General features: G+C 32.5%; 55 protein-coding genes, 3 pseudogenes and 1 riboswitch (1 of these 59 running past the window's edge). Of the genes and pseudogenes, 32 read left to right on the top strand and 26 right to left on the bottom strand.

Annotated features, from left to right (window positions below; translation table 11 throughout):
- On the bottom strand, nt 1-605 hold the 5' portion of the coding sequence (locus J3D55_RS17755; RefSeq protein WP_310467246.1) for a mechanosensitive ion channel family protein. The gene continues 439 nt to the left of window position 1, outside the view; only the first 605 of its 1044 coding nucleotides appear in the window; its start codon is at nt 603-605; its stop codon lies off the left edge, out of view.
- A 388-nt stretch (nt 606-993) separates the two neighbouring features.
- Here J3D55_RS17755 and J3D55_RS17760 point away from each other — a divergent pair, with 388 nt between their 5' ends.
- The 3 genes from J3D55_RS17760 (at nt 994) to J3D55_RS17770 (ending at nt 3242) form a co-directional block, all read left to right on the top strand.
- A complete protein-coding gene (locus J3D55_RS17760; RefSeq protein WP_259132814.1) occupies nt 994-2169 on the top strand; it encodes a carboxypeptidase regulatory-like domain-containing protein in 1176 nt (391 codons plus the stop codon).
- 76 nt (nt 2170-2245) lie between these two features.
- Nucleotides 2246-2734 carry a DUF456 domain-containing protein gene (locus J3D55_RS17765; RefSeq protein WP_259132815.1) on the top strand — a complete coding sequence of 163 codons (489 nt, stop codon included), beginning with the start codon at nt 2246-2248 and terminating at the stop codon, nt 2732-2734.
- Nucleotides 2735-2744: 10 nt separating this feature from the next.
- Nucleotides 2745-3242 (top strand): hypothetical protein, encoded by a 498-nt coding sequence (locus J3D55_RS17770; protein WP_259132816.1) that lies wholly within the window; start codon nt 2745-2747, stop codon nt 3240-3242.
- Here J3D55_RS17770 and J3D55_RS17775 read toward each other — a convergent pair.
- From J3D55_RS17775 to J3D55_RS17785, 3 genes are all read right to left on the bottom strand, one after another.
- Nucleotides 3229-3870: a uracil-DNA glycosylase gene (locus J3D55_RS17775; RefSeq protein WP_259132817.1), complete on the bottom strand. Its 642-nt coding sequence runs from the start codon at nt 3868-3870 to the stop codon at nt 3229-3231. The two genes, J3D55_RS17770 and J3D55_RS17775, sit on opposite strands and share 14 nt — an antisense overlap.
- A gap of 45 nt (nt 3871-3915) precedes the next feature.
- The gene (locus tag J3D55_RS17780; RefSeq protein WP_259132818.1) at nt 3916-4476 is read right to left on the bottom strand and encodes a tetratricopeptide repeat protein; all 561 of its coding nucleotides are present in this window, start codon (nt 4474-4476) and stop codon (nt 3916-3918) included.
- Between the two features lie 100 nt (nt 4477-4576).
- Entirely contained in the window at nt 4577-5080 is a 504-nt protein-coding gene (locus J3D55_RS17785; protein WP_259132819.1) for a GNAT family N-acetyltransferase, read from the bottom strand.
- Nucleotides 5081-5341: 261 nt separating this feature from the next.
- Here J3D55_RS17785 and J3D55_RS17790 point away from each other — a divergent pair.
- Together J3D55_RS17790 and J3D55_RS17795 are read left to right on the top strand one after the other, a co-directional pair.
- Nucleotides 5342-7490 (top strand): annotated as a pseudogene (locus J3D55_RS17790) (endonuclease MutS2).
- A gap of 204 nt (nt 7491-7694) precedes the next feature.
- Nucleotides 7695-7988 carry a YcxB family protein gene (locus J3D55_RS17795; RefSeq protein WP_259132820.1) on the top strand — a complete coding sequence of 98 codons (294 nt, stop codon included), beginning with the start codon at nt 7695-7697 and terminating at the stop codon, nt 7986-7988.
- Between the two features lie 65 nt (nt 7989-8053).
- On the opposite strand, the gene J3D55_RS17800 is transcribed toward J3D55_RS17795, so the two are convergent.
- Complete coding sequence (locus J3D55_RS17800; protein ID WP_259132821.1) at nt 8054-9616, bottom strand: T9SS type A sorting domain-containing protein; 1563 nt, start codon at nt 9614-9616, stop codon at nt 8054-8056.
- Nucleotides 9617-10041: 425 nt separating this feature from the next.
- On the opposite strand from J3D55_RS17800, the gene J3D55_RS17805 reads away from it, so the two are divergent.
- The 3 genes from J3D55_RS17805 (at nt 10042) to J3D55_RS17815 (ending at nt 12258) form a co-directional block, all read left to right on the top strand.
- Nucleotides 10042-10704 (top strand): ATP-binding cassette domain-containing protein, encoded by a 663-nt coding sequence (locus J3D55_RS17805; protein WP_259132822.1) that lies wholly within the window; start codon nt 10042-10044, stop codon nt 10702-10704.
- A 31-nt stretch (nt 10705-10735) separates the two neighbouring features.
- Entirely contained in the window at nt 10736-11536 is an 801-nt protein-coding gene (locus J3D55_RS17810) for a hypothetical protein (RefSeq protein WP_259132823.1), read from the top strand.
- A gap of 42 nt (nt 11537-11578) precedes the next feature.
- Nucleotides 11579-11757: riboswitch (cobalamin riboswitch) on the top strand.
- 117 nt (nt 11758-11874) lie between these two features.
- Complete coding sequence (locus J3D55_RS17815) at nt 11875-12258, top strand: acyl-CoA thioesterase (RefSeq protein WP_047397856.1); 384 nt, start codon at nt 11875-11877, stop codon at nt 12256-12258.
- Between the two features lie 230 nt (nt 12259-12488).
- Here the strand turns inward: J3D55_RS17815 and J3D55_RS17820 are convergent, their stop codons facing one another.
- Nucleotides 12489-13079: an HD domain-containing protein gene (locus J3D55_RS17820; protein ID WP_259132824.1), complete on the bottom strand. Its 591-nt coding sequence runs from the start codon at nt 13077-13079 to the stop codon at nt 12489-12491.
- Nucleotides 13080-13081: 2 nt separating this feature from the next.
- Nucleotides 13082-13768, bottom strand: coding sequence for an XAC2610-related protein (locus tag J3D55_RS17825; protein ID WP_259132825.1), 687 nt, complete (start codon nt 13766-13768; stop codon nt 13082-13084).
- Between the two features lie 370 nt (nt 13769-14138).
- Here J3D55_RS17825 and J3D55_RS17830 point away from each other — a divergent pair, with 370 nt between their 5' ends.
- The 11 genes from J3D55_RS17830 to J3D55_RS17880 all read left to right on the top strand — a co-directional run bounded on the left by J3D55_RS17830 (nt 14139) and on the right by J3D55_RS17880 (nt 23357).
- On the top strand, nt 14139-15479 hold the full coding sequence (locus tag J3D55_RS17830; protein WP_259132826.1) for a cytochrome P450: 1341 nt from the start codon (nt 14139-14141) through the stop codon (nt 15477-15479).
- A gap of 212 nt (nt 15480-15691) precedes the next feature.
- Nucleotides 15692-16021: a PadR family transcriptional regulator gene (locus J3D55_RS17835; RefSeq protein WP_259132827.1), complete on the top strand. Its 330-nt coding sequence runs from the start codon at nt 15692-15694 to the stop codon at nt 16019-16021.
- Nucleotides 16022-16032: 11 nt separating this feature from the next.
- Nucleotides 16033-17178, top strand: a complete 1146-nt coding sequence (locus J3D55_RS17840) for a PspC domain-containing protein (RefSeq protein WP_259132828.1) — start codon at nt 16033-16035, stop codon at nt 17176-17178.
- Nucleotides 17132-17761, top strand: a complete 630-nt coding sequence (locus tag J3D55_RS17845; protein WP_259132829.1) for a hypothetical protein — start codon at nt 17132-17134, stop codon at nt 17759-17761. The genes J3D55_RS17840 and J3D55_RS17845 overlap by 47 nt, the downstream gene beginning before the upstream one ends.
- A 317-nt stretch (nt 17762-18078) precedes the next feature.
- The gene (locus tag J3D55_RS17850) at nt 18079-18675 is read left to right on the top strand and encodes a 1-acyl-sn-glycerol-3-phosphate acyltransferase (RefSeq protein WP_259132830.1); all 597 of its coding nucleotides are present in this window, start codon (nt 18079-18081) and stop codon (nt 18673-18675) included.
- A 59-nt stretch (nt 18676-18734) separates the two neighbouring features.
- The gene (locus J3D55_RS17855) at nt 18735-19172 is read left to right on the top strand and encodes a PaaI family thioesterase (protein WP_259132831.1); all 438 of its coding nucleotides are present in this window, start codon (nt 18735-18737) and stop codon (nt 19170-19172) included.
- Between the two features lie 104 nt (nt 19173-19276).
- On the top strand, nt 19277-20338 hold the full coding sequence (locus J3D55_RS17860) for a hypothetical protein (protein ID WP_259132832.1): 1062 nt from the start codon (nt 19277-19279) through the stop codon (nt 20336-20338).
- A gap of 6 nt (nt 20339-20344) precedes the next feature.
- Nucleotides 20345-21154: an RNA polymerase sigma factor gene (locus tag J3D55_RS17865; RefSeq protein WP_259132833.1), complete on the top strand. Its 810-nt coding sequence runs from the start codon at nt 20345-20347 to the stop codon at nt 21152-21154.
- A gap of 19 nt (nt 21155-21173) precedes the next feature.
- Nucleotides 21174-21452, top strand: coding sequence for a hypothetical protein (locus tag J3D55_RS17870; protein WP_259132834.1), 279 nt, complete (start codon nt 21174-21176; stop codon nt 21450-21452).
- 45 nt (nt 21453-21497) lie between these two features.
- Entirely contained in the window at nt 21498-22367 is an 870-nt protein-coding gene (locus J3D55_RS17875; RefSeq protein ID WP_259132835.1) for a hypothetical protein, read from the top strand.
- 21 nt (nt 22368-22388) lie between these two features.
- Nucleotides 22389-23357 (top strand): chorismate-binding protein, encoded by a 969-nt coding sequence (locus J3D55_RS17880; protein ID WP_259132836.1) that lies wholly within the window; start codon nt 22389-22391, stop codon nt 23355-23357.
- Between the two features lie 175 nt (nt 23358-23532).
- On the opposite strand, the gene J3D55_RS17885 is transcribed toward J3D55_RS17880, so the two are convergent.
- The 10 genes from J3D55_RS17885 to J3D55_RS17930 form a co-directional block, all read right to left on the bottom strand.
- Nucleotides 23533-23727: a hypothetical protein gene (locus tag J3D55_RS17885; protein ID WP_047397834.1), complete on the bottom strand. Its 195-nt coding sequence runs from the start codon at nt 23725-23727 to the stop codon at nt 23533-23535.
- A gap of 5 nt (nt 23728-23732) precedes the next feature.
- On the bottom strand, nt 23733-24335 hold the full coding sequence (locus tag J3D55_RS17890; RefSeq protein ID WP_259132837.1) for a MarC family protein: 603 nt from the start codon (nt 24333-24335) through the stop codon (nt 23733-23735).
- A 44-nt stretch (nt 24336-24379) separates the two neighbouring features.
- Entirely contained in the window at nt 24380-26116 is a 1737-nt protein-coding gene (locus tag J3D55_RS17895) for a BatD family protein (protein ID WP_259132838.1), read from the bottom strand.
- Nucleotides 26116-26838, bottom strand: a complete 723-nt coding sequence (locus J3D55_RS17900; RefSeq protein ID WP_259132839.1) for a tetratricopeptide repeat protein — start codon at nt 26836-26838, stop codon at nt 26116-26118. The genes J3D55_RS17895 and J3D55_RS17900 overlap by 1 nt, the downstream gene beginning before the upstream one ends.
- A 121-nt stretch (nt 26839-26959) precedes the next feature.
- Complete coding sequence (locus J3D55_RS17905; protein ID WP_259132840.1) at nt 26960-27967, bottom strand: vWA domain-containing protein; 1008 nt, start codon at nt 27965-27967, stop codon at nt 26960-26962.
- Nucleotides 27967-28959 (bottom strand): VWA domain-containing protein, encoded by a 993-nt coding sequence (locus J3D55_RS17910; protein ID WP_259132841.1) that lies wholly within the window; start codon nt 28957-28959, stop codon nt 27967-27969. The genes J3D55_RS17905 and J3D55_RS17910 overlap by 1 nt, the downstream gene beginning before the upstream one ends.
- A complete protein-coding gene (locus J3D55_RS17915) occupies nt 28952-29848 on the bottom strand; it encodes a BatD family protein (RefSeq protein WP_259132842.1) in 897 nt (298 codons plus the stop codon). Before J3D55_RS17915 ends, J3D55_RS17910 begins: the two co-directional genes overlap by 8 nt.
- 100 nt (nt 29849-29948) lie before the next feature.
- Nucleotides 29949-30812: a DUF58 domain-containing protein gene (locus J3D55_RS17920; protein WP_259132843.1), complete on the bottom strand. Its 864-nt coding sequence runs from the start codon at nt 30810-30812 to the stop codon at nt 29949-29951.
- Nucleotides 30813-30891: 79 nt separating this feature from the next.
- Nucleotides 30892-31347, bottom strand: coding sequence for a GNAT family N-acetyltransferase (locus J3D55_RS17925; protein ID WP_259132844.1), 456 nt, complete (start codon nt 31345-31347; stop codon nt 30892-30894).
- Nucleotides 31348-31354: 7 nt separating this feature from the next.
- The gene (locus tag J3D55_RS17930) at nt 31355-32359 is read right to left on the bottom strand and encodes an AAA family ATPase (protein ID WP_259132845.1); all 1005 of its coding nucleotides are present in this window, start codon (nt 32357-32359) and stop codon (nt 31355-31357) included.
- Between the two features lie 251 nt (nt 32360-32610).
- On the opposite strand from J3D55_RS17930, the gene J3D55_RS17935 reads away from it, so the two are divergent.
- The 8 genes and pseudogenes from J3D55_RS17935 to J3D55_RS17970 all read left to right on the top strand — a co-directional run bounded on the left by J3D55_RS17935 (nt 32611) and on the right by J3D55_RS17970 (nt 40916).
- Nucleotides 32611-33081, top strand: coding sequence for a DinB family protein (locus J3D55_RS17935; RefSeq protein WP_259132846.1), 471 nt, complete (start codon nt 32611-32613; stop codon nt 33079-33081).
- Nucleotide 33082: 1 nt separating this feature from the next.
- Complete coding sequence (locus tag J3D55_RS17940) at nt 33083-33406, top strand: hypothetical protein (RefSeq protein ID WP_259132847.1); 324 nt, start codon at nt 33083-33085, stop codon at nt 33404-33406.
- A gap of 12 nt (nt 33407-33418) precedes the next feature.
- Nucleotides 33419-34177, top strand: coding sequence for a 23S rRNA (guanosine(2251)-2'-O)-methyltransferase RlmB (rlmB, locus tag J3D55_RS17945; protein WP_259132848.1), 759 nt, complete (start codon nt 33419-33421; stop codon nt 34175-34177).
- 25 nt (nt 34178-34202) lie between these two features.
- Entirely contained in the window at nt 34203-35255 is a 1053-nt protein-coding gene (locus J3D55_RS17950) for a DUF6263 family protein (RefSeq protein ID WP_259132849.1), read from the top strand.
- A 64-nt stretch (nt 35256-35319) separates the two neighbouring features.
- Nucleotides 35320-35550, top strand: coding sequence for a hypothetical protein (locus J3D55_RS17955; protein ID WP_259132850.1), 231 nt, complete (start codon nt 35320-35322; stop codon nt 35548-35550).
- A gap of 34 nt (nt 35551-35584) precedes the next feature.
- Nucleotides 35585-38123, top strand: a pseudogene (locus J3D55_RS17960) (YfhO family protein).
- Between the two features lie 113 nt (nt 38124-38236).
- Nucleotides 38237-39535: a glycosyltransferase family protein gene (locus tag J3D55_RS17965; RefSeq protein ID WP_259132851.1), complete on the top strand. Its 1299-nt coding sequence runs from the start codon at nt 38237-38239 to the stop codon at nt 39533-39535.
- A gap of 417 nt (nt 39536-39952) precedes the next feature.
- Nucleotides 39953-40916, top strand: a pseudogene (locus J3D55_RS17970) (YpdA family putative bacillithiol disulfide reductase).
- Between the two features lie 138 nt (nt 40917-41054).
- Here J3D55_RS17970 and J3D55_RS17975 read toward each other — a convergent pair.
- From J3D55_RS17975 to J3D55_RS18000, 6 genes are all read right to left on the bottom strand, one after another.
- Nucleotides 41055-43085 (bottom strand): TonB-dependent receptor, encoded by a 2031-nt coding sequence (locus J3D55_RS17975; protein ID WP_259132852.1) that lies wholly within the window; start codon nt 43083-43085, stop codon nt 41055-41057.
- 191 nt (nt 43086-43276) lie between these two features.
- Entirely contained in the window at nt 43277-44500 is a 1224-nt protein-coding gene (locus J3D55_RS17980) for an MFS transporter (RefSeq protein WP_374759525.1), read from the bottom strand.
- Nucleotides 44501-44685: 185 nt separating this feature from the next.
- The gene (locus J3D55_RS17985) at nt 44686-46359 is read right to left on the bottom strand and encodes a glutamine--tRNA ligase/YqeY domain fusion protein (protein ID WP_259132854.1); all 1674 of its coding nucleotides are present in this window, start codon (nt 46357-46359) and stop codon (nt 44686-44688) included.
- 106 nt (nt 46360-46465) lie between these two features.
- Entirely contained in the window at nt 46466-49000 is a 2535-nt protein-coding gene (locus J3D55_RS17990; RefSeq protein ID WP_259132855.1) for a polysaccharide biosynthesis protein, read from the bottom strand.
- A gap of 92 nt (nt 49001-49092) precedes the next feature.
- Nucleotides 49093-50367, bottom strand: coding sequence for an AbiH family protein (locus tag J3D55_RS17995; protein ID WP_259132856.1), 1275 nt, complete (start codon nt 50365-50367; stop codon nt 49093-49095).
- A gap of 40 nt (nt 50368-50407) precedes the next feature.
- On the bottom strand, nt 50408-51085 hold the full coding sequence (locus J3D55_RS18000) for a hypothetical protein (RefSeq protein ID WP_259132857.1): 678 nt from the start codon (nt 51083-51085) through the stop codon (nt 50408-50410).
- Between the two features lie 116 nt (nt 51086-51201).
- On the opposite strand from J3D55_RS18000, the gene J3D55_RS18005 reads away from it, so the two are divergent.
- The 4 genes from J3D55_RS18005 to J3D55_RS18020 all read left to right on the top strand — a co-directional run bounded on the left by J3D55_RS18005 (nt 51202) and on the right by J3D55_RS18020 (nt 54043).
- Nucleotides 51202-51375 (top strand): hypothetical protein, encoded by a 174-nt coding sequence (locus J3D55_RS18005; RefSeq protein ID WP_259132858.1) that lies wholly within the window; start codon nt 51202-51204, stop codon nt 51373-51375.
- A gap of 195 nt (nt 51376-51570) precedes the next feature.
- Nucleotides 51571-52560 carry an SDH family Clp fold serine proteinase gene (locus tag J3D55_RS18010; RefSeq protein ID WP_259132859.1) on the top strand — a complete coding sequence of 330 codons (990 nt, stop codon included), beginning with the start codon at nt 51571-51573 and terminating at the stop codon, nt 52558-52560.
- Between the two features lie 11 nt (nt 52561-52571).
- Nucleotides 52572-52811, top strand: a complete 240-nt coding sequence (locus J3D55_RS18015; RefSeq protein WP_259132860.1) for a hypothetical protein — start codon at nt 52572-52574, stop codon at nt 52809-52811.
- A gap of 326 nt (nt 52812-53137) precedes the next feature.
- The gene (locus tag J3D55_RS18020; protein WP_259132861.1) at nt 53138-54043 is read left to right on the top strand and encodes a hypothetical protein; all 906 of its coding nucleotides are present in this window, start codon (nt 53138-53140) and stop codon (nt 54041-54043) included.
- 40 nt (nt 54044-54083) lie between these two features.
- On the opposite strand, the gene J3D55_RS18025 is transcribed toward J3D55_RS18020, so the two are convergent.
- From J3D55_RS18025 to J3D55_RS22600, 3 genes are all read right to left on the bottom strand, one after another.
- A complete protein-coding gene (locus tag J3D55_RS18025) occupies nt 54084-54572 on the bottom strand; it encodes a hypothetical protein (protein ID WP_259132862.1) in 489 nt (162 codons plus the stop codon).
- Nucleotides 54573-54651: 79 nt separating this feature from the next.
- A complete protein-coding gene (locus J3D55_RS22595; protein WP_374759508.1) occupies nt 54652-55050 on the bottom strand; it encodes an IS1595 family transposase in 399 nt (132 codons plus the stop codon).
- The gene (locus tag J3D55_RS22600; RefSeq protein ID WP_374759509.1) at nt 54953-55624 is read right to left on the bottom strand and encodes an IS1595 family transposase; all 672 of its coding nucleotides are present in this window, start codon (nt 55622-55624) and stop codon (nt 54953-54955) included. Before J3D55_RS22600 ends, J3D55_RS22595 begins: the two co-directional genes overlap by 98 nt.
- A 794-nt stretch (nt 55625-56418) precedes the next feature.
- Between J3D55_RS22600 and J3D55_RS18035 the strand changes: the two genes are divergently transcribed.
- Nucleotides 56419-57552: an alpha/beta hydrolase gene (locus J3D55_RS18035; RefSeq protein ID WP_259132863.1), complete on the top strand. Its 1134-nt coding sequence runs from the start codon at nt 56419-56421 to the stop codon at nt 57550-57552.
- Nucleotides 57553-57671: the final 119 nt, after the last annotated feature.

Raw genomic sequence — 57671 nt, forward strand, 5'->3', positions numbered from 1 at the left:
TTCGATTCAGACATCACCTGAAGGTTTCTGATCTCCGTTGTCAGCAAATCATACGTAGGAATTGTAGAAACTGTTTTATCGAAATTCGTAATTTTTGTAGTTAAAAGACTGATGTCTAGAATATTTCCTTCAATGTTGTATTTTGGAATACCGATCCAGTCGCCCACTTTTAAACTTTTTGAGGTTGAGACATGAATCCCCGTTACAAATCCTAAAATCGTATCCCGGAAAACCAACACCAAAACTGCCGTAATCGCCCCTAAACTTCCGACAATCGTTGAACCTTTTATCCCAAAAATAACACAGATACCTACAATTGAAAAAATGAAAATCCCCAGAATTTTCATCGTTTCGGAGATGGCGTTCAGAGCCATTATTTTGTAGAAATCCTGTTTAATGATAAAATAATTTCTAAAAGCTGTTAATCCCCGATATAACATTCCCGCAAAAATCAAAACAAGACCCAAATTCACCGACCTGATAATGAATTTTGTTGTGTTTCTTAATGCTCCGGAAAATATGGATTCATGAATACTGCCAATTACCAGTAAAGCAACAAGATGTGCAATGGAATTTGTAATCTTAGATTGATAAATTGATTTCATAATAGGAAATTTATCCTGATTATGAAAAAAACGAGAGATATTATTGATAATTAGCTTAAAAACAAAATCTATTATCAAAAATATTGCAGTGAGTAAGATCAACTTTACAACCATGTGAAACATCCAAGCCATACCGTTTGGTGAAATTTTGGTTATATAGACATAGAGAGGTTTCACTGAGTTCCTGCAAAAAGTCTTTCGTTTCTTGTAATTGGTCATTCATTATGGCAAATTTAATAAAATTTAGATTCACTTTAACCCTAATAAAATAGGAATTTTTAGCAATATTAAACAGAAATCGTTACCGATTATTTAAAATAATTTAAAAAACAAAACACATTTAATAAAAATTTATTAATTTAGTATTCTAATCACAAAACTATAATCTATGAAAAAGTTTAACTTACTCTTCATTTTCATTATCCTTTTATCACTTGGCTCTTGTAGTTCGGATCCCGACAATCCCGCCCAAGCTACAGTTGATACTACCATAAAAACCGGAAAAATCACCGGAAAAGTAATGGCACAAAACGGAACCAAACCTATTGGAGGCGCTTCAGTTTTTACTTTTGATGACAAGTATAAAATCTATTACACTACTTCTGACGCAGACGGTAATTTTACCTTGGAAGCTCCTGTTGGGAATCATACCATCAATATTCAGACAGGTAATGGTAGCAATTTCCGTACAGAAATTTCCGCAACGATAAAAAATAATGAAACTTTAAGCCTTGACGCGAGCCAAACCAAACTGAATCAGGTTGCAAAAATTGCTTACGTAAAAGGAGCATATGACAAAATTGAAGACATTATTCAGACTTTAGGCTACACTGCCACCGAAATCACCAACACAGATCTTGGTAACCTTACTACTATCGCACAGTATGACATTATATTTCTTAACTGTGGCTCAAGAAACAACTACTCTTCAAATCCGGCACTTTATTCTGTAATTGATACTAATTTGGCTACTTTCGTTGCTAATGGAGGAAGTATCTATGCTTCAGACTGGGACGTTTCGTACTTAGTGGGCGGAACAAGCAATACCAACAACTGTTCACTTGCAGGAGGATTTGTTCCTGATACAAAATTATGCTCTAAAAACATCGGAAGCGTGGGTACATTGGGAGCTACGGTAACAAATACCGGACTTACAACAGCTTTGGGATTCAATACACTTAATATTGACTACGATTTAGGCGCTTGGCAGAAAATAATCAACTATGACCCTACATATTGGGAAGTTTTAGTGAAAGAAACTTCTACAAATGATGCTTTAATGATGAGAACGAATCATTTTACAGCAACAGGAGCTCCGACTACTCCGATTGGAACGACAACAACATTCACAACCGTTTGTATTACTCTTCCGGGAAATATCCAGATCAGTATTTCAGTTCCTCAGATATTAGTTCCTTATCTGGTTGCTTTAGGTGCAACAGTAGGACCTTGCTCAGGATCTGCAAACAGCGGCTATATTTATTACACTACTTTCCATAATCACGCTACAGGAAACATTGGAAATGCGGGTGTAATTCTACAATATGTAATTTTAAACCTTTAATAAAAACTTCATCTTAAACATGGAAGTGGCTTTTATGAAGCCACTTTTTTTATATCTTGCATTTAAATTTTTAAGAATGGATACAACCTTAATCAACATACTTTGTCTCATCCTTTTATTTTTAGGAATTATAGGAACTGTCCTTCCAGTTTTGCCTGGATTATTATTGAGTATTTGTGGTCTTTTGATCTATAAATTTGGAACAGATTCAGATTTATCTATAATTTACATTTGGGTATTTGGAATCCTGACTTTAGTTTCAATTGTTTTGAGCTATGTAATTCCAGCCAAGACCAATCAAAAATACGGCGGAACGCGTTGGGGAAGCATAGGATCTATAATAGGAACAATTATAGGAATGTTCTTTCCTCCAATAGGATTCTTAATCGGAATGTTTGCCGGAGTTTTCATCGGGGAATTATTACACGACACTAAAGACATGACAAAGGCGTGGAAATCTACCAAAGGAGCTTTTATAGGATTTATTTACGGTACAGGTTTCAGCTTAGTTGTAGGTGTGGCAATGTTTTTGGTGGTAGTATTGGATATGCTCAATGTTATTTAAAAAGAAAATCATGCTACATAAAATCTTTATATTAAGTTTAGGATTATTGTTTTTAATGAACTGTAATGCTCAAAAAGAAACCAAAACCTCCACAAAAGTGAACGCTGATACAACAGGAAATACCAAAGTAGCCAACAAAGACGGCGAAATCATCTACTTCAACGAAGGTGAAAATAAATTCCTGAAACAATACCAAATGAACGTTACTTTCAAAGGGATTTCCGAAGACAGCCGTTGCCCAAAAGATGTGACTTGCATTTGGGCGGGAGTTGCCGTTGCACAAGTTGAAGTGATGGGAACTTCTACCCGACCAATGACTTTAAACCTTGCAAGCATGGACAATAAAGGAAGAAAATACAATAAATCCGCAGACTTCAACGGACTTACGATTTCCTTAGCCGAGGTGAATCCTTATCCCGGAGCGGAAGAAGGTGCAAAAGCATTAAACGGAAAATACAGAATCGGAATCACCATCAAAAAGGCAGGAGAAGATCCTACCACGAAATAGGCTTCTTCCCCTTTGAAGCCAAATATTCATTGATTTTAGAAAAAGGCTTGCTTCCGAAAAATCCCCTGTACACAGAAAAAGGTGACGGATGCGCAGACTTTAAAATAAAATGTTTAGCCGGATCGATAAGTTCGGCTTTTTTTTGTGCAAAAGCGCCCCACAATACGAAAACGACATTTTCTTTTTTGTCTGAAATTTCTTTAATAATATAATTGGTAAACGTTTCCCAACCCAAATCTTTGTGAGAATTCGGAGTATGAGCACGAACAGTTAACGTTGCATTTAACAACAAAACCCCCTGTTTTCCCCAATCGTCAAGCTCTTTTGAAGTTCTTACGATTCCTAAATCATCTTTTAATTCAATAAAAATATTTTTAAGCGATGGCGGTGCAGTCACCTGTTCGGAAACAGAAAAACACAAACCATTTGCCTGAAAATCATTATGATAAGGATCTTGCCCGATAATCACCACCTCAACATCATCAAAAGGTGTAATTTCCAACGCTCTGAAAATCTGATTTTTCGGCGGGAAAACTTTTGTCGTTGCGTATTCTTGTTTTACTTTTTCCCAAAGGTTGGTAAAATAGGGAGTGCTTTTTATGGGGGCTAAAATTTCTGTCCAGGTCATAATTCTAAATATTAATACAAAGGTACTATGTTAATTGTATAATTTCTATCCTACTTTTTCCACTTTTCCATATTGAACTTGATTCTCCTCAATTCTTTCATATAAATAAGTATTATTCTCAATTTTCAAAATTCGAATCAAAAATTTAGGATTTTCACTCATTCTTGTTTCTGTTTCTTCTGTCGGAATTATGGTATATTCTCCGTTATTATACCAAACTATTTCACCCGTATAAATTTGTCCTTCAAAAGTTTCAAACTGCCTATTATCTTTTCTCTCGAAATTATACAGTAAAGGCTCACCTAAAATTTGTAATGTAAATTTTCCTGATTTAAAATTTTCTGGATTTAACTTAGGATTGTAGTCTAGACATTTTTCAGGGAAAAGAGCTTTTGCATTATTACTGTTGTAATAAATCGCATCAACCAAAGCCTCACAACCCTTTTCTTTCTCCCCAATTATTATTTGTGAATATCCTTTAAAATATAGAGCGCTGGGATTTTTTGGATAAATGCTTAAAGATTTATCAATATTTATAATTGCACTTTTGAAATCTTGATTATGAATATCTTTCATCGCTATTTTCATAGGAAACTGTCCAATCATTATTTTGTTGTCCAAAAAAGAATATTGGTAAAAAAAGAGTTAATAATTTTTTCATAAAAATAGATTAGGATTGTTCCTCCGTTAAATGACAATTGAAGTATTATTTTCTTAAACTAAAAACCAAATTATCAGGAAAACCTTCATCTTCTCTCTCCTCTTCCAAAATAAAATCATGTTTCAAAAGAATACCTTTCGAGTTTTCATTAAACTTATTGGTCATTGCGACAATTTCCTGCAAATGTAAATCATTAAAACCAAAATTTAAAACTGCAGACAACGCTTCCGACATTATTCCTTTTCTGTGATAATCGGGCAATAATTCGTAGCCGACTTCTGCAACTTTTCGATCTTCAGAAAACTTCCAAAGACAAATTGTTCCGATAAGATTCGGTTGATCTTTCAGAGAAATTCCCCAATAAAATGTTTCATTATTTCGTGTTCTTTCTTTAATCGTTAAAACAAATTGTAATGCATCATAATTATTTTTCGGAGAATTTCTTCTCACAAATTGATTAATCACTTCATTGCTGCGAATCTTCAAAATATCTTCAACGTTACTTTCGTCGATTTCTTTTAATACTAATCTTTCCGTTTCTAGTTTCATATCTCAAATTTAATAAAACTAAACCACTGGCTAAAAAATTTTATAAACACATTAGAAAATAAAACATTAAAAATATAAAGATCACATAAGAAGAAAATCAAAGATTTTCAAAAACGAATATTCCCTTCTTTGTAGTAAAATATATCTTCAAATAACCAATGTGTTACATATTTTGCAACTTTTGTGGTTAAATAAACGCAAACAAACTCATTTTCAAATTACCACATCAGCAAATTCACATTTTCTCACTAAATTTGCACTGTGTATATAAATAAAGAAGATTTAAACGAATTAGAGTTTCCGCAATTGCTCGCGGAAATTTCTCCTTTTGCGTATTCTCCGAAAACGAGAGAAAAAATTCTTCAACTTCGTCCGATGGAAATTGACGAGGCAGAACTTTCATTGAAAAAAACCTCCGAATATTTGTCGAGTTTTGAAAGTTCAAATGCGATTCCGTTTGATGAATATGAAGATATTGAAAGTGAATTAAAAGTAATGCTGATTGAGAATTATCGTCTTGAAAACAGCGCTTTCATAAGAATCAAAACCATCACGGAACAAATCGGGAAGCTTCAAAAGTTTTTCCCAACAATGCCCGAAACTTTTCCTACGTTGATACAGGATGTTTCTGTGCTGGAATTCAAGAAAGAAATTATTGATAAAGTTGATAAGGTTTTCAACCGTTTTGGAGAAGTAAAAAGTGAGGCTTCACCGGTTTTAAAAACCTTGAGAACAGAAATTCAACTTGCCAAAAAAGCCATCACAGAAAACTTCAACCGTGTTTTATTTAATTACGGACAAAGTGATTTTTTGGATGATATCCGCGAAAGTAATATTGAAGACATAAGAGTTTTAGCCGTAAAATCGGCGTATAAGAAAAGAGTTCCGGGAAGAGTTTTAGGACTTTCAAAAACAGGTTCTATTACTTATATGCAGCCGGACAGCGTCGTAAAACATTACTTCAAGCTTAAGGAAAATGAAGAGGAAGAGAAAAAGGAAATCGACAAGATTCTGAGAAAATTAACCGCAGAACTGGCAGAATTTCAACCTCAGCTTTGGAGATATCAGGCTTATATTTTTGATCTTGATTTAACGAGAGCGAAAGCCAAATTTGCTGAATTAATCAATGGCGTTTTACCGAAAATCAACCGTCACAGAACATTACGATTAAGAGAAGCTTTCCACCCTTTATTGTTTTTAAGAAATAAAACTGAAAACAAAACCATTTTCTCCCAAACGCTGACTTTAACGGATCATAACAGAATTATCTGTATTTCCGGGCCGAATGCAGGTGGAAAATCGATCACGCTGAAAACCGTTGGATTGCTTCAACTGATGATTCAGAGCGGAATTTTGGTTCCGACTCATCCAAAATCGGAAATGTTTTTCTTCGAAAAGATCATGACTGATATTGGTGATAATCAATCTATTGAAAACCATCTTTCCACGTATTCTTCAAGATTAAAGAAAATGGGCGGAATCATCCGTGAAGCCAATGCAAACACGCTTTTACTGATTGACGAATTTGGTACAGGTTCAGATCCGGAATTAGGTGGCGCGCTGGCAGAAAGTTTTCTGGAGTTTTTCTATGATAAAAAGAGTTTTGCGATCATTACAACGCATTACACCAACATCAAATTGGTGATTGAAGAGCTTCCGAATGCAGAAAATGCAGCGATGTTGTTTAATGAAAAGACGCTGGAAACCGATGTATAAACTGGAAGTCGGACAAGCCGGAAGTTCATTCACGTTTGAAGTTGCGGAGAAGAATAGAATTCCGAGGTTTATCATTAATTCTGCGAAGAAAAAAGTGGAACATGACATCGTAAATCTTGATAAAACCATCGTAAAACTTCAACAGGAAAAATATGAAGTTGAAAAACTGAAAACCGATCTTGCTGAAAGAAAAGAATCTGTAGAAGACAAGCGAGATAATCTGCAAAAACTGAACGAGCAGCTTCAACAAAAACTGTTCAATTTCCAGAAATTATACGAAGATGAGCATCGTAAACTTCAGTTCGGAAACAAGATCGAAACTTTTATTGACAGCTATATAAAAGGGAAATCGAGGAAAGATGTGGTAAAAGATTTTGTGAAAATTCTGGAGCAGGAAAAATTCAGGAAAATCGGAGCAGATAAGGATGAAACGAAGCGTCTTCAGGTTGTGAAAAGAAAAATAACGCAACAATTGAAGAAAGAAGATGTGATCGAAAAAATATCTGAAACCAACGAAAAACTGGAAGAAAAACGCATCACAGACCGCGCTGTATGGATGAAAATCGGGCAACGTGTTCGTATTACAGGAAGTACAAGTGTGGGAACGATTGAAAAGATTTCCAGAAAAAAAGTAATCGTGAATTATGGAACGTTCAAAACGACGATTGATGCGGATGAATTGGAGAGAATTTAATTGTTGATTATGACTGTAAAAACGCAAATTACATTCAGAGATTTTTTGATGTTTCATTTGAAAAACTCATTGGTAAGATTTATTATTTATCCGATAATCATATCCGTTTTTCTTTCAATAAATCTTTATAATGCTGAAAATGATAGCAGCGAATTTTTAAGATTAATAACTATTTGCGTTCTTATCTTTTTCGTATTTATGATTGTGCGTACTTACTTTAGTCTGAAAAATATTTTTTACTCAAATAAGCAAGTTCAGGAAGCTATTTCCTACACTTTTACGAATGAAAATGTTTACACAAAAGGCGAGACATTTGAAGGAGATTTCACTTGGAATACCGTCTATAAAGTAAAGGAAAACAAAGACTGGTTTTTAATTTATCAAAGCGCGCAAGTGATGAATATGGTTCAGAAAAAATACTTTGCAGAAGACCAGATTCTAGAGCTTCGAAATATTATTAAAAGTAATAATGTGAAAGCAAAACTTAGAAATGATTAATTAAAAAAGCCATTTTTATAAATAAAAAAGAGTGTTCAAATTACATTGAACACTCTTTTTTGTTTTTATTTCTTAATAAACTTCAATCGGGTAATGTTTTCTTTATCTTTAATGGAGATAAAATAAACACCTTTTGTCAGTTCATTCACATTTACTTTTTGATCTGATATTTTTCCTCCGCTTACTTTTTGTCCGACCGCATTATAAATTTCAAATTCTGAATCGGAAATTATTCCTGAGATATTTAGGATATCAGAAACAGGGTTTGGAAAAATACTAAGATTTTCGAATTTGTTTTCATTCGTTGACAAAACTTCAGGTCCTAATTTTACGACCCAAAAATCAGGATATGTCGGAATTCCGTAATGAAAAGAAACATCACCATCGTTCGAATAAGAATATCCTGTCATGATAAAACCACCATCCACTGTCTGGCTCATAGACTGTCCAAAGTCACCTAAACTACCTCCCATTGATTTTTGCCAGATTACATTTCCGCTATTATCTATTTTTACAATCCAAAAATTAGCTGAACCTGTAGGATTTCCGACTGCATCTCCATCATTCGATGAAGAGTATCCGGCAAACACGTATTCTCCATTCCCTATTTCTTTAATGGAGTTAGCTACATCATTACCTGTTCCCCCTTTAGATTTCGCCCATACAATATTACCGCTTCCATCCAATTTGATTATCCAGGCATCATTAGTATATAAATCCCCGTAATGATCGTGTACAAGCCAATTTCCTGATCTTGAAAATCCGGCAACCATATACCCTCCGTCTGATGTTTGTATTACAGATTGTGCATTATCTGTACCACTTCCTCCAAAAGTTTTCTGCCATTGTAAATTTCCTGCATTATCTAGTTTTAGCACCCAATAGTCATATTCACCATAATTTTGCGTTATATCGCCACTATTAGATGCTGTAGCTCCTGCAACAATATACCCACCATCAGAAGTTTGCTTGGCATCTAAAGCTATTTCTGTATTATACCCCCCAAATGATTTTTGCCATTGGATACTTCCCGTGCTATTAATTTTTACAATCCAAAGATCAGTATTATTATAAGACAAATGACCGATAGCATCCCCATCCGTCGATGATGACTCACCTGCTACGATATAACCTCCGTCTGAAGTTTGCTGAATTGAATAAGCTGCATCCTGACCGTTTCCTCCAATTGCTTTTTGCCATTGAATGTTGCCATTAATATCTAGCTTAACAACCCAAAAATCAGCATAGACACTCCCGTGATAACCAGTCACATCACCGTTGTTAGAATACGTTTGCCCGGCAACAATATAACCACCATCCGAAGTTTGCTGTATAGAATAAGCGTAATCGTAATCACTTCCTCCTAAGGATTTCTGCCATTGGATATTTCCGCTGCTATCCAACTTTACTACCCAATAATCACCATTGCCGTGATTTCCTGTTACATTACCATCTGTAGAAGGAGAATAGCCAGCTATAATAGAACCACCATCCGTAGTCTGACATACAGAGGATCCTTGATCCCAATTGCTTCCTCCAAGTGTCTTCTTCCACTGAATAGCAGGAGCAGTTTGCCCCGCCATTACAAGCGAGAGCATCAATGTTAAAATTGAAAATATGTTTTTCATTGTTAATGAGTTGTGAAAAGTAATTTAGAGAACTTACTTTCTTCATGATTAATTTAGCGTCAAAAATAAGAATTTTCAGTAAATAATATCCAGAAGTATTGGTTTATAAGAAATATCTAGTTTATATATTTGGCTGACAAAAAATCAAGAATGATAAAAAGTGTAAAAATTTTATGGATTTTCTATTTTAAATTGCTGATTCCGGCTGTTTTATTTTCTCTGTTGATCTCAGCACAAACTGGTTTCAATGCCAACAATTTTGGATTTTGTTTTTTATTACTATTTCCTTGCCTTCACTATCTTATTTATGAATTAAGATTGAAAAACGAATATCTTTTTTATGCAAACTTTGGGTTTTCAAGGCAGTTTCTTTGGATAACAACCATTTCAATCGGTTTAATTATAAATAGTATTACAAAATTCTTATGAGCAAACTACATGTTGACAGTGTCACAAAATCTTACGATTCAAAGAAAATTTTGCAGGACATTTATCTAAGTTGTGAAACGGGGAAAATCATTGCTTTATTAGGAGGAATCGGGTCAGGAAAATCTACCTTATTACAAATTATTTTCGGAACGATTAAAGGTGATTCTCAATTTATTAAATTTAATAATCAAGTCCTTACCAAACAATCCGATCGAATAAATAAAATTGCATATCTGCCACAACAACCAATTTTTCCTAAAAATATAAAGGTAAAAAAACTGATTTCGTTATTCTGCAACGATGAGAATACTCAAAAGCTTTTTAATTGTGATCTTATTCAACCTTTTTTAAATCGAACATTAAGGAACCTTTCCGGTGGCGAAAAAAAATCGATTGAAGTCTTAATCATCATTCATTCTCAATCAGAATTTATTTTGCTTGAAGAACCTTACAGCGGACTTTCGCCAGTTTTAACAGAAAAAGTGATGAAAATTATTAAAGAAATATCCAAAGGAAAAGGTTTTATCATTTCAGATTTTATGGCTCAACAAGCAATCGATATTTCGGATGAAGTTTATCTTCTTTCCAATACTTATTTAAAACAAATTAAAGATTTAAAAGAATTGCAACAGCATTATTATCTGCCAAAAAGTATTTAATTTATATATTTGAACTGTCAAAAAAATTTTCATGATGATTTCCGTAAACAAAGCGTTTTATTTATCAGTTTTCACTCTTTTTTCTTTGTCTTTTGCAAAAGGTCAGGATAAAGTTCCTTTCGGTGTTGTAAAAGCGGAGGAAGGTTATGCCATGGTGCGTGTTCACAAGGATGACTACCGAAAAATCATTGATAAGATCCGTATGAAAACCGGCGATGTTTTTGTTTATGTAAAACCTGCTCCCGGAGAAACAGAATGGATCTGGATCAAATATCCTGAAAAAGACGATACCGACAAACCTTTCGTAAGATACGACAGCATTACCAAGGAAGGAATGGTGAATAAAAACCGCGTCGTTTTTGTTGATAAACTGCCACAATTTACCCCTTCAAAATCTAAAAACGGGAAATCATTAATTTTTACGGACGATAATAATCCCAAAATTCCGGGAAATCAGAGAACGAAAGTGATTATCGATGTTTATCCTTCAAACGCAGGTTTCCGTAAACAGGAAAAAGATGCCGAAGGAAATATCATTAAAATCGATAAAATAAAAACCTGGGGAATCGGCAAAGAACTTCCTCAAGGAATGACGGAAATAAAATCTGTTCGTGTTCAGCAGCCGGGAAGAGGTTCTGTTTTTGTGAGAGATGCCATCAAAAATATGTTTCAGCCAACAATGGATTTCAGCAATATCGGAGTTACAGCCATTGACAACGACCATATTTTCCTTTATATGATCAACGGTTCCGGTGAAAATCGATATACTACGATTTGGACCATCAAACAAGGAAGAGTGGAAAGCCAGATCATTTATAAAAACCCGGAATAATTCGTTAATAATCATTATTTTTGCAGCTTAAAAGTTATAAATGTATAGCTTTTGGAAATTGGTTTTGCTTAACCGCAGATTAAAAGGGAATCGTGTGAAAATCACGTACTGTCGCGCAACTGTAAGTAACTGAAGTCTTTATAAAAAATCCACTGTGCACGTCATGGGAAGGAAATAAAGATGTTACAAGTCAGGAGACCTGCCTATTTCTTTAAACAAAAAACTTTCGCGATTTGAAGTTTATTGATCTTATGGTTTGTTTCAGGAATTTTCGTGTTCTTGAAATGTTCTTATTTGCTTCAATAGTATTTCATTTCGCCTTAATTTAATAATGAAATATGACTACAGAAGAAAGAATTGAAGCATCCGAAACCAGAATCTTTAAAGCGGTTTTCCCCAACACAACCAATCATTACGACACTCTTTTCGGAGGTACAGCGATGCAATTGATGGATGAAGTGGCTTTCATTGCAGCAACAAGGTTTGCGAGAAAGCGTGTAGTAACGGTAAGCAGCGATAAAATAGATTTTAAAAGATCCATTCCTGCAGGAACAATCGTAGAATTAATCGGAAAAGTCGTACACGTCGGAAATACAAGCATGAAAGTAAATGTAGAAATCTATACCGAACAAATGTATTCTTACGAAAGAGAAAGAGCCATTGTAGGAGATTTTACTTTTGTGGCGATTGATGAGTTTAAGAAACCAATCTCAATACTATAAAGAGCTCCGGCAACCTTCGGTCGCCGGAGTCAATATTTTCAAATGTTTATTTGAGTGGTTTCGGCGGGCTTTGCCCGCCGAAACTTTTTATTCTTTAGAAATCTCAACATTGTGTATAATTAGAATATTTTCAATCCAAAAACGATCTTACTTTGATAAGCGAAGCGCCTTTGTTTACCTTAAAAATCACACTCCAAAAATTCTTTGTCTCGCTTTACGTTTAAAGAAAACTATTTCAACACCTTATCCGTTTTCAGATTTTTAAGCATTAAAAACTGAAACGCCTCTCCCATTTCGTCAGAAGCTCTGGTTATAGCATTTTCCAGCATTCCTCTTACCTGTTTCTCTGTAACTCCGGCTTCCGTCCAGCTTTTACCTGAAGTATGTGAATTCAAAATAAAAGGCATGATTCTGTCGATCGCACACGCAAAAATTGCATCCGGAGTATGCTCTTCTTCAAACTCGAGCCACATATTGAAAAACTCTGATCTTAACGGTTCATCCAGAATTCCGAAAATCTTTTGCGCTGAAGCTTTCTCTCTTTCAAATTTTCCCACCATTGCAGCTTCATCGAATAAAAAAGTATCTCCCGCTTCAATTTCCACCAGATCATGAATAGAAAGCATTCTTATTACTCTCAACAAATCAATATCTGCTCTGTTTTTCGCATAGGGAAATAAAATCTGAGCCAAAATAATGATCTGCCAAGAATGTTCTGCCGTGTTTTCTCTTCTCGATTCATCTGCATTATAGTTTCTTCTCTGCACATTTTTTAAAGCATCTACTGCTAAAATAAAATCAATTTCCTTCTGTATTTTCATTATTAATCTTTATAATATTCGTTTACCGGATAGGTTTTTATATTGGTTGTCCATTCATCATCGATGAATTCGCGTTTTGTTACAATTACTTTTCCTTCAGCTGTTGCATCTTCTTCCAATTCATAAACTTTAAATAATCCTCTTTGCGGAAGAACAGAATATTCTGTCGTTAAATGCCAACAACAACCCGATTTCGAATACGTAATTAATCTTTTACGAGCAGCATCTGTATTAAACATTCCCAAATTCTCGTGAGCAAGCCCAGTTAATTCTTCACTTGGAACAAACTGCTTTTTAGTACTATTAAAAACATAAACATCATAAGAAGGTCCTCCGTAACCGCTTTCATTTCCGTTTCTGATGGCGATGTCTTCCGTTCCGTCAAAATTAAAATCATCAAAAATCAACGGACTTTGCTCATTATATAATTGAATGATATTGGCGGTCGGTTTCTGATCTTCATTCAGATAAAAATTCAGATTATAGGAAGTTAAGGTTTGAAACTCTTTAGACGTTTTTTTATCGAATAATTTTATCGTTGCATTTCCCTGACATTCATCTTTGCTGCAATTTTCAACATCAATTTTAACATCATAATTCTTTGAAGCATCTTTTAATTCAAACTGACTTTGAGCGAAAATAGTTGTCCCCAAAAGAACAAATGGTAATAAAAATCGAGAATGTATCATATGTGTATTTTAATTATAATTGAATCCTGTAACAAATTCCGTGCAAATAAGGCTTTTGATGTAAAGCTTTTTAGCCTGAATACATTTTATATGAAGCTTTTTCCTGCTTTCCATTACAATCTTTTTTTTCAAAAAAAGGATTTTCATTACAATCAGGGCTAGGCTAAAGTCACTTATTTCAATATGGGAAAATATCCAAAAAGTTTATCTTTTCGTAGGAATTTAAACACGAATCTTTCCAGACTTTTTTCTACTATCATACTTTGTGGGTATAATTTGGAAGAAAAAAGTAAAAAATAGCTGAAGTAAAAGTTTAAACAGATTAATTAAATATAAAGGATAAATTGTATTTTTAATGGAAATATAAAATATGCTTCCAGAATTCAATTATCCGACAGAAATTAAGGGAAAAAGAAAATTGTATTCTTTATTTAAAGGATTGAAAAATCCGCTGGAAGTCATCAGTGGAAACCATAAGATTTTGGGGGATAATTATTATATTAAAGTAAATTTCACCCATAAAAACTTTATTTTTTCTCAGGATAAAGAATTCACAGAATATATTTTAAAGCAAAATCACAAAAATTATTACAAATCCGAGATACAATCTGTCACGTTAGGAAAATATCTTGGAAACGGCTTGCTTACCAACAACGGAAAAGACTGGCTGAAACAAAGAAGGCTTATTCAACCCGGCTTTAGTAAAGCAAAAATCGCGAATCTTGTTTCTATTATGGAAGAAGAAATTGATAAATCTTTCCAAGCATTCAAACCTGAGCAAGAGGTGGATTTGTACGATTTCTTTCATACTTTGGCTTTCAATATTGTTGCGAAAACCCTTTTCAGTTCTGATATTGATGAAGATAAAGTAAAGGAATTGGGCAAAATTATTACTGAAGTTCAGGAAGTTTTTGCGAAAGAAGTTCGTTTGCCTTTTTATTCTCAAATCTTAAAAATGTTTGGTGTAATCCGCAAAACGATTGCAAAAAGTAATAGATCAAAAGCTATTATTCAAAGTGTTTTGGATAAACGAAGAAGTTCGGGAGAAGAGAAAAACGATTTGCTGGATATGCTGATTCAGACTCGGTATGAAGATACGCAGCTTCCGATGTCTGATGAACAGCTCGTTGACGAGATGCTTATTCTTTTCATTGCCGGTCATGAAACAACGGCGAATGCTTTAAGCTTTATCTTTTTTGAGATCAGTCAGCATCCTGAAGCGGAAAAAAAATTAAAAAAAGAAATCGTGGAAGAAGGTGAAATGGTTTTTACTTCTGAAAGTTTAATGAAAAAATCTTTCACTTCAAACATCATCAAAGAAGCCATGCGACTGCATTCTCCGGCTTGGGCAATTGATAGACAAGCGTTGGAAAATGACAGTTTCAAAGAATATTCTTGGCCAAAAGATACGTTGATCATCCTTTATATCACCGGTCTTCACAGAAATCCGAAGTACTGGAAAGATCCGAATGCATTTATTCCTGAGCGTTTTGATGATGAAAATGCCAAAAATTTCGCTTATTATCCTTTCGGAGCAGGACCAAGACTTTGTATCGGCGAACACTTTGCGATGATGGAAATGGTGCTTATCGTCCGAAAATTCTATAAAAACTTCAGTTTTATATCATATCAGAAAAGATTTGAGAAAAAAGCTCTTGTTACGTTAAGACCAACCAGCTTAAAAGGAAGAATTATTAATAATTTGACCTGATTTTTCTAAAATCTACATTCCCCGAAATTCATCAATAAAAATAATTAAACTGATTTTCAATTAGTTACACTATTTATTTATATTTTTTCACTACTTTGTATTGCATATTACCATTTTAATTACATATCTTTGTAATGTAAAATCGGAATAGGTTCAACTAGCTAGGAATTTTATTCTGATTGAATATAACTAATTAACAAAACTTATTAAAGATGAATACTGAAAATACCAAAGCGCAAATGCGAAAAGGAATTCTGGAATTCTGTATTTTAAGTCTCATCAATCTTCGCGAAATGTATGTTTCCGATCTAATAGATGAACTGAAAAAAGGAAAACTGGATGTAGTGGAAGGAACACTCTACCCTCTTTTAACAAGATTAAAAAATGGTGAGTTTCTCTCTTACAGATGGGAAGAATCTACTGGAGGACCACCAAGAAAATACTACCAGATAACAGAAAAAGGTAAACTGTTTTTAAATGAACTTCAAAATACCTGGACCGAATTAACAGATTCAGTTAACCAAATCACTCAAAAAAATTAAAAAACAAAGCTATGAACAAGACACTCTCAATAGGACTCGCAGGTTTTTCTTTTACAATAGAAGAACACGCATATATAAAGCTGAGCGATTACCTTAATGCACTGAGAAGCTCATTGGATGCTTCGGAAGCAGAAGAGGTAATGCATGACATAGAAATCAGAATGGTAGAAATCTTCAGAGATACCATGGCAAAACGTGAAGTTATCAATGACTCGGATGTAGAAAGAGTAATTGCACAGATCGGGTCTCCTGAAAAAATCGAAGAGCAGGAAGAAGCTTATTATTCTGAAAAAAATACGAAAAAAACATATTCTTCAGGAACTGAAAATACAGACAAAAAACAATTGTTCCGTGACCCTGAAAGACAAAAAATCGCAGGTGTTTGCGCAGGTTTGGCTCATTACGTAGGTATGGATATTACTGCAATGAGAGCGATCTGGTTGGGAATTTTCATTTTAGGAATTTTCACGGCAGCTGTTTCATCAACGTTGGTTTTCTTGCTTTACATCATCCTTTGGGCCGTATTACCGAAAGCAGAAACGGCGGCAGATTTCCTGAAAATGAAGGGAAAGCCTATGAACTTCGACAATCTTAAAAATGAGTCTAATAAATTGGTACAATTCGCCAACGAATCTACTCAGAGAGTCGGAGAAATCTATATCGAAAACAAACCTTACATCAACAACGCAGGAAACGGAGTTTGGAATGTGATAAAATATGTGATCGGCGGAATCTTTGCTTTAATGGCAGTAGGAAGCATTGTAGGCGTATTTGTAGTATTCGGACTTTTCGGAATGGATTCTGATTTCCCCGGAGCAAACGAAATTAAATTCTACTTTGATGACAACGGTTTAGATAAAATCTTAACGGCAATTATCATTATCGGATCATTAATTCCGGCTATTATCTTCAGTTTATTGAGTATTAAAATATTTTCTCCAAAAACTAAACTGAGAAATATAGGATGGGTAATCGGAGCTTTATTCCTTGCTTTAATCGCACTTGGATCTTATTTCGGAGTAAGCATGGCAAAAAGAGAAATGTTTTTGAAAGGTCATAAAGAAGACACGGAAGAGGTTTCTATCAACACACAATCTGACAGTATTTTTGTTGATTCAAAACAAATCGCCATTCCTCAGAAACTTTACAGGATATGATGATGATCTTTATTCTGATAAAGTATCGGTTTACAAAAAAGACTGGATTCACGTAGATGTAACAAGAAAAGCAGATATTAAAACTCCTTATCTGATCATTAAAAAAGAAGCGAAAGGATATAATCTTCCATTGAATGTAACGGTTCCGGTAGAAGTGGTAAACAACAGAATTGTTCTTCCTAACTTTATTAAATATCCTTACGAACACAGATTCAGAGATTACAGCATCGATTATGAATTGGTACTTCCTTTGAAAACAGTGGTAATTCCTGGAAAACAAGACGGAATCAATTTCGACGGAGATTTAAATGCAGACGGAATCAACGACAACGATCAGGAAAGAGATGAGGACGGAAAAATTAAAATCGAAAAGAACAAAATCACAGTAAACGGTTCTACAATTGAGTACAATTCTGATGATGAAGACAGCGACAGTATTATTATCAACGGTAAAAAAGTTCCGAGCAACCAAGCTGATAAAGTAATAGATTCTATGAAAAGCAGCATCAAAAAGATGAAAGGTAAAAACATAGATGTAAAAGTAAACGAAGGTAAAAACGAAATTTCTATACAAACCAAATAATTAAACTTCAGAGAGTGGCTGAAGGTGTGAATGGATAACACAACCGTTTGAAATTCACACTCTTCTTCTCTCAGAAAGATTAAAAAATATAACTATTTCGTTCGCTATGTGAATAAAAAGATTTACATTTGTATAGTACAAAAATTATAACCAAAAACACTCAAAAAATATTTAATAATCATGGTACAACTAGCATTAGAAATTGTAATGAAAATCGTAGATTTAATCAGCGGTTTGTTTTAAGAGCGATAATATTTCAATATATTTGTAAAGTATAACCATTTTGGTTATACTTTTCTGTTTTTAATACAAAGTATATGAGAAAGCTGATTGGCAAATTGATGTTAAAACTAATGGGTTGGAAAGTGGTCCTTCAGGGCGACGTAAACAGCCTGAACAGGTGTATTCTGGTCGTAGCACCCCACACGCACAACATGGAATATATCTTGGGAAATCTTGCCTATTGGTCATTAAAAAAGCCCTTAAAAATCATCATTAAAGATGCTCATACAAAAGCCTGGTATGGCGGAGTTGTAAAAGGCCTTGGCGGAATCGGGATCGACAGAAGCCAGAAAAATGATCTTGTAAATTTCGTAGCAAACCAGTTCGCAAAAGATGATTTCAGCTTGGTAATCACTCCGGAAGGTACAAGAAGCTGGGTTCCGAAATGGAGAAAAGGTTTTTATCACATGGCTTTGGCGGCAAAAGTACCGATCGTTCTCGCAGCCGGAGATTTTAAAAGAAATATTGTTTATTTAGGATACACTATTCCTTATGAAAGAATAGCTTCCGTTCCGTTTTCAGAAATCATGACCGAAATTCAGGATTATTATATTAAAAATGATATTACCCCAAAAATCCCTGAAAACTGGAATCCGAATATCATGGGAAATGATACGGAAGTTAGAAGTTAGAAGTTAGAAGTTAGAAGTTATCAAAATTACTTATTACCAATTATTCATTACTTATAAATATGCACGCGAAAGATAAAACGAAGGAAGAAATATTAGCATTTTTAAACAGTTGGGGCGGAGAAGTTACTTTAGCAAAAACGTTAGAAATAAAATTTATCGATATCGATCTTGAAAACGAAACGATGACTGCAACAATGCCTGTACAGCCTAAAGTTCACCAACCTTTTGGGATTTTACACGGCGGAGCAAGCTGCGTTTTGGCAGAAACGATGGGTTCAAGTTTATCTAATATCTTTATTGACGGCGAAAAATATTACGGAGTGGGAACGAATATTAATTCAAACCATTTAAGAAGTAAAAAAGACGGAATGGTAACCGCAGTTGCAAGATTTATCCGAAAAGGAAAATCTATGCACGTTTCCGAAATTGAAATTCGTGATGAAAAAGGTCAGTTGGTCAATCACACAACGATGACGAATGCTATCATTAATAAATAAGTTTTAATTACCCTAAAAATACAGAGCTCAAAAAAATTTGAGCTTTTTTTGTATCATGACTGCAACCTTTTTCTTTTCTTGCATCTTATAAGAAAATAATCACCATGAAAACTTTAATTTTACCCTTCTTATTTTTATTAACATTTGTATTTTCTTGTAAAACAGATGATTCTGAAATTTTAGAAAAAAACGTAGCTTCTGTAGATTTGTATATTGCTGGAGCAGAGAATAATCAGGCATGCTATTGGAAAAACGGACAAAAAGTTATTCTTCAAAATGGAACAGGACTTTATGCAACACAAATTATCGTTCAAAATAATAATGTATATGTTTATGGAGCAATGACTTCCGAGTATAATTCAGGTTTGACATCAAAACATTTATATTTCTGGAAAAATGGGGTAAAATATAATTTAGATGAATATTTGCAAGATGTACCAGATCCAAGTCCAGATAATAATTTTGGAATTTCTAGTAAAATGATTGTTGAAAATGGGAATACCTATTTTTGTGGTTATTTTGTAAATTTTAACCCACTACCTAATCAAGGTATTTATAGTTATTATTTTTGGAAAAATGGCATAAAAACATTGATTGCAGGTAATAATGAAATAACATTTCCAGGAAGTTATAATTTAATAAATAATGAGATTTATTTAGGTATTCGAAAAAATTACCAATCCAATCCGATCACTTGGGACACGGGATTTTATAAAAATAACACGTATTTTCCTTTAGCAACAGATTCACATATTTTAAACTTTTACAAAGATGCTAACAATGATATATATGCATATTATAGAAACTTATTCACAAATCAAAAATATTTAAAAAACATTCAAACAAATTCATTTGTTGCAATTCCATCTAATCCTCCTGGAGAAATAGTTGATGTAATTTTCGATGGAAACGATAAATATTACATAGGAGATAATTTTTATTATAAAAACAATGTTTTAGTTATGTTCAATGATCCAAATGGATTCAATAGAATTCGTGGATTTATGGTAAAAGACAATCAAATTTATACTATAAGATATAAAGACGGAGCAAGTATAGGTGTTCTGGCAAAGGTTTTCATTAATAATACGGAAGTTATGAGCCAGCCTATCACAATGGTTTTTGATCCAAATGTAGGAGGTCTTCTATCAATATTTGTAGATTAAGAATTTATGCAAACATTCAACTGGCAAAAAATCTATCTCGACTATTCTCCAAAACTTTTGGGGATCTGCCGTAGATATATTCCGGATATTTATACTGCTGAAGATATCGTTCAGGACAGTTTTATCGCGGCTATACAAAACAACCATCAGCTTAAAGATGAAAAAGCATTGTTTGGCTGGCTTAAGAAAATTGTTGTTAATAATGCTTTAATGTATTTGCGAAAACACAGCAGAGACGTTTTTGTAAACACCGAACCATCAGAAATTCCAGATACCCTTTCCGAGATGAATCACCCTTCCTTAGACGAAAAACATATTCTTATATATGATTTCACAAGAGATCAGTTGCTGTCTTCGATAGACAGTTTGCCGGAGCATCACAAATCTGTTTTCAATTTATTTTTTATTGAAAATCATTCGCATGCCGAAATTTCAGGTTTGTTGGGAATTACCGTTAATACCTCAAAATCACATTTATTGAGGGCAAAAAAATCTGTTCAGAATTTTTTAATTAATAATTTTGTTAATCAGGACACTCCGAAAAACAAAAAGAAGATGGCACAATTACTTGTTATTTTCGGATTGGGAGGATTGTTGTGGGCGCAGACTTTTAATAGCAAATTTTCAGATTTTACAATTTCACCATCAAGGAAACTCGAAATTCCCGAAAATATTGCGGTTAAGAGCTTAGCATTTTCTACATCATCCGATCAGGTTTTAACAAAGAAAATAATCATTGGTTTCTACAATTTTTGTAATAATTGTCGGTTCAATATTTTTGTTGAGTCCAAAAAATACATTTTTACTCCAGAATAATTCAGCATTGAATTCTAATTTGATTAAAGAAAAACAAGGAATTTCAAATACAGAAACTCAAAACTTGGAAAAAACTTCCAATTCGTCCTTAGATAAGATTTCTGTTAATGAAAATACTACTTCTGCAACCTTGACAAATTCTCAGGAAAATATTTCTAAAATTAAAACAAGCACAGAAGCTATAAAAAGTAAAAATATAAAGAAAATCATTGCTAAAGATTCAATAGAAGAAGCGCCTCAAAAAGTAATTATTGTAAAGAAAATTATTAAAAGAGACACTATATTTTTAGATAGATAAACTTAATAACCCATTATGTTTTTTAGAAAACTATTCTTCCTTTTTTTGATCATAACTGTCAACTTTTCATTTGCCCAAAAACAAAGAAAAAGAAAAGTTGACACTGTTTATGTCTATGAAAAAGTGGTAATCTACGATACGGTTTACCTGATGAAACCTGTAAAATTCAAACAAAACGATCTACTATTTTCAGATTTAAAAGTTGAAGAAACAAAATTCGTCCGAAATATTTACAAAGAAGAACTTGAAAAACAACGGGCAATAAACAGAGCCCGAAATAGAAAAATACGCACTTTCCATTATGGATTTGAAGCAGGAATCGGTTTAAAAAACAGCAGTTGGGCAAAAGAACTTTCCAACCAACCACAAGTTGGAGAAAATTTGGGAATCTGGTTTTCAAAAGACATTATTAATCCTAACTTATCACTTCAGTTATCGGCAAATATCTATCACTGGGATTCTACTTTTGATCTTAATGCCAACAAAGAAGAGACTTATCTCGACGGATTTTATTTCAGTCAGGATAATCAACCACTACTCTTTCAAAGGTTTAATAATAAACATTTTGAATATGCTTTACAATTAAAATTATTCTACGAGTGGAAAAATATCCGTCCGTTTGCAGGATTTTTAGTTAATAGAAACACCTACAAAATGCAGTTTTTAGTTCCCGAAAATGGTGTTCTTGATAAATTGGATGATTTTAAAAGCAATCAAACCAACATCGGGTTTTCTGTTGGCGTTCAATACAGACTTTTCAGAAGGATTTTGTTGACTTTGGACTATCAACAGTATCAAATGAATAATATTTCGTTAAAAAACAGCTCATTTGATTTTGACATTTTTAAGACTAACAATACCTTTGCAGAAAGAAAAATCAATTTCGGAATTTCCTATAGCATTTCTAAACCTTGATTTTCGAAAAAGTATTACATAATGATTTATTTCAAATTTCCATTCAACGAAAAACTGTATTCAACAGACGAAAATTCAACTGAAAATCATATTAATTTTTATTCTTTTGACGGTGTAAAGCGAATTGATTTTAATGGAAAAATAATCGAAATAAATCCGGAAAATTTTGACAAAACCATAATTTCAAGTGAATCTTTACCTAAAGATAATAATCACTTTATTGCGGAAACAAAGGAAGAATATCTGCAGAATTTAGATAAAGTAATCGAAGCTATTAATGAAAATCAACTTCCAAAACTGGTCTATTCAAGAAGAAAAATATTTACTGATTTTAATAAAATTGATTTAAAAGAAAGCTTTAAAAATCTTTGTAATTCTTATCCGAATGCTTTCAGATACATCTTTATTGATGGCGAAAACTCGTGGATGGGAGCTTTCTCGGAAGTGTTAGGAAAATTCAATAAAAACACTTTCGACTTTGAAACGATGAGTCTTGCGGGAACACTTCCCGTTTCAGAAAGCTGGTCGGAAAAAGAAATTGAAGAGCAAAAACCTGTTTCTTCATACATCAGGAATATTTTAAATAATTATTCTGAAAACATTGAGGAATCGGAAACTCACGATCATATTTCAGGAAATATAAAACATCTTCGAACAGATTTTAAAGCAAAAATAAAACCTGAAAATCAGGATAAAATTATTCAGGAATTACATCCGACTCCGGCTGTTTGTGGGATTCCAAAGGATTTTTGTAAGGAAAATATTCAGAAAATCGAGAAATTTCCGCGCGAATTGTACGCAGGTTATATCAAAATTGAAACGGAGGAAACGGTTCAATATTTCGTCAATCTTCGTTGTTCCAAATTATATAAAGATTCCGTTCATTCATTCGTCGGAGGCGGAATTACGGCTCAAAGCAACCCTGAAAAAGAATGGATTGAAACCGAATTAAAATCGGAAGCTGTTTTGAAGAATTTGGTGGTTTCTTAAAAATTTACATAATAGATGCTTCGAGAACCTCAGCATGACATCTCTAATACTAACTGCTTTCTTTAGAGATAAATTTGTAGGGTATGTCATGCTGATGCTCTCGAAGCATTTAACAAAAATAAAAAAACCTCCTTCAAAACTGAAAGAGGTTTATATAAAATAATGTAATTTAAAATTATTTCCTTACACCGATTTTACTCCAGGTATTCATTACAAAAAGTAAAATAAGACCGATAAGCGCCGAAGCAATTGAGAAAACAAACTGCAGGTTATCTTCAGACAACATATCTGCTTGCCAATCTAGAGCGTAAAGGTTGATTGCGATGAAAACGATAAACAGTACCAAAAATACTTTATAAAACTTCTGCATAACTCTTAAAAATTAATATAACTCTGCACCAATTGTGCAAAATTTGCGGTGAATAATTTAATTGAAATCGCCAACAGGATAATTCCGAAAACTTTCTGTAAAATAGCCAACGTAGCATCACCCATTTTCTTCTCTAGCCAGGTTGCAGATTTCAGCACCAAATATACGAAAATTGTGTTGAGAATAATTCCTAAAATAATATTAATATCGTGAAATTCAGCTTTTAGGGATAACGTTGTTGTTAAGGTTCCCGCTCCCGCTACCAGTGGAAAAGCGATAGGTACGATGGAAGCTGCTTTCGCTTCTGAGGTTTTATTAATTTCAATTCCTAAAATCATTTCCAGAGCAATGATAAAAATAACGAATGCTCCTGCAATGGCAAAAGAATTAACATCAACTCCGATAAATTTCAAAATTTTATCTCCTACAAAAAGGAAAACAAGCATGATGGCACCTGCTGTAAGCGATGCTTTTCTTGCTTCAATTTGTCCGAATTTCTGCTGAAGACTTACCACTACCGGAATAGAACCAATGATATCGATCACGGCAAAAAGCACCATAAAACAGGTGATAACTTCTTTTATAGAAAAATCATTAAATACTTCCATTTCAATGTAATTAATAATTTCGCAAAAATATGAAAATAAATTGATTATTTGCTAATCTTAGAATACAAATTAACAATTGCTTTTAAAAGTTCATCAATTCCTTCAGAAGATTTTACAGGAGCATATTTTTCTATCTGTATCTTTTGAGAAAGAAGCCTGTATTCTTCGGCAACGGCAGAACCTTTATGAGTTTCCAGAAAGTTTCTGAAATCTTCCGCAGAACTCTGAGAATACTGATTTCTCACTTCAGAATCAAGCTCATCAAACGTTTGAAAGAATTTTTGATAATCTTCATTATCTTTAAGATTTTCCAAATAACTGAAATAATCATTGATGTCTGTTTTCAGACTTTTTCTGATCTCATTTTCCGTTTCAGCTACCGAACCTAAAGGTTTTGAAGGTGCAGTTTCTTTATCTGTTTTACGTTTTTTTTGCCAAGTCTTAAATAATAAATATGCTATAAATAATCCCAGCAAAATGGTAATATTGGTCAAAAGTATATTCCAGTGGAATTTGCTTTTTTCTTTTACTTTGAATGATGTTGTCTTTAAAACCGGTGTATTTACTGTTTCCAGAAAAGTATTGGTGTACTCATTCACCTTTTCAACCGTTGTGCGGGCTTCCATGATTTGGTCATGAGAAAACGCATTCACCGCCAATGTTTCCTGACCAAGATCTACATATTCTTTACTTGCAGGATCGAAGAATGCAAACTGTTCTGTTTTAATATTAATTTCACCTGCTTTTTTAGGAATAATAAGATAATTTGCCAAGATTTCTCCTTTCATTCCAGTTGTTCCAACTGTAACATTTGAGGTAATTTTAGGAGCAAAAACTTCATAATCGGGAGATTCTGCAATTTTCGGCAGCTCTATATTTTTAAGATTTCCTTCTCCGCTTACTTTTACAACAACATTGATTGGTTTTTTAACCTCAGCTTTTTCTTTTGAAGCATTAACAACGCTTACATTAAAATTCCCGACCGCATTTTTAAAATATTCAGGAGATCCTTCCGGAAGTTTTTTAACGTTGATCTTAACTTTATTGGAAACGATTTTATTTTTATTTGAATAAGAATTTACAGATGCAGCAACTCCGGGAATATCTACATATCCTGCTTCATTGGGAAATACCATGAACACTGCCAAAATCTGTGACGCCATGCTTCCGTTATCAGCAGGATCGATCTCAGATTTCGAGAAACTTACCGGATAAACATTCAGATTATCCTGCTCCGGAAGATGAATATTTTTTACTCTTCTGAAGTTATCCATATTTTTAGAATATACCTTCAGTACAGCAATTGTTGCCTGATCCTGATAAACATCACGATCTTCGATCTCCATATTCAGATAAACATCTTTTGAGGCACTTGCAACATCCGTTTTTTTCTCAATATCTTTTATAATGATATCAAAAGGCTCCGTTTTATAGATTTTATTATTGATTGTTATCAGAAACGAACCGATTTTTACCTTTCCTTTTTGTTTCGGTTCGAGAGCAAGCCTTGTTACGGATTGAGAAATTACGGTATTGGTTTCGGGATCCATAAATGCATTGTTGACAGATCCTGTTCCGATAAGATTAAATTTAGAAAAATCGGGTAAACGTAATTTGGTTTGCTGACTGTATTCGCTCCCTTCAATTTCAAGAACAATACTCAGGTTTACAATGTCTTTACCATTATAACTTGTTTTATCAGGAGTTACCGTAAGATTTACCTGTCCGTAAGAAATTACGGATATGAAAAGAAATAATATGTAGGTAAATCTGCTTTGCATCACCAATCTTTCTCGTTGCTCTCGGGCATCGAATAAGAATTTTTATTCAAAATTCTTTTGGCGGTTTCTTTTTCCTTATCGCTTACTTTATCGAGTATTTGATTTTCAAGATCTTTTGGGATTTTGCCTTCATTATTCTGGCCTTGATTGGGATCATTTCCCTGTCCTTTGCCTTGATTTTGTTGACCTTGTCCCTGATCTTGTTTTTGATCTTTAGGATTTCCTTTTTGATCATCATTTTGTTTTTGGTCTTTACCACCGCCTCCTTTACCAGAGTTATTTTGCTGTTGTTTTTTTTGTTCGTTTTCTTTTTCTTTCAGTTTGGCAATTTCATAATTTTTTCTTGTTGCCTCGCTGTAAGGATTTTGTTTTAAGGATTGCTTATAAAAATTAGCAGCTTTGTCGGGCTGTTTCATCTGCATATAAGTATTTCCTAAATTGTGAAGAGCTGCTGCTTTATCCGGAATTGTCTGAGAAAGTTTTTGTGCTGTTTCAAACTCCGCTTTTGCCTCTTCGTATTTTTTACTTTTATATAATGCGTTTCCTAAATTGTAATGCGCCGTAAAATCTTTCCCGTTTGCTCTTATCGCTTCCAGATACTTTACAGAGGCACCATCATAATCTTTACCGTTAAATTTCTCGTTACCTTCATACACCAAAGTCCTGTAGTTTTTCTGACCAAACAAAACTCCTGAACACATGAAAGCAGATATAAACGACAAAAAAAAGATTTTAGTATTCATTCAGTGCAAAATTATTCGTTTAAATGTTAAGAAACAGCGTCTTATTTGTTAAAGTTCGGTTAAAGTAATTGTCCTACATTGGGACAAAGAAGTCCTAATATCAAACATTAAAATCTCTTTTAGGATTAAAAATATAAATCAAAAAGAAGAAAAACATCGATACAGCAAGGAAATATTGATAATAATGGTTTGCATTCTGTGATTTTACCAGCGTTTCCGAAGACCCCATTTTCTTATGCAAAGCATCCAAAATTCTGTCCGGAGCTTCATTGATATTATTTCCGTCAATATAAGTTCCGCCTGTTGCATCTGCCATTTTCTTCAAAGCTTCTGTCTGCCTTTTTGAAATAACGGTTTGTCCTGCCATATCATTTTTGTACCCCATTAATTGTCCGAAAACATATTCGGGAACGGGAGCGCCTTCATCAGAACCAATTCCTACGGAAGTAATCATTATTCCTTCTTTCTTTGCTAATCTTATCGCCTCATCGTCATTTCCTTCATTATCTTCACCATCGCTCAATAAAACAACTTTTCGGGCGCCTTTGCTTACATTTTTAAATTTTTCGACAGCGATTTTCATTCCGTTCAAAAAATCAGTTCCCTGAATCTGCATGGAGTTGGTTTCAATTCCGCTGATGTAAGTTTCTGCCGAGTTATAATCTGTCGTTAAAGGCATGATTGAAGTTGCCTGCCCTGCGAAAATCACCATCCCGACTTTATCACTTTTCATCTTCTGCATCATTTGAAGCATCAGATTTTTTGCTTCCGTTAAACGACTTGGATTAATATCTTCCGCATTCATCGAGTTGGAGACATCCAACATGAAAATGACATTATTTAACTTCTGATTGGTTTTAATTTCCTCCGAACCGTTTAATAAATCAATAATTGAAAAGATTAAAAACAAAGTTCCCAATAAATATAAAGCCGGAAAAAATTTAGTAAATCCAGATCTTTTTTCAAATAAATGCTCGTGAAACTGGCTGTCTGCAAAAATTTCTCTTTTCTTGTTTTTCCATTTTAAATAACGGATCAAAAAAATAGCTAACAGCGGCAAAAGCAACAGCAACAATAAGTACCAATAATTCCCTAAATACCAATCCATTAACTTAAAATTTTATAAAAAACCCATCTCAACAATGCATCAAAAAACAGCATTCCTAAGGCAATCCAAAGGAAAATTTTAAAATATTCCTGATAATTAAATAATTTTGAAACCTTCACATCAGATTTCTCCAATTGATTAATTTCATCATACACTTCCTCCAAACTGCTGTTTGAGGTCGCTCTGAAATATTTCCCGCCCGTCATTTGAGCCACTTCTTTCAACACAGGTTCATCTATTTTCACTTCTGTTTCCGTGAAAACCAAATCCCCGAAAATATCTGTCTGAGTTGGCATCAAAGCATATCCGTTCGTTCCAATCCCGATAGAATATACTTTAATACCATTACTTTTCGCCAGTTCTGCAGCAATTGCAGGCGGCATCGCGTTTTCAATTGTATTGACACCATCTGTCATTAAGATGATGATCTTGCTTTTTGCTTTACTATTTTTCAGGTGATTTACCGCAACAGAAAGTCCTTCTCCAATCGCAGTTCCCGGCTGAAGTTCCAGCGGATTTAGATTTTGTAATTCATCCAGAACAACCTGATGATCGGAAGTCACGGGAACTTTTGTGAAAGCTTCTCCGGAATAGGCTACCAAACCGATTCTGTCATTCGGTCTTTTTTCCACGAATTTCATCGCGATATTCTTTAAAGCCGTCAAACGATCCGGTGTTAAATCTTTCGCCAACATACTCAACGAAACATCTACGGAAAGCATGATATCAATCCCTTTTGTATCGTCTCTGTCCTGAGAAACGGTGAAAGTTCTGGGTCTTGCCATCGCAATAATTAAAGCTGAAAGAATGATGTACTTTGAAATTCTCAATACAAACATAACAATCTGGATTCCGCCACTGTCGCCCATATTTTTGACAGTAGGAACTTTAATCCCTTTTCTTTTCTGCTTACTTACATCTCTGAATAAAAGCGGAATAAACAAAAAGAAAAGCGCTAAAAACCACGGACTAAAAAACTCAAAATTAAACATCCTTTCTCAAGTTTTCAAATTCGATATCTTTTGATGATCTTTTCACAAAATTTCTGATCTCAGCAAGATCTTTCTCCATAGTTTCCTGATCGGGGAACGTTTTAGCGAACTTTACGAGGTCACCTCTTAAAAATACATCTTCCACTACCCTTTCGTTTTCCTGAGAAATTGTATTGTTTTTCTTCATTAAATCAATCAAATCATCCGTCAACAAAACATCTGCAGGCAAATGATATTGTTTGGTAATAAATTTTCGTGAAATCTCGATCAATTCAACATAAAATGAACGATAATTTCCGCTTTCCACATATTTTTTCTTTTTAAGAGAATCTAATTCTTTTAAGGTCTGATTTGTTGCAACGGCGGGAGAATCTTTCGATTTTCTGCCATATTTTATAAACATCACAATCGCAATAATCAAACAAATAACAGCAATTGCAGCCAAAACATAAAACTTATAGAGTTCCCAATAATCGGTGACTTCAAGTTTTACGCTTTTATTATTCATGATATCGTTGATCGGATCTATTTTTTGAGCCGTATTAATTACATCAACTTCATAAGGAATCGTCTTTAAAATCTTACCTCCTACTTTAAATTCAAGCTCAGGAATGGTGAATTTTCCTTCATCAAAAACCGCAAAATCAATTCTTCGATAATAAACATCCTGAGTTTGGGCAATACTGTCTTTTACTTCTTCAAAATGAAAAGGCAGCAATTCGTTTTCAGGAGCAGCAGAAACCTTCTGATTGTTCAGATTATTAATCGTTATCACAATATGGTTCACTTCTCCCAAAGCGATGGTTTTCTTCTCAATACTGGAAGAAAGGATCTGTGAAAAAGCATTTGCACAGATTAAAAAACAAAATATAAATAATAGTTTTTTCAATTTTAAATAATAAGTTTTGGCTAAAGCCGAATGTTTATATTTAATTTTAAAATGGGTTTCCTTCGACAAGCTCAGGATGACATGCCCATTCCTATTGATGTTATTTCTTTTGAAAATAATTATACAATAATTTTGAGTAGTCCGAACCTGTACTTACATTCATAAAACTCGCCGAACTGGTGGCAAAATCTTCTTCCAAAGCTCTTAATTTCTGTTTTTGAGCTTCTGCAAATGTGTATCTCCATCTTGCACTGGAAGTATTTGCCCAAACCTGTTTTCCGGTTTCTGCGTCGTATAATAAGGTATATCCTACATCAGGAATTTCATTATCTTTTTCATCAAAAATCCTCATTCCCAATAATTGATGCTTTTTGGAAGCCACTCTCAACATTTTGGAGTCGTATTCATCCTCAAAATCCGAGAAAAGGAAAACCAGTGATTTTCTTTTAAAAATTCCCATCATATATTCCATCGCTTTATCAATTTTCGATTCTGCAGGAACGTAATCTGCTGTCAAAATATTACTGATAATCGAAAGAATATGTTTTCTTCCTTTTTGTGGCGGAATCACTTTATATACTTTATCAGCAAACAAAATCAATCCCACTTTATCATTATTTCCTGCTGCGGAAAAGCCTAAACTTGCGGCAATTTCGGCAACATATTCTCTTTTTAATTGATTTTTCGTTCCATAATCCATCGAAGCGGAAATATCTACCAAAATCATCATCGTCAATTCCCTTTCCTCCTCCATTACTTTTACGAATGGTTCTTGGAAACGTGCTGTTTTATTCCAGTCGATTCTACGGATTTCATCGCCAAACTGATACGGACGAACCTCCGAAAAAGTCATTCCCTGCCCTTTAAAAGCACTGTGATATTGTCCCATCAAAGAAGCTTCCGTCTTCTTTCGAGTACGGATTTCTATCTGCTTGACTTTTTTTACAATATCTTTTATCTGCATGTTTTGTGTTTGAGGGTTTTAGAGTTTAAGTGTTTTTGTGTCCTTAAAAACTTCCGGCATCCAACTTCCATCTTCCTTGTTATTTAAATTCAATCGAAACATTCAACCATTCATCATCGAATTTAGGACTGTATTTTTTGTAGAAATTAATTGCAGATTCGTTCCAATTTAAGACTTGAAAAACCATTCCGCTGTATTGGTGGGATTTTCCATGTTCGATTGTTGCTTCAAATAATTTCTTTCCGATTTGTTTTCCTCTTAATTTTTCCGTCACCACCAAATCTTCCAAGTACAATCTTCTTCCTTTCCACGTTGAATATCTGTCGTAGTACAATGAAATCCCTACAATCTCTCCATTAAATTCAGCAACAAAAGCTCCCCAAACCGGAGATTTTCCGAAGCCGTCTTCAATAAATTGTTCTAAAGATAGGGTAACTTCATGCAAAGCTTTTTCATATTCGGCAAGTTCTTTAATTAACTCCAACATCGGAGCACAATCTTCCTGAACCGCCTTTCTGATTGTAATTTCTTCCATGGAAAAATTAAGGTGCCTGAATTTTAGCTAAAATTCTGTTGACAATTTCTTCTGATGAAATTTCTTCTGCTTCTGCCTCGAAAGTTAAACCAATTCTGTGTCTCAGTACATCTTTCGCCAAAGATTTTACATCTTCAGGAATTACAAAAGCTCTTCCTCTTAAGAATGCATACGCTCTGGAAGCAATCGCCAAGTTGATTGAAGCTCTCGGAGAAGCCCCAAAACTGATATAATTTTTAAGATCAGAAAGTCCGTAATTTTCAGGATAACGTGTTGCAAAAACCATATCCAGAATATATTTTTCGATCTTTTCGTCTAAATAAATCTGATTGATTAATTCTTTAGCTTCAACAATATCCTGTAAAGAAATTACAGGTTTTATCTCAGGTTGATGCGAAGTAGAGACCATTCTCATTATCTTTCTTTCATCCTCAAATTCAGGATAATCGATGGTACATTTAAGCATGAAACGGTCGCTTTGCGCTTCCGGCAAAAGATACGTTCCTTCCTGATCGATCGGGTTTTGTGTTGCCAATACCAAAAACGGCTTCGGAAGCTTCATTGTTTCGTCACCGATTGTCACCTGCTTTTCCTGCATCACCTCCAAAAGAGCCGACTGTACTTTCGCAGGAGCACGGTTGATCTCATCTGCAAGGACGAAATTTGCAAAAACAGGACCTCTTTTTATCGAAAAATCGTTGTCTTTAATATTGAAGATCATCGTTCCTACGACATCTGCAGGAAGCAAATCCGGTGTAAACTGAATTCTTGAAAACTCACCATGAACAGCTTCTGCCAAAGTCTTTATCGCCAAGGTTTTTGCCAAGCCCGGAACTCCTTCCAAAAGAACGTGACCGTTCCCCAAAAGTCCTACCAAAAGGCGGTCTATCATATATTCCTGACCGATGATGACTTTGTTGATTTCCTGCCTTAGAAGATCAAATAAATAGTTTTTTTCCTTTACTTTTTCCGTCAACTGACGAATATCTTCCGCTTGATATGTATCTGACATAATCTAATTTAAAATAATTGGTAAATTTCTAATAAATACTTGCATTAATCAACACAATGAATGCCATTTTTGAGTTAAAGTTTGTTAAATATTCCAGCATTAATGCGACATCCAAAATAGTTGAAGTCTTAAAACTCAATAAGATTATTGAATATTTTCATAAAAATATATAAATTTTGCTTTAATCTACCATTCAAAAATTGTCATTCCCAGTTTATTAAACTATTTTTGGTGATTAAAAATTTTGCAAAATGAATTATCATTTTCAAGCTCACAGACAAGTTAGAAAGAACCTTTTGGATATTTTACAGAACACTTCTCACGAAGACCTTTTGTTGATTCCCGATGGTTTCAACAATAATCTTTACTGGAACATTGCGCACACCGTTGCCACTCAGCAGCTTTTACATTATTATCTAAGCGGAAACCCTTTCAGAATTGATAAATATTGGATTGAAACTTACAAAAAAGGGACTTTACCGAACTTGAATGTTCAAAAATCTGAAGTGGAAGATCTTGAGTTTTTACTCACTGAAACTTCAAAGATTTTAATGAAAGATTATGACAGCGATTTTTTTTCAGATTATACGCCTTACACCACAAGTTTTGGGATGGATCTGAAAAGTATTCAGGATGCCATTATTTTCAACAACATGCATGAGAGCTTGCATTACGGATATGCAATGTCGCAAAAAAGAGCAATTTTAGGAGAAAAATATTAAAATGAGAAGAGGATTCTTTTATTTTAGATTAACAAATAGTGGAAATTTGATTGGAGAGTTTTTTAATGATGCTAATAATTCAACAATTAGAACTGAAAGTGCTGATAGAAATAATGATGGAAACACTTTCAATGGAGAATATCGATCATCTTGGAGAGAGGAAAATAGTTTTGACGGCATGAATCTAAACATCAGAATTTCACCCAATAATAACAGAATATTTGAATTAACATGGTTTGAAACAAATATAAATGAACCTTCATTTCAGGGACAAGCTATGATTCTTGAGGAAAACCTCTTATCTGGATATTATTTTGCACTATAAACATACATTAAAATGGATAACAACGATAAAAAAGACGATTTCATTTTCGGACTTCGTCCGGTAATTGAAGCAATTGAAGCAGGAAAAACGATTGATAAAGTTTTTGTGCAAAATGCATTACAGGGAGATATTTATGCAGAATTAAAAACAATTTTAGCTAAACATAAAATTCGCCCTAACTATGTTCCGATTGAAAAACTGAACAGATTTACAAGAAAAAACCATCAAGGTGTCGTAGCATTTATATCAGATGTTCCGTTTCATAAAATAGAAGATATTGTTCCTCAATTATTTGAAGAAGGAAAGACACCGTTTTTATTGATTTTGGATCGATTGACAGATGTCAGAAATTTCGGAGCCATCTGCAGAACTGCAGAATGTGTAGGAGTTGATGCGATAATTATTCCTGAAAAAGGAGGTGCACCCATCAATTCTGACGCTATAAAAACTTCAGCAGGAGCACTTTATAATATTAAAATCTGTAAAGAACCTAATCTTGCTCACGTTGTAGATTTCCTTCAACAAAGCGGAATTTCTGTATTTGCAGCAAGCGAAAAGGCTCAGAAATTAATTTATGATGTTAATTTTACAGAACCTTGCGCTATTGTAATGGGTAACGAAGAAACGGGAATTTCTAAAGAAGTGTCGCATCATGCAGATGAAAAAATAAAACTTCCGATTGAAGGAAAAACACAATCTCTGAATGTTTCTGTGGCTTGTGGAGCAATTTTATATGAAGCGGTAAGACAGAAGCTTACGAAAACAATTTAATCACATCAACACTTAAAAAAATCAAATGAAAAATATAGCTGCATTAGCACTTATCTCAACAATAGCATTGGTTTCTTGCAACAAAAAAGAAACGGCAAAGATCACAAAATTCGATCCTAAAACAGGGAAAACAATCACCGTAGAAGTTCCGGCTGATTCTGTCGCAAAAGTAGAAGCAAACCCCGCTATTAAAGATTCTGCGGGAATTTACAAGCAGAGTTTTAAGTTAGAAAAAGGGAAAACTTATCCTTTGACGACGTATCAGAGAGATACAAAAACAATGACCGATCCTAAAGGTCAAACCATGAACGGAACGAGCGAGTCTACAGACGAAATGTCTTTTCTGGTAAATGATATTAAAGGAAATGTTTATGATATTACTTTAAATCTTATCGCAAAAAGAAGCTCTCAGACTTCACAAGGGAAAACCATTGTTGTAGACACGAAATTGCCTATTCCGAAAGAAGAAGACCTTAAAATGATCTGGAATATCAACAGAGCTTTGACAGGAAATAAGCTGAACATGAAGATGGATACGAAAGGAAATGTACTGTCGATCACAGGTTTTGATGCTGTTTACACCAAAGTTTCTAATTCGATTGGTGCAATTGTTAAAGATAAAAACCAAAAGGAAAGTGTTGTCACAAGTCTTAAGGAATCTTTTAACGAGAAAGTATTGAAGGATCAGTTCAATAAAAACCTAACAATTATTCCTAAAAAAGGAGCAAAAGTGGGAGAGAAATGGACAAATAGTGAAAATGCTGATGCAAGTGGAAAAATTAAAGTAACATCAAATTACATCTTAAAAAGTGTAGGAAACGGTATCGCTGAAATCTCTGTAACAGGAGGAATTCCTAAGAAAACTGAAAAGCAGAAACAAGGAGAAGTTACCCACAGTTTGAGCAGCGAATTGTCACAAAACGGAACAATTAAATTCGATCAAAATACAGGATGGATCACCAATCAGAATATTTCTGTGAAAACTACACAGATCGAAACCATCTCAAACGGAAAAGAATCTCAGTCTATGACAAGTGTTTCTAATTCTTCTGTCATGGTAAATCCTTCTGCGAAATAAAGATTGAATGATTTTTAAAGTTGAATTGTCAGAGAATTAATGTAAAAACTTTGAACATTTAATTATGATGAAACATATTTTTGAGTTCGTACTCGCAACGATTATCATCTATTTTGTCTGGAATATTTTGAAGAGAATTTTCTTTAAAACTTTCCATAGTTATGTGTTTGGTAATAAAAACAATAACAGACAAAATCCGGATGTGCAAAACTCAAATAAGATTAGTAAAAAAATCAACTGGGACGCAGAAACTGTGGACTACGAAGAAGTAAAAGAGACCAAAGACAAAAGGTAATAATTCCGAAAAATAAAAGATAATAACCATCAACATGGCGAAAAATAAAAACTTAATTTATATTGCAATTTCATTGGTTGTATTTATAGTTTTAGCATTTTTATACTCCACTCCTGTTTTTACGGGGAAACAGCTTTTCCAGCATGATATTGTGCAATATCGAGGCGGTGCGAAAGAACTTCTCGACTATAGAGCCAGCAACGAAAAAGAAACATACTGGAGCGATTCCATGTTTGGAGGAATGCCCACTTATCAGATGGGAAGCCAGTTTAAAGGCGATATCATCAAACAAATTGATAGTAAATTAAATTTTCTTCCAAGACCTGTCAATTATCTTTTCTTGCTTTTCGGAGGATTTTTCCTGTTGGGAATGGTCGCCGTCAGAAACTGGAAATATGCACTTCTGGGAGCTACTTTCTTCGGACTTTCAACCTATTTTTACATTGCCATTGCGGCGGGACATAACGGTAAAGTAAATACCATTGAATATTTTGCACCACTTTTAGCCGGAATTTTATTGGTTTATATAAGGAAAAGTTACATTTGGGGATTCATCGTCACTACCCTTTTCATGGGGCTTCAGATCGCCGCGAATCACCCGCAAATGACCTATTATCTTTTCCTTGCCTTAGGATTTTTATTCTTATCTGAATTAATCAGAGCGATCCAGAAAAAAATCCCGATGAAGCATTTTCTTGTTTCTTCAGGAATTATTGCGGCTTCTTGTTTCATTGGAGTCGGAATGAATTCTCAAAGAATCATGGCGAATTCTGAGTACATCAAAGAAACAGTTCGTGGAAAACAAATCTTAACCAACGAAAGCAATACCGGAGGAGATTCAGGAATGGATAAAGAAAGTATGTTGATGTGGAGCTACGGAAAACTGGAAACATTGAACCTTTTCATTCCCAGATTAATGGGTGGCGGAAGTCAGGAACCTGAAGGAAAAGAAATGATGGCGAAAGTTCAGGAATTGGTTCAGGAAAACGTAGGTTCTCGAATTGAATATGACAGAATTTCTAAAGGATTCGGAAATCTAACGTATTGGGGAGACCAACCAGGAACTTCAGGACCAGCTTATCAGGGAGCAATTGTTTGTTTCCTGGCTGTTTTAGGATTCTTTTTTGCATGGAAAAAATACCGCTACTGGATTTTAGGAGCTTCTATTTTAACCGTCTTTTTGGCTTGGGGAAGCAACTTCATGGCATTTTCAGACTTCTTTATTGATTTTGTTCCGTTTTACAACAAATTCAGAGCACCATCTTCCATTTTAGTGGTAGTAGAATTATTATTCCCGCTCATTGCCATCCTCGGATTATACAGATTCTTTACAGATTCAACACTGACGGAAGAATACAAAAAGAAAATCCTTCTTTATGTTGGTGGCGGAAACTTTAGGTTTCACTTTACTTCTACTTATTTTCGGAAAAGCTTTATTAGGTTTCCATACAGACAACGAAAAAACATATCTTCCTCCTTTCCTATTGGATTATTTGGTTGAAGAAAGGTATAAATTATTCAGAATTGATGCCATCAAAGCATTTATTTATGTTGCCATTACAGCAGCAGCTTTGTTCTTGGTTTTAAAGCAAAAATTAAATCAGAATATCGCTTTAATTATTATCGGAGTTGTAAGTTTATTCGATCTTTGGTCTGTAAACAAACGTTATTTAAATGATGACAATTACGTTGATAAAATATTTGCAGAAAATCCTTTCCAAACAGAAAGTTCAGATTTAATGGTTGAAAAAGTTCAGGGAAATCCAAATCTTGAACCCATTTTAGCAAATGTAAATGTTAACAAAACACTGGAAATAATTTCTGAAAAAGATAAAACGCATTACAGAATTTTCAATAATATTTTAGGAACGTTCAGTGAGACCAATACCTCGTATTTCAAATCTTCAATCGGAGGTTATCATGCCGTAAAATTGAGAAGATACGACGATGTTATCAATGAATATTTTCAGGTAATGGATTCTGTAAAACTTCCGAATATCCTGAATCTTTTAAACACAAAATACATGGTTTTAGGAGGTCCTGAAAAACCTCAGGCAATTCCGAATCCTAGAGCAAACGGAAACGCATGGTTTGTAAGCGACCTGAAATTTGTAGATTCTCCCAATCAGGAAATTAAATCGATCGGAGTAATTAACAGTAAAAAAACTGCTGTAATTGCATCTTCCGATAAAAAATATTTTGATGGAAAACCTGTTCAGGCAGATTCAACAGCGTTTATTAATTTAACAAAATACCAACCGAACGAATTAGAATTTAAATCTCAATCAAAAACTCCGCAATTGGCAGTATTTTCTGAGATTTATTATCCTCACGGCTGGAAATTCTTCATCGATGAGAAAGAAGTTCCTTACATAAAGGCTGATTATTTACTTCGTGCAGTGCATGTTCCTGCAGGAAATCACCATGTAAGAATGATCTTCGAACCTGAAGTAATCGAAACAGGAAAATGGATTTCTCTTCTTTCATTCGGATTATTTATCCTATTGAGTGGCTTCGGTATTTTCTGGATGAATAAAAACAAGAAAAAGGAAATTCTAGTAGAAAAAGTTTAATCTTACTTTTGTCATTCCGTAGGAATCTAAGCGATTATTAGAATAATAATTTTAAAAACTTCATCTAGATTCCTACGGAATGACAAAAAAACGCATAGTTTACATTACAATTAATGGAACAGAAAAAAATATTAATCATCACTTATTACTGGCCTCCTGCTGGAGGTCCCGGTGTTCAAAGGTGGTTGAAATTTGCAAAATATTTACCCGAATTTGGCTGGAAACCCATTATTTTCACTCCCGAAAATCCGAGTTATCCTTTGTTGGATGAAAGCTTATTAAAAGACGTTCCAGAAAATATTGAAATCATTAAAACAAAGATCTGGGAACCTTATCAACTCGCTGAAAAGCTTAATAAAAGCAATAAAAAATTCAAAGCCGGACAGTTTGATGTCGGTAAAAATCAAAGCTGGAAATCTAAACTTTCGATTTGGGTAAGAGGAAATTTTTTCATTCCTGATGCGCGAGTTTTTTGGGTAAAACCTTCAACACAATTTTTAGAACAGTATTTAAAAGAAAATAAAATTGATGTTGTGGTAACTTCGGGACCGCCACATTCGCTTCATTTAATTGGTTTAAACTTAAAAAAGAAACTTCCGAATCTGAAATGGATCGCCGATTTCCGTGATCCGTGGACTGAAATTTCTTACTATAAACATTTAAAATTAACCAAAAGCTCCGATAAAAAGCATCACCAATTGGAAAGTGAGGTTTTCAAAAATGCGGACATTACATTGGCAACAAGCTATACCGATGCTGAAAATTTCAGAAAAAATGGAGCAAATGCAATATGTATTACGAATGGTTTTGATGAAACGGATGCCTCAGAAACACTCAATCCTTCAAATTCTCAGACTTTAGAACAAAAATTTACACTAAGTTATATCGGAGTTTTAGAGCAACTTCGAAATCCGGAAAACCTTTGGAAAGCACTTGATAATTTAGTTAAAACAAACTCGGATTTTGCTAAAAATTTCACTTTGAAATTTGCAGGACGAATTGATGATAAAATTTTAAGCTCGATTGAAAATTCTGCTTTAAAAAATCATGTTCTTAATTTGGGTTATATTTCTCATGATAAAGCGATTTTAGAAATGGCGAAATCTTCGGTTTTGTTGATCACCAACTTTCCCAACGAATCATCGAAAGGAATTATTCCCGGAAAAATTTTCGAATATTTAGCAACCGGAAAACAAATTATTTCTTTTGGACCAAATGAAGCCGATGTTTCAAAAATATTGACAGAAACAAAGGCAGGAAAGCATTTCAGCTATGACGATTCTGAAACAATAAAAAATTTCATTTTAGAAAAATTTGAATTATGGAAAAACGGAAATTTGGTTGAAAACACTCAGAATATCGAGCAATTCTCAAGAAAAAATTTGACTAAAAAATTGGCTGAGATTTTATAGCTTAATTTTTTTAACCCAAAGATTTTGTCTTTAAAAACCCACAAAAAAGCAAAACTATTTTACCACCTGAGTTTTGAAAATCTTTGATTTTCTTCTTATGTGATCTTAATATTTTCAAAGTTTTAAATATTCTTAAGTGTTCTAATGTGTTAAAATTTCAGCTCCTTTTGTTGTTAAAATTTTATATTAAATCGTCCATTGATCACTGATCACGGCAACTAAGCTTATCATGAATATTGATAGAAATAATTCCTTTATTTCTTACTATTAATTGAAATATATTACCAAACGCGATGCCATTTTTGAGTGCGAGAGTTTAGTATTTTAGAGTTTGAGATAGACTTTAATTATTGTGAATATAGTTTTTTGCATTTGTCTTAAAGTCCATTCCTTACAGCTTTTTTGTACATTTGACCCATGGAAATTTTAGATATTCTTATCATCGGAGCCGGCCCAATCGGTCTGAATTGCGCTCTTGAAGCTAAAAAAAACAATCTCACTTATTTAATTATAGAAAAAGGAAACCATCGTAAATTCTTTATATAATTATCCTTTATATATGCGGTTTTTTTCAACGGCTGAAAAATTAGAAATCGATGAAATTCCATTTATATCAACTGCTCCCAAACCCGGAAGACAGGAAGCTTTAGAATATTATCAAGGAATTGCGAGACAGAAAAATATCAACATCAATCTTTACGAAAAGGTCTTAAAAGTTTCGAAAGAAAATGATGTCTTTAAAGTTGAAACCCCGAAAGGAAAATATTTTGCAAAAAATGTAATTATATCAACAGGATTCTATGATATTCCAAATCTGATGAATATTCCGGGAGAAAATTTAGAAAAAGTAAAGCATTATTATACAGAACCTTACCCTTACGCAAAGCAGAAAATTGTGGTGATTGGTTCGAGCAATTCTTCGGTGGATGCGGCGTTGGAAACGTATAGAAAAGGAGCGGAAGTTACCATGATCGTTCGTCATTCTGAAATTTCAAAAAATGTAAAATATTGGGTAAAACCTGACATTGAAAACCGAATTGAGGAAGGAAATATAAAAGCTCATTTTAATTCTGAACTTATCGAAATCAAAGAAAATTCAGTCATTTTTAAAGATGAAAACGGACAAATTCAGGAAATTGAAAATGATTTTGTTCTTGCCATGACGGGCTATTTACCTGACTTTGATTTTTTGAAAAACTCAGGAATAGATTTGCAGGGAGATTGTTTAAACCCGCTTCATCACCCCGAAACGATGGAAACGAATGTTGAAAATCTTTATTTGGCAGGAGTGGTTTGTGGCGGAAAAGACACTCATCTTTGGTTTATTGAAAACTCAAGAATTCATGCGGAAATGATTGTTCGACATATTCTTTCAAAATAAAAATAATAAACATAAAGTTTGTCATTCCGATTTCTATGACAAATACCAATTATTTTTACAATTCTATTTCTACAAAATAAACCGAGATTCCTCCTGAATGACAAACTTTGCGTAATAAATTACTCTAAAATTAGAAAGTTAAAAATCAACCTTCACACCAAAAACAAAATTTCTTTTTGCAGCCGGATTGTAAAAACGGTTTCCGAAAGCGTTGATATCAAATCCCAACACGTAATCTGTATTATAGAGATTCTGAATTTGTAGATATAAATTAAGTCTCGTTTTTTCAAAATCTACAGGAACTCTGAATTGAATATTTCCCACAAAACTCGATTCCGACCAAACAGAATTGGCATCATTTAAAGGCATTTTTGAGGTATAAAAATGGGAATAATCAACAGAAAGTTTTTTAAAGAAAGTGAAGTTTAACAAACTATTAATCGTTGTTCGTGGAACTCCAGTTAAATCGTTTCCGGAAAAATTATTATTGAGTTGTCTGTAATTTTCAAATTTAAAATTGTAAAAACTTCCTGAAAACCTAAACTTAAAATTACTGAAAAAATCATTCTTAAGATTAAAATTTTTAGACTCCAAAAGAACTTCAATACCTTTTTGAAGGGTTTCGCCCGAATTGATAAAATATTCTTGTCCAGCTTCATTTTGTCTTCGGACAATTGCATTTTTCATCCGAAAATCAAAATAACTTCCTTCTATAAAAATGGAATTTCCGAACTGTTTTCTGATTCCGATTTCTTTATTCCAGCCATATTCCGGCACGAGATTTAAGTTAAATTCCTGATTCGAAGAACGGATTTCTTCATTGGTTGGAGCAGAATTTCCTTTTCCGATTTTTCCTCTTATTGAAAAACCTTTTGCAAAAAGATAAGTGAATCCGAAATTAGGAAGCCATTGATTTTTAAATTTCATATTTCCGTTTTCTGATCTTGGATAAATCCTCTCGAATTCATAAGAATTGGAATTTAAGCTGACTGAAATATCTGTAAATAATTTTTCGTTAAAATTCAATTTCTGTGAAAGAAAATAAAAACCTGAAATATTTTTAAGCTGGTCAAAATTCTGTGGATTTCCTTCAATTCCTTTGTTATTATCGTAGTTTTTAATCAAAATATCATTAATTCCACCTTCAAAGCCCAATCTGTAAGCCAATGAAATTTTGTCCCAATTTTTCTCATAATTAAAGTGTGTTCTTATTGCAAAATTTTTCTCAAAACGATTTTCAAAATTAGTGATAAAAGGATTTTCAAAATCGACATACGAACCTTGAATTAAAATAAAATGTGAGAAATTAGGATTAAAATTACCCTCATTTGAAAGTCCGGCAAGAATCATTTTGTTGCGAATTCCTGCATTTTGTTCTTTTGCACCTGGAAGCGTTGCTGTTGCAGGTCTTGCTTGTTTTCTGTTAAAATTCATTTGATCTAATGTCAATCCACCCGGAGTTTCATAATCGAGGTCAGAATACAATAACATTGCCTTTAGTAAACCCTTTTTTGAATATTGAAAATTGTCTTTAATAAAAATCTGTTTTCTTTCAACTGAAGATTGTTCTCTGTAAGAATCTGTTCGGTAATAATTCTGAAAAACCTCAACAAAATGCTTTCCCAATTGCTTTGAAACATCAAAACTCTGATTGAAAGTTCCATAACTTCCGATGGCAAGATTTGCTGATAAATTCTCGGAATCTTTTGTTTTAAGAAGAAGTGTTCCGCCTGTTACGGCTCCGTAATCTCCGCTTTCAGGACCTTTATATATCTCAATTTTATTAATTAATTCGGGAGAAATGAGATTGAAATAAGTATTTCCTGAAGCATCCGACAAAATAAAATCATCCAGATAAACTTTCACATTCCGAACTCCAAAAGGTGACCTCAACGTGCTTCCACGAAGGGAAATCCGGTAGCTTCCGGGAGAACGTTCTTCCATTCTTGCTCCTGCAATTTGGTTCACAGATTCAAGCATTCTTTCCGGTGTATTTTGATTTAACAAGTTTTCGGAAATGACCGAAACCGACTTAGTAGAAGCCATAAAAGGTGTTGGTTTTTTATAAGCATCAATCTTGACTTCTGAAATCAATGTCGCAGAATCCTTCTTTTGTGAAAAGAAAAATGAAACGGAAAATAAGGAAAGTAGAAAGTATAGTTTTGCCATTGAAACATTGAAAGCAAAAATTGTACAGTTTTGGATTTTGTTATGACTAAGTTTTAATCTAAAAAAGCCGCAAAATATCTGCGGCATTATTATATTTGAATTATGTTTGAATCATTTTAATAGGATTTCATCCTATCCTTTATTAAATCGTCCCTTCTGGACTCTCTTAAAATTATCAACTTTAAGTTTAATTAAACTTTTTTATCGCCAATCATCCACGGAACGATAAAGTAAAATGCAACAGCGATCATCGTTGCCAAAACTCCCGTTCCGATCCATAAAATATTGAAGCCAAAATTCTTAACAATCAAAGTTCCGATGTAAGGCGTAATAATAAACGCCGCGGAAAAAGAAATGCTGTTCAGCCCCATGTAAGCGCCTTTATTGTTTTGTCCAGAACGTTTTGCGGAGATGGTAGACATGAAAGGCAGCGTCCAGATTTCTCCGATACAAAGCAATGTCATGGAAATTACCAGTCCGATTATGCTGTAATCAAACGCCATCATTGCATACGAAAATCCGCAAATGAAAGTTCCGAAAAGCATGGTAAAAGCCAGATTAAAGTATTTTTCTGCAATCTGTACGAATCCCATTTCGAGCAAGACAATCAGAAAACCGCTGTATCCTAAAATATAACCTATATTTTCCTGACTCAATTTTGCAACGTCTTTATAAAATATGGTCAACGTGCTGAATAACTGGAAGAAACACATTGAAAAAAGCAGACAAAAGAAACAGTAAATCAAGAATTTACCATCTCGGTAAGGCGAATTTTCTTTTATTACTTCAATCGCTTCTTTTACTTTTGGAACTTTTGCTTTTGCTAATTTATTTCGTTTTGAGAAAAATACAATGTATAATATTCCCGCCGATAAAGCTGCCAAAGCATTGCTGTAAAATAAAAATTCGTATGAAATGGCAGATAAAATTCCTCCTAAAGCAGGACCAATAGAGAATCCTAAATTCACCGCCATACGATTTAATGAAAATGCTCTTGTAATATTTTCAGGTTTGGCATATTTTGTAATCGCCACCGAATTGGCAGGTCGAAATGTATCACTCACAATACTTTGGAGTAAAATGATCGTTGCCACGCCAACTTCTGTTTTAAATATCGGAATTAAACAAAACAAAGGAACACTCAATAACAAGCTCATATACTGAACTTTATACTCTCCTATTCTATCTGTAATGAATCCTCCTAACCAAGATCCGATTACAGATCCGATTCCGAAAAAGCTTAAAACAATTCCTGTATTTTCTATGCTAAAATGTAAATGGGTTGTCATGTAAACTCCCAAAAACGGGAGCACCATTGAGCCCGCCCGATTGATGAGCATTACCAATGCGAGCATCCAACTTTCCTCGGAAAGCCCTTTGAATGAATTGGTATATATGTGTATTAATTTCACAATTTCTAAAGTTTAGTTTAATAATTTGTATTTGATTTTTTTTGTTTAAACACAAATGGCTCTAATTTTTTTCACGAATAACACTAATCTGGATTTGTGAAAATATTTGTGTTTTTAGTGTTTAAAACAAAAAAAACAGGGCTTAAAAAATTAAGCCCTGTTTCATTTATAATGATATAAATAAATTTTTACTCCGGCTTATAAGAGTCTTTTAATGTTACCGTTCTATTGAATACCAATTTGGTATCCGTAGAATCCTGATCTTTCGTGAAATAGCCAATTCTCTGGAACTGAAGCGGTTCTTCAACAGCAACATCCTTTAAAGCAGGCTCAGCAAATCCTTGAATTGTAGAGACAGATTCAGGGTTTACGAAATTCAAGAAATCCACATCTTTCTCAGCATCAGGTTGTTCCACAGTGAATAATTTATCATAAATTCTCACATCGATCGGAAGTGCATGTTTTGCAGACACCCAATGTAACGTACCTTTTACTTTTCTTAAACTTTCCTCAGTTCCGCTTCCTGACTTAGATTTTTCATCATAAGTAGCATAAATCGTTGTGATTTCTCCGTTTTCATCCTTCTCCACTCTTTCAGCTTTGATGATGTAAGCGGATTTCAAACGAACTTCGCCACCTAATTTCAGTCTAAAGAACTTATTATTAGCTTCTTCCTTAAAGTCTTCACGCTCAATATATAATTCTCTTGAGAACGGAACTTCTCTCGTTCCTGCATTTTCCTGTTCAGGATTGTTCTCCGTTTCCAGCCACTCTTCATTTCCTTCAGGATAGTTCTCGATCACTAATTTAACAGGATCTACAACCGCCATTACGCGTTTTGCAACCTTGTTCAGGTCTTCACGCACACAGAAATCTAATAATTGAATCTCAATTAAGTTCTCTCTTTTTGCAACTCCTACTTTGTCGATAAAGTTCCTGATAGAAGTCGGTGTAAACCCTTTTCTTCTCATTCCGGAAATCGTAGGCATTCTAGGATCATCCCATCCGTTCACTACATTTTCAGCGATCAGCCTTTGTAGTTTTCTTTTGGAAGTAATCATATAAGAAACATTCATTCTTGCAAATTCTCTTTGCTTGTTTTTAACTTTTCCTTCTTCGTAAACTTGGTCTAAATACCAGTTGTAAAGCGGTCTGTGGTTTTCAAACTCCAGAGAACATAATGAATGCGAAATTTGCTCTAAATAATCAGATTCACCATGCGCCCAGTCGTACATAGGATAAATTTTCCAATCTGTTCCTGTTCTGTGGTGAGGTCTTTTCAAAATTCTGTACATAACAGGATCACGCATATTCATATTTGGCGAAACCATGTCGATTTTTGCACGAAGAGACATTGAACCTTCCTCAAATTCACCGTTTTTCATTCTTTCGAATAAGTCTAAAGACTCTTCAACAGGGCGATTTCTGAATGGAGATTCCACTCCCGGTTCTGTCGGGTTTTTTCTTTGTTCGCTAATAATTTCAGACGGCTGCTCATCAACATAAGCTTTTCCTTCTTTAATTAATTGCACTGCCCAATCGTAAAGCTGCTGGAAGTAATCGGATGCATACAAAACTTTATCCCACTTGAAACCTAGCCATTCAACGTCTTTCATGATAGAATCTACGAATTCCTGCTCTTCTTTTTCAGGGTTCGTATCGTCGAAACGAAGGTTTACGGGAGCATTGTATTTTTCACCCAAACCGAAGTTGATGCAGATCGCTTTTGTGTGACCTACATGCAGATAACCGTTTGGTTCAGGCGGAAAACGGAAACGGATCTGATCGTTTTTCAGTCCGTTTGCCAAATCATCTTCGATAATTTGCTCAATAAAATTGAGTGATTTTTTTTCTTCTTCCATTAAATTTCGCTTTAAAATGCCGCATTAAACGACAATTTGCAAATTTAGTTAAAATTTTGGGTTTATGAAAAAATCTAGGTTAGAGATAACTTTTTTAGAAATGATATTATCTTTTTGCTGATGGTTGTTCAGATTTTTTTCCATAGTTCCCTACGTTATCGATCCATAGTTCTAATTGTCCTTTAGGAACGGCTGATGAAAAACTTTTATAATCAAATTTTTTGGGGGTTAAAACAATTCCTCTCTTTTTTAGTATTCCACTTAATCTTTCTGCAATACCCCGATCATTAGTATGAAAATATCGTATTTCATTAACTTTAAACGATGGAACATTTTCAATTCCGGGAGCTCTAAAAATATAGTTACTATCACCAACCGCTTTATATTCTTTTCCATTTATTTCATTATTTATTTCATTTTTTATTTCGGAATTCAAATTTTGTATAAGCTTTTTGTTTTCAATCTTAGAATATTGAATATAAACGATAGAAACTTTAGTATTTGGAGCCTGATTCTCATAGGAAAGAAGTTTTTTGTTTTCCTTCAGTGCAAAAGATTTAAAAAGATCTACAATTATGCTTGAACCTTTTCCTGGAGTATTACTGTTAACAAGCATCTTAGCTAAGGTCTTATTGCTCATTAATCGTGTAGTAGCAAATTCACCAGAGTTCCCAATGTCTACTATAGGATCGCCATTTCTCTTAGCTTCAATTCTCAATAAGTTCAATGCATCTGTAGCATGTCCATTAAATGGTGTTTTATAAGCTTGATTTAAGGTTTGATATAGAGCAGATTTTTCTTGAAATCCTCTTTCTTTTTTACTATTTTTTGCATCTTCTTCTGAAATGAAATTTATTAATACAAATCTTATTTTTTTATTAGGATAATTATTTTTAGCAATGTATTTTAATCTCTTGTAAACATCTAAAGTTGTAGATGTTCCTGTATTCTCATAAAAACCACCATCTCCTAAATATCCTGTTTCAGGAACATAATTATAGTTACTCAATAACGGAAATGCCTGACTTTGCGCAACTGCAGCTGAAATCGGAATATAGCTTTCATTTGCTTCTTTACTAGATTCAAACTCTTTAAGTATGTCTTTCACCCGCATATCCAGTTTATCAAGTTTCACTGGGGAGAAGATAGCTTTCCGTCCCTCATTCAAACACGCTGAATTTATAAAAAACAGAGGATTAAGCAGATCTACTTTTTTCTTATCATTATTATACCATATACTAAGATAGTTTTGATTAAAATAATCTTCAATTTCCTTTTCTTTATTAAAACCTAAGGATTTAACTGAAGATAATAATGCATTTTTTTCTTCTTTTTGTAAAATATAATTTCGATCAATATTATCTCCCGACATTTCTTTAGCTATAGGATTTACAAAATAATCTGAAAACATCAAACCTAAAAAATTACTGCTAAAATAATTTTTATTATAAATGTCACTTATTAAGTTTCCTCTTTTCAGATAGGACTTATCTGATAAAATATTTTTAGTTTTCAGAGCAAAATAAAAATTAGCTCCATTTGATGAACCTGATACCGTGGAAAAACTAAAAATATTTTTATAAAATTGTGGATTGGTAGCTTCCACATTTAGAAGATTGGCAAGAATCCAACTTCCAGCTTTTGACCCACCTCCCTGCCCGGAAATAAGAACCACATCAATTGTTTCATCATTTTTCTCACTAATTTTATGATTTACTTCTAACCATTTTATAAAATAATCATCCAATGTTACTCTATTATCATAATTACGCGTGATAATTTTTTGTGAATTTTTAGCATATTCTCTCAAATAAATAGTTTTCTCCTTCATGAAAACAAATCTTGCTACAATAATTACTAAAACTAAATAAAAAACATATCGTAATTTATCATATTTACCAGTATACTTTGCAGTCTTATAATGATCAATAATAACTATGATCCTGGGAGTTGTATATAATAATTCAAAAATCAGAATAAAAAATGTTGAAAGAACAACTAATATTACTGTGGGGGAGATCCAAATAAGTTTAAAAATTAAACTTAAAGCACAAAAGCATACCACAAGTAAGGTACTTAAAGCAATTGTAGCTTTGTGAAGTTTAAAACTAAAATTATAATTACTTTCCGCATCTTCAGTTTCATTTTCTTTATGAACTAAATATAAAAACATAAGAATTATTCCTAAAACATTATAAAAAATCAAGAAGACTAAAAATATATTGTAGAAATTATCAATTTCACTTGACTCAATTTGTGGATATTTAATCAAACCTGTTGTTGAAACAACTAATGGGGACAGAATAATTAATAATGATACTCCTAAAACTATTTTAAGTAAGTCTTTTCTTTGTTTATTCTTATTAAAGAAATCATAAATTTTTTGGAATTTCTTATTTAGAAAATATAAAATAAAAAAAGAGAGTATTGTAAGTATTCCAAAGATAAGCCAAGGAGAAATACCACTATATAATACATCAATTAAACATGCCACCAACGTTACAGTATAAACTACCCAAGGTGCGATGGCCAAATACCTTATAGGAATTTGGTTTTTTTTATCATTTTTCTTTCCATTATATATATCTTCAAAATTTTGATAATAGAATAAAACATCTGAATGACTCGCCTTTGACCCCAAATATAATTTGATAATAATATACTAGTTAATACCAAATTAATTAAACAACATTACAACTAATAATAATGGAGAACATTTCGTTCTCCATTTTACTATCTAAATAATGCATCTGTATATTTCTTATTTACTACTTTGTCTCTCATTGAAGCTTTATCAGTGAAATTTCTTGAAATATTTCTTATCATTTCGCTATAATTATCAGAACCATCAGCTTTTTGACGATAATATGGTTTTATTGAACTACAATTTTTATGTTCAAATAGGGTGTTCAATAAAGTTCTATCTGAAATACCGCATGAATGACCAAATATAAATACTTGATAGTTATTTGAATTTATAAATTCTAACAATCTTTTATAAGAATCACTTTCAAGATATTTCATTGATTTGATATTCTGCAAATATTCATTATCATTAAGGTTTTCAATTTCCAAATAATCTTTATCAATTTCATCTCCAAAACCAAAGATTACTTTATTATCTGTTTTGTTATTTAGCACACCGTGAATATGAATAATATCAGTAGAAATATCATTACCAAATTCACTATCCGTTGGAGGGTTATGATAATGTGTTTCAGTTGATGTATAATTAAAGCTTACAAACAATACATCTTGTGGTCTATGTCGAAAATAATTTGGTGCGGTTTCTGAGGTTAGTAATTTTTTTATCTTTTGTCGTTTATCTTTAATCCCTACCAAAATTTTATAAAGTCGTAAATCTCTTTCGGATAAGTCAAAATCTGAAAATGATACATTCTCTTCTTCAATATCTTTAATATGATTATTAACCCTTTGAAATTCAAACTCAGTTAATTGATTAATTGACGATTCTGAAAAATCTCTGAAATTAAAATCTGAATATATTACATTATAAATTGATCGTTCAAAACTCATTTCTTCAGCCGTAATAGGGAAACTTTTTAAAAATTCTTGCTGAACTTTTGTTAGATATTTTTCTAATAAAGATTCAATATTAGCAAATTCTTCATTTAGTTTTGCTATCGTGTATCTTGAAGGTTTTTTATAACAGTTTTTTAATAAAAAGTAATAATCATTTTCAATATCTACCCAATTTTGTGAAGATTTATTTCTATTGAGAATTTCGAAAAATTCATTGGTAAAGTTTAGATTAGTATTAATGTTATTTAAATTGTCTTTCAATCCTTCATAATCATTATTGCCATCCCAACTTACTGGAAGAGGTTGCACATAAAATTCATTATTTTCAAAACCATTTTCCCAATCAGGTTTTGCTCTAATTTTTTCAATTGCATTTTCCCAATAATCATCTATAAAATTCCCATAACTCGTCTTCATTCCATGAGCTAAATCAAAGCCATTCCCAATTAATATTATTCGATTCATATGTATTAGTTTTTCTTAAGATAATGATATATAATATACTTTAATCTATTTTCAACATCAATTTAATTACATTATCATTCAGATGACTATTAAATTTCTCAATATTTTCTTTATAGTTGATTTTACCTTCAAATTGTGCAATTCTCTGTTGTATTTGGTTTTTTAGACCGACATCTTCAACTTCTGCTATTATATTATTTAAATCACCGCTTAAATCTAACGATTCATTGATAAGAGTACTTAAAAAATAATTTTGAAACTTTAAGAATTCAATTTTCTTATTTGAATAACTATTTATTTCTTTTGTTTTGTTGTTAATTATTTCTACAACTTTTTCATATAAATTCATAAATGATTTTTCGTAGCCTTCTTCATTTTCATCATTTCCATTGAGAAATGATTTTAAGAATTTATTTCTTATTGATGCATCTAAATCATTTAATAAGATTGTAAAACTTGAATATTTTATATCATGTAAGAATTTATTTCTAAAAACCATTAAGAGTTCAACAATATATAATTCATCCTTATCAAATACGTCAATATCAAAAAGTAAATCAATCTTATTTTTAAAACTTATACCTGCTCTATTTCCAAAATTTTTGGTTCTAGATTTATCAGTAATTAAAAGATATTTTAATAATAGCTCATTAATTGCATTTTCGACATTTAGTGAACAATGAACTATTTTGCTTCTAAGGACTAAATTTATATCCATATTATACTTTAAATAAATGATTAGTTAAAGATTTCAATATACAAAATTGATTAGCAACTTGAAAGTTTTTAGTTAGCAATCCTCGTAGTTGTATATATATCCTAAATTCAATTATTATGAAATCATTAAAAGAATTCATCGCAGAAAATTTAGAAAATCCAACTATTATCCCGGTTCAAGAAAATACTGGAAAAACTAACGAGAATCAAGACGAAAATGATACTAACAAGACTAATGAGAATAATGAAAATATTCTCAAAGGTCAGCCAAATGATGAAAAGACAGGTTAAAAAGCTAAAAACATACGCTTCTTTCATTTTGTTATAATATTTTTGTATTGAGATAATTAAAATATTTTATAATTGTAGTTATAAATTTTTGTCAAGTTAATGCTATATGTTTTTGAAATTTTATATATTTACGGGAAACCATAATATTTTGAATAATAATATTTATACATTTGAGGCACAAAACTTAATTAAACTATGTTAACTCAAAGGTTAGAAAACTACAAAAAATTAGAAACTCTTAGAAACTCAAAATTATTAGTATATGTTACAAGCGATAGACAGAATGCTGAAACGAATATTGCGTCTGATATAATAGCACCATTTGTAAATCACTTAGATATAATTAAGAAATCTGATAAGATAAGTTTATTTATTTATTCTACAGGAGGTAATATTTTATCTGCTTGGAATTTAGTTAATCTAATAAGAAGTTATTGTAAAGATTTTGAAATTATTGTTCCTTTTAAATGCCAAAGTGCTGCAACATTAATCGGTTTAGGAACAAATAGAATTGTTATGACAAAACAGGCTACATTAGGTCCTATTGATCCAAGTACAAATGGACATATGAACCCAGAAATAAATATTAATGGACAAAACATTAAAATACCAATTAGCGTGGAACATGTGAATGGTTATTTGGATATGGCTAAAAATGATTTAAAAATTACTGATCAAAAAGAGCTAAAAGATATTTATTTAAAATTAACAGAATATATACATCCATTATCATTAGGAGATGTTTTTAAATCAAAAGCTCAAATAAAAATGTTAGCTGAGAAATTGTTGAAATTACATGAAATAGAGGCTGAAAATGTAACTAAGGTTGTTGATTTTTTATGCTCTGGTTCTGGTAGTCATGATTATACAATTAATAGAAAGGAAGCGAAGGAAGAATTGGGCTTAAATATTGAAAAACCAAACGATGAACTATATCAAGTAATAAAAGAAATTTATTTAGATATTGAAGATGAATTTCAATTAAGAAATCCCTACTTACCACATTTTCTTCTTAATGACCAAAATCCAACTCAATATTCATTAAGAAGAGCAATTATTGAATCAATTGATGGAGGTACAGATGTTTTTTTAAGTGAAGGTGTTTTATCAATTAATGCTTCGAATCACTTATTAAATGACAATAGAACTTTTGAAGGTTGGAAACATGAAACTATAACTAATTAAATCATAATATAATGGAAAACTTTAAAGTAACAAATTTGAAAACAAGTGAAACTGGTTCAAACCCACATTATTTCAATAATAATACTAGCTTAAAAGTATTATCAATCGATAATAATACCAATTCTTTAATAAATGTTACAAACTGTAAAAACAGTAATATGCTTCAATATGGTATCCGTATTGTAAGTACTGGTGATTATCAATCTATTAATAAAGATCATCTAAAATTTCATACAAATTTAAATAAATAATTTTTTAAATATAAACGTAAAACCCTCTAAAATAGAGGGTTTTACGTTTTTTAGCCTAGATAATTTTTATTATATTTGTATTATTAAAAATAAAAATCATTCCTAAAAAGGAATGTAAAATAAATCGTGCTATTTGCATTATTGTCAACCTTAAATTACCACAAATGAAGTTTTAGAACTTCATGTTTAAAAGACAAATAATGTATATAAGGTACGCCTGTTTTGGCGTGGCTTGTATCATTGTTTTTTGGGGTGTGGTAATCCTAAGGTTGACATGGTACAATGTCCACGCTTTATTTTTATGTTAAACCTTAAATTACCACACAATGAAATTTGAATTTTCTACATTCAAAACAGTAGCATCATGCTCTTTATTGATGCTAACAAATCTTTCTTTATCAGGACAAACTAAATTTTCTTTTGATGAAAAAGCTCTAAAAAGAAATGAAGCATTATTAGCTGTCGAATACAAACAAATAACTGATAGCTCTGGAACAAGAAATGCTTACATGCTTTTGATTGATCAGGAAATACCTATTGCATCTGATGAATTAAAGGGTTCATTTAATGTAATTTCAAATAAATTAGGGTTTAATGATAAAGATGTTCCAGGACATTTTCTTAAATACGAACTCTGTGAAGAAGTTATGCGGTATTATAACATTAAAGATAGTAAGATTTTACTGGTTGAAAATGATGCTACCAAAAAACTATATCTGATGAACTCATATGTTCTCAAAAGTATGAATGAAGCAAAAGAAAAACTTCAAAAAGATGCATCTGAATTGAAAATGATAGATGAATTTATGCAATCAATTGGATATAAAACCTTTCAAATAGATGGAGCCATATATGTTAAAACTAAATATTATCGAATTTTATGTAACCTATCAACGGTTGATGTTTTACAAAAAGACAAAGAATATTTGAAAAAAGTTGATTCTTGGTATGAACAACGGGAATCTATACGAAAACAAATCATCTCAACCATTCCTAAATTTGATCACTATGCAAGATTATATAGAGTACAAAGAAATAGAATGTCTAAGGCGGATATTTCGTCATGGACAACTTTAACAAAATCAGCTAATCTTCTAAATAAAAAAGAAGTGGATTTAACTGATAAATTATGGGGATTATTAGAATTGCAAAATGCAACAGAAAATTACCACAAATTTTCATCTGAATTTATTGACTATTTAAGTGCTTCTACAGGAGTTTTAGGATTGTAATAATTTAAATGAGAGATTGATTTAATAAAGTCAGTCTCTTTTATTTTTCTTTAGCAAGTTCAACATATGTCATAAGCCAATTACTTCTATCAAGATTTTTAAAAGATTCTATAAACTCGAAAATTGCTAAACTAGTATTACTATCATTTATAATATTTTTTGTTTCAAATGAGGAAAAAGTTATCGAATATTTTTCATCTGTTACATTTATAAAAAGTGTAAAATCTATATTGGACATATAAGATACTTTATATGCAATTATACATAACTTATCTATATAGCTAAAATATTCAATTTCACCACGAGGTTCAATCAAAAAACCTCTTTTATCAGGATAATTATTAAAATGTTCCCCTATATATGTATTCGATTTTTTTAAAATTATATCTTTTGTGAATTCAACAATTGCCATTTCTTTTATATATTGAATAAAGTTACATATTCTTTTCTTTAATTTAATGCCACAAAGAATAAATCTATATTTTAAAAAACGACTGTTTATTTTGATAACAAATAATAATTTAGACATAATGTTAAGTTTAATTAATTAAACCTAAGTAAGTATAATTAAACTAGTAAATCAAAAGTTAAACAACTTTATATAATTATTATGATATCAGCTCCTCATAAGTAAGTCGTCCCTCAAATGCACAATATAAAGCAAAATTAAATCGGTTACCTTCATCAAAATCTTTAGTATTATATCTAAAGGAAAATTCATCACAGTAAAGTTGTAAATGTTTTGGACTTACTGAATGATAAATACCAAGAATTCCTCGTTTTAGTAAACTCCAAAATCCTTCAATACTATTAGTATGATAATTGTCTTTGACATATTGACCTTTAGTGTGAGGTATACTTTTATGTTCGTAATGTTTGTGTACTTGTGAATAACCTTTCCAACCATCACTAACCACAATAGAAACCTCTTTTGACCATGTTTTTAATAATCGTTGTAAGAGTTTTCCCTTTTGTGTTAGGAACGATTTCTGTGGATACTTTTCCATTACTAAGTAAGCCAAATACAACAGCTTTTGTTTTAGTACTTCTTCCCTGAGTATTTTCTACTCTTTTTTGCCATGATTTTTTATGATTTTTTCCTCCTACGAATGTTTCATCCACCTGTGTAACCCCATCAAATTTATTTATTTTTTCAGAACTTAAAGAATGTCTTATTCTTGAAAGCATGAACCATGCAGTTTTTTGAGTTACACCAATATCTCTTGCAAGTTGATGACTACTAATACCTTTTTTGTGTGATGTAAAAATATAGATTGCGTAAAACCATTTTCTAAGTGAGATTGCAGAGTTTTCAAACATAGTTCCAATTTTCACATTGAAATTTCTTCTACAATCTTTACATTTATAAATACCATTGAATTCACCGTCCTTTTTTAATTTGTAATGATCTTCTCGTTCACTGTCACAATTAGTACATATTGGGTCACCATTCCAAAGCAATTCTTCAAGATATTCTCTGCATTTTTGTTCTGTATTTAATGACTCCATCATATTAGTTATAGAAGAATTATCTGAAGAAATTCCAAGATTAAAAATTTTTATTATGCCTTGATATCTCATATTTATTAGTTATATATAAAATTAATAAAAAAGATCGAGGCTGAACAATGCTGATGAACAAATTTTTATGATTTTTGTCTTGTTTTTAGTTTGATTGTCAGTTAATTACAAGTTATTGTTTAGTGATTTCAGATAAAAAAAACAGCATCAAAAGATTGATGCTGTCTAAGTTTTGAGATGTTGTTTAATTATTTGGTATTAACTAGTATATTATTATCTATAATTTTATAAAAAAAGCAGGAATCACCCACAGTGAAAGTGCCATTAAAACAAAGGAGACAAAAATGTAAAAAACATTGGGCAAATTTCCTTTGTCTATTAATGCATACATAAAATCATTAGTGACATCTGAAACAATGAATAACAAAAAAACAAAGAAAACAGAAAGGAAAATATAAACTCCATTTGTTTTAATTGTATCGAAAATTCTGTCTAAATAAAAGTAGAAGGTTTTCATAGGTATTAGTTTTTGGGTTAATAAATCAAATTATCATGTTTAATATTTTTATAGAAGTATGTAAGCAAACCAAAATTTTTATGGTTTACTTAGTGGGCAAACTCAGATTAATTACTTTTTAAAGCTTTAAGAATTGAGTACAATTTATCCCGTAAAGAATTGTTTAATTTCGTTTTTCATGTCATAACATTTTGGTTACTAATTGATATTAAAGGTATTCAAAAAAATATACACTTCATATTACACAAAAGAGGTATTTTTTTGAGATTTCTCTTTAAGCAATTTTAATATCAACTAATAAATAAAATTATTTAACTTAACCTCCAGAAACTAAACCATGGGAGTATATATTTTAAGCAACCGGAAAATCATCCGCCATAAAGGTGAAAAGGTAGATTCTTTTTCAAACGATGAGTACTCTATTCCGAATTTCAGGATTGCAAAATGTGATTTTGATAATTACAAAGAGCCTACTACAGCGGTTAAAAAGAAAAAAGAATATACCAATCGAAATATTCTCAATTACAAACTCTTTTCCGAACCTGAAAAACAAGGCTATCAAGATGTTTTGGATGTTTTGCTCAGTGAAAAAGGAGTTAAAAAATCAACCTTAACTGCCAATAACCTTGGCGGAAGCCAAAGAATGTTTTATGAATTGTATAAAAATATGTCTTCTGCAAAAGACAGAAGCGATGTTTTGATATTTATTCATGGGTATGCCTATGATTTTGATGATGAACTGAAAGCTATTCTTGATCTCAAAAAACTGTTTATTGATAATCCAAAATCGCCTGTTGAGCATATTTTATTTGTGAGTTGGCCGGCTTCGAGCAGCATCGTTCCGTTAACTTATTTTGATGATAAAGCTGCAAGCATCAATTCTGGGAATTCGTTGATGAGACTGTTTTATTTTTACACTCAATTTCTGAAGGATATTTTTTCGAATAAAGATTTAATTCCTTGTAATCAGAGAATTCATTTGATGGCACATTCGATGGGGAATCGGGTTCTACAAAGCATGTTGTACAGCTTGAAAAAAGAGAATATTCTAAGAGTAATCGATCAGGTTTTATTGTTGAATTCTGATGTTACATACAAAGTTTTTGACGATTCGGAAGACTCATTTAATAAGCTTCCTTTGTTGGCAAACAGAGTATCCATTTATCTAAACCGAAAAGACACCATCCTCGGAATTTCTCAGTTTACGAAAAATATTTTGACTCCAAGATTAGGAAAACATGGACCGGGTGACATTGAAAAATTCAAAGATATTGTCTCGATTATCGACTGTACTTTTGTGGAAGATGATATTTTGAACAGCTTCAAATATGAAATTGGAAATCATTGGGGATATCTTTCAAGTTCGATGGTTCAGAATGATATTTTCCAAAATTTATATGGTGTGGATAGGAATCTTATCAGCAACAGAATTAAAAACAATGAAAATATATTCACAATTGCTTCTTCATAATTATTTATGATTAAATTTACCAAAACTAATAATGCTAAGTTTTACCCCTTGTCAGATTATGGCATAAGGATTGTAAAGTCCTAGGATAACTCTTAATTTTTATATCATGAAAAAAGTTA

The sequence above is a fragment of the Chryseobacterium ginsenosidimutans genome (assembly GCF_024807225.1).
GTDB classification, from domain to species: Bacteria; Bacteroidota; Bacteroidia; order Flavobacteriales; family Weeksellaceae; genus Chryseobacterium; species Chryseobacterium ginsenosidimutans.

Excerpts from the sequence above, each read along its gene's own strand:
- J3D55_RS17805 (WP_259132822.1), top strand. The coding sequence starts at position 10,042 with ATGAGCAAACTACATGTTGACAGTGTCACAAAATCTTACGATTCAAAG.
- J3D55_RS17940 (WP_259132847.1), top strand. The coding sequence starts at position 33,083 with ATGAGAAGAGGATTCTTTTATTTTAGATTAACAAATAGTGGAAATTTG.
- J3D55_RS22595 (WP_374759508.1), bottom strand. The coding sequence starts at position 55,050 with ATGGAAAAGTATCCACAGAAATCGTTCCTAACACAAAAGGGAAAACTC.
- J3D55_RS17880 (WP_259132836.1), top strand. The coding sequence starts at position 22,389 with ATGATTTATTTCAAATTTCCATTCAACGAAAAACTGTATTCAACAGAC.
- J3D55_RS17840 (WP_259132828.1), top strand. The coding sequence starts at position 16,033 with ATGAACAAGACACTCTCAATAGGACTCGCAGGTTTTTCTTTTACAATA.
- J3D55_RS17760 (WP_259132814.1), top strand. The coding sequence starts at position 994 with ATGAAAAAGTTTAACTTACTCTTCATTTTCATTATCCTTTTATCACTT.
- J3D55_RS17865 (WP_259132833.1), top strand. The coding sequence starts at position 20,345 with ATGCAAACATTCAACTGGCAAAAAATCTATCTCGACTATTCTCCAAAA.
- J3D55_RS17810 (WP_259132823.1), top strand. The coding sequence starts at position 10,736 with ATGATGATTTCCGTAAACAAAGCGTTTTATTTATCAGTTTTCACTCTT.
- J3D55_RS17775 (WP_259132817.1), bottom strand. The coding sequence starts at position 3,870 with ATGACCTGGACAGAAATTTTAGCCCCCATAAAAAGCACTCCCTATTTT.
- J3D55_RS18025 (WP_259132862.1), bottom strand. The coding sequence starts at position 54,572 with ATGTCTAAATTATTATTTGTTATCAAAATAAACAGTCGTTTTTTAAAA.
- J3D55_RS17910 (WP_259132841.1), bottom strand. The coding sequence starts at position 28,959 with ATGTTTAATTTTGAGTTTTTTAGTCCGTGGTTTTTAGCGCTTTTCTTT.
- J3D55_RS17780 (WP_259132818.1), bottom strand. The coding sequence starts at position 4,476 with ATGATTGGACAGTTTCCTATGAAAATAGCGATGAAAGATATTCATAAT.
- J3D55_RS17885 (WP_047397834.1), bottom strand. The coding sequence starts at position 23,727 with ATGCAGAAGTTTTATAAAGTATTTTTGGTACTGTTTATCGTTTTCATC.
- J3D55_RS17825 (WP_259132825.1), bottom strand. The coding sequence starts at position 13,768 with ATGATACATTCTCGATTTTTATTACCATTTGTTCTTTTGGGGACAACT.
- J3D55_RS18020 (WP_259132861.1), top strand. The coding sequence starts at position 53,138 with ATGAAATTTGAATTTTCTACATTCAAAACAGTAGCATCATGCTCTTTA.
- J3D55_RS17800 (WP_259132821.1), bottom strand. The coding sequence starts at position 9,616 with ATGAAAAACATATTTTCAATTTTAACATTGATGCTCTCGCTTGTAATG.
- J3D55_RS17925 (WP_259132844.1), bottom strand. The coding sequence starts at position 31,347 with ATGGAAGAAATTACAATCAGAAAGGCGGTTCAGGAAGATTGTGCTCCG.
- J3D55_RS17895 (WP_259132838.1), bottom strand. The coding sequence starts at position 26,116 with ATGCAAAGCAGATTTACCTACATATTATTTCTTTTCATATCCGTAATT.
- J3D55_RS18015 (WP_259132860.1), top strand. The coding sequence starts at position 52,572 with ATGGAAAACTTTAAAGTAACAAATTTGAAAACAAGTGAAACTGGTTCA.
- J3D55_RS18010 (WP_259132859.1), top strand. The coding sequence starts at position 51,571 with ATGTTAACTCAAAGGTTAGAAAACTACAAAAAATTAGAAACTCTTAGA.
- J3D55_RS18000 (WP_259132857.1), bottom strand. The coding sequence starts at position 51,085 with ATGGATATAAATTTAGTCCTTAGAAGCAAAATAGTTCATTGTTCACTA.
- J3D55_RS17785 (WP_259132819.1), bottom strand. The coding sequence starts at position 5,080 with ATGAAACTAGAAACGGAAAGATTAGTATTAAAAGAAATCGACGAAAGT.
- J3D55_RS17830 (WP_259132826.1), top strand. The coding sequence starts at position 14,139 with ATGCTTCCAGAATTCAATTATCCGACAGAAATTAAGGGAAAAAGAAAA.
- J3D55_RS17770 (WP_259132816.1), top strand. The coding sequence starts at position 2,745 with ATGCTACATAAAATCTTTATATTAAGTTTAGGATTATTGTTTTTAATG.
- J3D55_RS17950 (WP_259132849.1), top strand. The coding sequence starts at position 34,203 with ATGAAAAATATAGCTGCATTAGCACTTATCTCAACAATAGCATTGGTT.
- J3D55_RS17975 (WP_259132852.1), bottom strand. The coding sequence starts at position 43,085 with ATGGCAAAACTATACTTTCTACTTTCCTTATTTTCCGTTTCATTTTTC.
- J3D55_RS17995 (WP_259132856.1), bottom strand. The coding sequence starts at position 50,367 with ATGAATCGAATAATATTAATTGGGAATGGCTTTGATTTAGCTCATGGA.
- J3D55_RS17765 (WP_259132815.1), top strand. The coding sequence starts at position 2,246 with ATGGATACAACCTTAATCAACATACTTTGTCTCATCCTTTTATTTTTA.
- J3D55_RS18005 (WP_259132858.1), top strand. The coding sequence starts at position 51,202 with ATGAAATCATTAAAAGAATTCATCGCAGAAAATTTAGAAAATCCAACT.
- J3D55_RS17860 (WP_259132832.1), top strand. The coding sequence starts at position 19,277 with ATGAAAACTTTAATTTTACCCTTCTTATTTTTATTAACATTTGTATTT.
- rlmB (WP_259132848.1), top strand. The coding sequence starts at position 33,419 with ATGGATAACAACGATAAAAAAGACGATTTCATTTTCGGACTTCGTCCG.
- J3D55_RS17935 (WP_259132846.1), top strand. The coding sequence starts at position 32,611 with ATGAATTATCATTTTCAAGCTCACAGACAAGTTAGAAAGAACCTTTTG.
- J3D55_RS17850 (WP_259132830.1), top strand. The coding sequence starts at position 18,079 with ATGAGAAAGCTGATTGGCAAATTGATGTTAAAACTAATGGGTTGGAAA.
- J3D55_RS17820 (WP_259132824.1), bottom strand. The coding sequence starts at position 13,079 with ATGAAAATACAGAAGGAAATTGATTTTATTTTAGCAGTAGATGCTTTA.
- J3D55_RS17985 (WP_259132854.1), bottom strand. The coding sequence starts at position 46,359 with ATGGAAGAAGAAAAAAAATCACTCAATTTTATTGAGCAAATTATCGAA.
- J3D55_RS17965 (WP_259132851.1), top strand. The coding sequence starts at position 38,237 with ATGGAACAGAAAAAAATATTAATCATCACTTATTACTGGCCTCCTGCT.
- J3D55_RS22600 (WP_374759509.1), bottom strand. The coding sequence starts at position 55,624 with ATGAGATATCAAGGCATAATAAAAATTTTTAATCTTGGAATTTCTTCA.
- J3D55_RS17815 (WP_047397856.1), top strand. The coding sequence starts at position 11,875 with ATGACTACAGAAGAAAGAATTGAAGCATCCGAAACCAGAATCTTTAAA.
- J3D55_RS17855 (WP_259132831.1), top strand. The coding sequence starts at position 18,735 with ATGCACGCGAAAGATAAAACGAAGGAAGAAATATTAGCATTTTTAAAC.
- J3D55_RS17920 (WP_259132843.1), bottom strand. The coding sequence starts at position 30,812 with ATGCAGATAAAAGATATTGTAAAAAAAGTCAAGCAGATAGAAATCCGT.
- J3D55_RS17930 (WP_259132845.1), bottom strand. The coding sequence starts at position 32,359 with ATGTCAGATACATATCAAGCGGAAGATATTCGTCAGTTGACGGAAAAA.
- J3D55_RS17890 (WP_259132837.1), bottom strand. The coding sequence starts at position 24,335 with ATGGAAGTATTTAATGATTTTTCTATAAAAGAAGTTATCACCTGTTTT.
- J3D55_RS17905 (WP_259132840.1), bottom strand. The coding sequence starts at position 27,967 with ATGGATTGGTATTTAGGGAATTATTGGTACTTATTGTTGCTGTTGCTT.
- J3D55_RS17835 (WP_259132827.1), top strand. The coding sequence starts at position 15,692 with ATGAATACTGAAAATACCAAAGCGCAAATGCGAAAAGGAATTCTGGAA.
- J3D55_RS17955 (WP_259132850.1), top strand. The coding sequence starts at position 35,320 with ATGATGAAACATATTTTTGAGTTCGTACTCGCAACGATTATCATCTAT.
- J3D55_RS18035 (WP_259132863.1), top strand. The coding sequence starts at position 56,419 with ATGGGAGTATATATTTTAAGCAACCGGAAAATCATCCGCCATAAAGGT.